Origin of the sequence: Rubritepida flocculans DSM 14296, from assembly GCF_000425365.1 — a bacterium.
Taxonomy (GTDB): domain Bacteria; phylum Pseudomonadota; class Alphaproteobacteria; order Acetobacterales; family Acetobacteraceae; genus Roseococcus; species Roseococcus flocculans.
The window spans coordinates 1-52,564 of the sequence record NZ_AUDH01000022.1 but is presented as its reverse complement, the minus strand read 5'-3'; the positions used below and the strand labels follow the sequence as shown (position 1 = coordinate 52,564).

The following is a 52,564-nucleotide window of genomic DNA, read 5'->3' as shown; positions in this document are numbered from 1 at the left end:
CTTGCGCCCGGCGACATAGTGATCTGCGACAATCTGCGATGCCACAAGTCACCGGGCGTGCGCGCCGCCATCGAGGCGCGCGGTGCCGAACTGCGCCACCTGCCGCCCTATTCGCCCGACATGAACCCCATCGAGCAGGTCTTCGCCAAGCTCAAGAACCTCGTCCGCGCCGCCGCGCCCAGGGACATCGAGGCCTTGTGGAACACCATCGGCCAGAGCCTCGAAGCCTTCACACCGAAAGAGTGCGCAAACTACTTCGCCCACTCAGGTTATCCACGGATGATGTGAAAATGGTCTAACCCGCCGCCACGCCGGGGGGAACAGGCTGCAGGAGCGGCCGTGGGGCCTATACGGGCGGCCCGCGACGCCGCCCGATCAGGCCGTGCGGTCCACGCCCCCCGCGTGCAGCGCCGCCTGCGCCGCGGCCAGCCGCGCGACCGGCACGCGGTAGGGCGAGCAGGAGACGTAGTCGAGGCCCACCGTCTCGCAGAACTGGATGGAGGCGGGGTCCCCGCCATGCTCGCCGCAGATGCCGAGCTTGAGCGCGTTCTTCACGCCCCGCCCCTTCTGCGCGGCGATCTCCACCAGCGCGCCCACCCCATCGGGGTCGAGCGAGACGAAGGGATCCTTGGGCAGGATGTTCTTCTCGACATAGGCGGGCAGGAACTTGCCCGCATCGTCGCGCGAGAGGCCGAACACCGTCTGCGTCAGGTCATTGGTGCCGAAGCTGAAGAAATCCGCGCTCTCGGCGATCTGGTTTGCGGTCAGCGCCGCGCGCGGCAGCTCGATCATGGTGCCCACCAGGTATTCGAGGCGCATCCCCGCCTCGGCGAAGACCGCCTCGGCCATGCGCTCCACCTCTGCGCGGGTGATGTCGAGCTCGCGCTTCGTCATCACCAGCGGGATCATGATCTCGGGCACCGGGGCGCGGCCCGTCTCCTTCGCCACCGCCACGGCGGCCTCGAAGATGGCGCGGGCCTGCATCTCGTAGATCTCGGGGTAGGAGATGCCGAGGCGGCAGCCGCGATGGCCGAGCATCGGGTTCGCCTCCGCCAGATCCTGCGCGCGGCGCTGCATGGCGGCGACCTCCACGCCCAGCCCTTCCGCGACCTCGGCGATCTCCTCCTCGGTGTGCGGCAGGAACTCATGCAGCGGCGGGTCGAGCAGGCGGATGGTGACGGGCAGCCCCGCCATGATGCGGAACAGCTCCGTGAAGTCCTGGCGCTGGAAGGGCAGCAGGCGCGAGAGCGCGGCGCGCCGGCCCTCCTCGTGCTCGGCCATGATCATCTGGCGCACCGCGCCGATGCGCTCGGGGTCGAAAAACATGTGCTCGGTGCGGCAGAGGCCGATGCCCTCCGCGCCGAACTTGCGCGCCGTCTCGGCATCCAGGGGCGTCTCGGCGTTGGCGCGCACCTTCATGCGGCGCACCTTGTCGGCCCATTCCATCAGCGTCGCGAAATCGCCCGAGAGCTGCGGCTCGATCATCGCCACCGCGCCGACGAACACCTCGCCCGTCGCGCCGTCCAGCGTGATGGTCTCGCCCGCGCGGATGATGTGCCCGCCGGCGGAGAGCGCCTGGGCCGTGTAGTCCACCGTGATGCCGCCCGCGCCCGCCACGCAGGGCCTTCCCATGCCGCGCGCCACCACCGCGGCGTGGCTGGTCATGCCGCCGCGGGTGGTGAGGATGCCCTTGGCCGCGTGCATGCCGTGGATGTCCTCGGGGCTGGTCTCGATGCGCACGAGGATCACGCTCTCGCCCTCGCGCGCGCGCAGCTCCGCCTCGTCGGCGCTGAAGACGACGATGCCCGAGGCGGCGCCGGGCGAGGCCGGCAACCCCTTGGAGAGCAGCTTGCGCGGCGCCTTGGGGTCGAGCGTGGGGTGCAGAAGCTGGTCGAGCGAGCCGGGGGCGACGCGCTTGATCGCCTCGCGCTCGTCGATCAGCCCCTCGCGGCACATGTCCACGGCGATCTTGAGGCTGGCGGCGGCGGTGCGCTTCCCGTTGCGCGTCTGCAGCATGTAGAGCCTGTTCTGCTGCACGGTGAACTCGATGTCCTGCATGTCCTTGTAGTGCTTCTCCAGCACCTCGCGGACGCGGACCAGCTCGGCGTAGGCCGCCGGCATCACCTCCTCCATCGGCTTCTCGCCGGGCTTGGCGCGGGCCTTGGACATGGGCTGCGGCGTGCGGATGCCCGCCACCACGTCCTCGCCCTGCGCGTTCACCAGGTATTCGCCGTAGAAGACGTTCTCGCCCGTGGAGGGGTCGCGGGTGAAGCACACGCCCGTGGCGCAGTCCTCGCCCATGTTGCCGAACACCATGGCCTGCACGTTCACCGCCGTGCCCCATTCGGCCGGGATGTCGTGCAGCTTGCGGTAGGTGATGGCGCGCTGGTTCATCCAGGAGCCGAAGACCGCGCCGATGGCGGCCCAGAGCTGGGCCTCGGGATCCTGCGGGAAGGGGGCGCCGGTGGCGTCCTGCACGGCCTCCTTGTAGCCGGCGATGACCTCCTTCCAGTCCTCGGCCGTCAGCGCCGTGTCCTCGATCACGCCGCGGTCGAGCTTCACCGCCTCGATGATCTCCTCGAAGCGGTGGTGATCCACGCCGAGCACCACGCCGCCGAACATCTGGATGAAGCGGCGGTAGCTGTCCCAGGCGAAGCGCGGATCGCCCGAGGCGCGGGCGAGCCCCTCCACCGTCGCGTCGTTCAGGCCGAGGTTGAGCACCGTGTCCATCATCCCCGGCATGGAGACGCGGGCACCGGAGCGGACGGAGACGAGCAGCGGCTTTTCCGTGTCGCCGAACTTCAGGCCCACGGCCTGTTCGACGCGCGCCAGCGCCGCCTTCACCTGGCCGGCGAGCTCGGGCGGGTACTGGTTGCCGTTCTCGTAGTAGTGGGTGCAGACCTCGGTGGTGATGGTGAAGCCGGGCGGCACGGGCAGGCCGATGCTGGCCATTTCCGCGAGGTTCGCGCCCTTTCCGCCCAGGAGGTTGCGCATGTCCGCCCGGCCCTCGTTGTGGCCGGCGCCGAAGCTGTACACCCACTGCGTCATGTGCCGCTGTTCCTCAGGCTTCGATCTTCGACAGGTCGGCCACGGCGTCCATCGCCGCGCGCAGGCGCGAGAGTAGCCGCAAACGGTTTTTCCGGAAGGCCGGGTCGTTCACCAGGATCTTCTCGAAGAAGGCGTCGGTGGGGGCGCGCAGCGCGGCGAGCGCGGCCATGGCGCCCGCGAAATCCTCCCGCGCGAGGCATGCCCGACTCTCCGCCTCGGCCTTGGCGAGGGCGGCGTTGAGCGCCTGCTCCTCCGGTGCGGCGAGGGCGGCCTCCTCCACCGGCCCGTCATGCGGGCCGTCCTTCTTCTCCTCGGCGCGCAGGATGTTCTGGGCGCGCTTCCAGGCGGAGAGCAGATTGGCGCCGGTGTCCGACTCGACGAGGCTCTTCAGCGCCTCGGCGCGGGCGAGGATGCGGGTGATGTCGTCGTCCTCGCCGGTGGCGGCGGCCACCACGTCATGGCGCAGCCCCTCGGCGCGGAGCTGCACGCGCAGGCGGTCGAGGAGGAAGCCGCGCACCTCCCGGTTGATCTCCGCCGCGTCGAAGGGGAACTCGGCCTCGAGCGGGCGTGGCGCCGCCCCCGCCGCCTCCAGCGCGGCCTCCAGCTTCACGAGCGGCAGCATCAGCGTGGCCGCGATGGAGGCCAGCAGCGAATGCGTCAGGTCCACCGGCCTCGCGGAGACATCGCCGAGCAGGGCATGGGTCAGAACGGGCGCAAGCGGCAGGCGCAGCCCGTTCTCCCGGATGATCCGGACCACCCCGATCCCCGCCCGCCGCAGCGCATAGGGATCGCCCGAGCCCGTCGGCTTCTCGCCCACCGCGAAGAAGCCCGCGAGCTGATCGAGCTTGTCCGCCAGCGCCACGGCCACCGCCACCGGCTCGCGCGGCACGTCGTCGTTCGGGCCGAGCGGGCGGTAGTGCTGCGCGATCGCCTCCGCCACGCGCGGATCCTCGCCCTGGTGCCGGGCGTAATGCCCGCCCATGATCCCCTGCAGCTCCGGGAACTCGCCCACCATGCCGCTCGCGAGATCGGCCTTGCACAGCCGCGCCGCGCGTTCGGCCAGCGCGGGATCGGCGCCGACCATCGGCGCCAGATAGCCCGCGAGCCGGGCGATCCGCTCCACCCGCTGCCCCTGGGTGCCGAGCTTCGCGTGGAAGGTCACGCCATCCAGCTTCGGCAGGAACTCCTCCAGGCGGTGCTTGCGGTCCTGGTCCCAGAAGAAGCGCGCATCCGAAAGCCGCGCGCGCAGCACGCGCTCATTGCCCGCCACCAGCGCGCGCCCGCCATCGGCCGCGGCGATGTTCGCCACGAGAGCGAATCTGTTGGCCGGCCGCCCGTCCGGGCGGCGCAGCGCGAAATAGCGCTGGTTCACGCGCATCGAGGTGCGCATCACCTCGGCCGGCAGGTCCATGAAGGCGTCGTCGATGGAACCCAGCAGCGGCACCGGCCATTCGACGAGGCCCGCCACCTCGGCGAGCAGCCCCTCGTCCGGCACCACCTCCAGCCCCTCGGCGGCGGCGAGGCGCGCCACGCCCTCGCGGATCATCGCCGCGCGCTCCGCCGCGTCCAGGATCACGAAGCGCTCGCGCAGGCGGGCCGCGTGATCGGCCGCGGAGGCGACGGCGAAGGAGCCGGGCGCATGGACGCGATGGCCCTCCGTCTCCGCGCCCGCCACAATGCCATGCGCCGCATCCTCGCCGCGCGCCAGCGCCACTGGCACGGGCCGGCCGTCGAGCAGGCAGAGGATGCGCTGCAGCGGCCGCACCCAGGTGAAGTGGGAGAGGCCCCAGCGCATGGATTTCGGCCAGGGGAAGGACCAGAGCAGCTCCGGCAGGGCGCGGTGCAGCAGCGCCTCGGCGGTGACGGTCTCGCCCGGCTTCACGAGAACGAGGAAGCCGTTCCGCTCCACCAGCATCTCGCGCCTGGCCTCGTGCTTCCTGAGGAAGCCGGCCAGCGCCTGCTCGGGCGCGCCGATGCGCGGCCCGCGCTCCTCCCTGGCCGGGGTCTCGGCCGAGAGCGCCATCTCCGCCACCAGCCCGATGCGGCGCGGGCCGTGGAAGCCGCGCGGCGGGCCCTGGATGAGCGGGGCGAAGGCGCCCGCGGCGAGGCGGCAGAGATCCTCCGCGGCGCGGGCCTGCATGCGCGCGGGGATTTCCTCGGTCAGCAGTTCGATCAGGAGTTCAGGCACGTCAGAGGGCCGCCTTCACATCGGTCTGGGAGAAATCCGCGCCCTTGTAGAGCAGGGCGGCGCCGGTCATCTGCGCCAGCGCATAGGAGAAGCAGTCGCCGAGGTTCAGCCCGGCCGGATGCCGCCCGCGGCCGTAGCGCCGCCAGGCTTCGCGGGCGGCCTGGGCCACCTCCTCCGTCACCGGCTGCACGCGCAGGGCGAGGCGGCGCAGCAGCTCGTCCAGCTCCGCGCCCGCGGCCGGGCCGGCGCGTCCTTCCACCACCATGGTCAGCTCCACCAGCGTCGCCGCGGACATCTGCGCCCCACCCTCCTCGGCGAGGATGGCGCGCAGGAAGGCAGGGCCCTCCGGCTCGCCGAAGATGATGGCCGCGAGGGCGGAGGTGTCCACGATCACTTGGGCAGGCCGGCGTCGTCGTAGAGCTCGGCATGGTCGCTGCGCCGCTGCTCCGGCGGGACCATGGCGGAGATGCGCTCGGCGATGGCCATGATGGCGGCGAAGCGCGCCTCCTGCTCGGCCGCCTTCTGGCGCGCCCGCTCGGCGCGGCGGGCGCGCACCGCATCGCGCAGCGCGCCGACGACGCTGGTGCCCAATTCGGCCGCCAGCGCCTTGGCCTCGGCGATGAGTTCCTCGTCCTTGATGTTCAACTGGCCCATGGTAGAAGCATCCAAACGCTTTCTACCATCGGTCTCCGCCGCCCGCCAGCCAGGCCTCGCAGCAGGCCTTGGCCAGCGCCCGCACCCGGCCGATATAGGCCGCACGCTCGGTCACGCTGATCGCGCCGCGCGCGTCCAGCAGGTTGAAGCGGTGGCTCGCCTTGATGCAGTGGTCATAGGCCGGCATGGCGAGGCCCTTCGCCACCAGCGCATGGCACTCCTGCTCCGCCTCCTCGAACTGGCGCGTCAGCAGCGCCACGTCCGCGTGCTCGAAATTGTGGGCGGAGTATTCGCGCTCGGCGCGCAGGAACACGTCGCCATAGGTCACGCCCGCGTCGTTGAAGCGCAGCGCATAGACGTTCTCCACGCCCTGGATGGTCATGGCCAGGCGCTCGAGCCCGTAGGTCAGCTCGCAGGAGGGCACCTCGCAGGCGATGCCGCCCACCTGCTGGAAATAGGTGAACTGCGTCACCTCCATGCCGTCGCACCACACCTCCCAGCCCAGGCCCCAGGCGCCGAGGGTGGGGCTTTCCCAGTCATCCTCCACGAAGCGGATGTCGTGCAGCGCGGGGTCTATGCCGAGGGCGCGGTAGCTCTCCAGCAGCAGGGATTGCGGGTCGCGCGGGCTGGGCTTCAGGATCACCTGGTACTGGTAGTAATGCTGCAGCCGGTTCGGGTTCTCGCCATAACGCCCGTCGGAGGGCCGGCGCGAGGGCTGGACATAGGCGGCGCTCCAGGGCTCGGGGCCCAGGGCGCGCAGCGTCGTCGCCGGGTGGAAGGTGCCCGCGCCCATTTCCATGTCGTAGGGCTGCAGGATCAGGCAGCCCTGGCTCGACCAGTAGGCGTGCAGGCGCAGGATGATGTCCTGGAAGCTGGGCGCGGCGGGATTCATGGCGCGCTGTGTAGCCCTGGGGCGCGGCCCGTCAAAGGGGCTCGGCGGGGAAGAGGCGCGAGGGGGAGACGAACTCCTCCTGCGCCGCCACGGTGAGGATTTCGCGCGATCCCGCCTCGGCGGTGCGGCGCAGCAGCCCGAACACCGAGGAGGCGGCCAGCGAGAGCGCCCGCCCCGCCTCCCCGCTGGCCAGGCGATGGAACAGGAACAGCGCGGCGATGGCGTCCCCCGCCCCGTTCACGGAGATGGGCAGCCGCGGCGTCAGCACGCGCCAGAACCGCCCGCCCTCGGCGGCGAGCAGGGCGATCTCGCCCTCGCCCACCCCGGCCACGTCGCAGCTCGTCAGCATCACGCAGCGCGGGCCCATGGCCTGCAGCGCCGCCATCGCCGCCTTGGCGGAGGCGAGGTCGCGCACCTCGCGCCCCGTCAGCCATTCCAGCTCGAAGCGGTTGGGGGTGGCGATGTCGGCCATCGGGATGGCGCGGTCGCGCAGGAATTCCGGGATGCCCGGGCGCACGAAGACGCCGCGGCCCACATCGCCGATCACCGGGTCGCAGCAGTAGAGGGCGGCGGGGTTGTGGGCGCGGGCGCGCGCCACCGCGTGCAGGATGGCCTCGCCGATCTCCGCCCCGCCCATGTAGCCGGAGAGCACGGCGTCGCAGCGCGCCAGCGCGCCGCGCTCCTCGATGCCCTGCACGCAGTCCCGCACCAGCCCCGCGTCGAAGACCTGGCCGCGCCAGGCGCCATAGCCGGTGTGGTTGCTGAACTGCACGGTGTGGATGCCCCAGACCTCGGCGCCGAGCCGCTGCAGGGGGAAGATGGCCGAGGCGTTGCCCACATGCCCGTAGGCCACCCAGGACTGGATGGAGAGGATGTTCATCGCGCCGCCCGCATAGCCGCGCGCGGCGCGCCCGGGAATCCCGACGCTTGCGGATGGCGCGCGCGCAATGCCACGCTCATCCGACGGGAGAATTCCAAGGGAGACCACGCATGAGACGCCTCCTCGCCCTGCTGCTTCTGCTCTCGCCGGGCCTCGCCGCCGCCCAGGCCTGGCCCGAGCGGCCGGTGCGCGTCATCGTCCCCTTCCCGCCCGGCGGCGGCACGGAGGCGGTGGCGCGGCTGCTGGCGCAGCATTACCAGGAGGCGTTCGGCCAGCCCTTCGTGGTGGAGAGCCGCTCCGGCGCCTCGGGCATGCTGGGCACCGAGATGGCGGCGCGCGCCGCGCCCGACGGCTACACGCTCGCGATGACGGCGAGCGGGCCGCTCTCCATCCTGCCGCAGATGCTCCAGGCCGGCTATGACCCGATCCGCAGCTTCGAGCATGTGCTGCTGCCCTCGGTCACGCCGCTGCTGCTGGTGATGCCCCCGAACCGCGCGCCCAACACCGTGCGCGAGCTGGTGGCCTGGGCGCAGTCCCGCCGCGGGCAGGTGAACTACTGCTCGATCGGCGTGGCCTCGCCCTCGCACCTCTCGGCCGAGATGTTCGCCCGCGCCATGGGCATCGAGATGACGCACATCCCGCACCGCGGCTCGGGCCCCGCGCTGACGGACACCATCGGCGGCCATTGCGACCTGCTCTTCGACAGCACCGCCTCCTCGGGGCCGCATGTGCGGGCGGGGCGGCTCAAGGCGCTCGGCATCACCACCCGCGAGCGGCTGCCCTCCTGGCCCGAGCTGCCCACCATCGCCGAACAGGGCGCGCCGGGCTACGCGACCCAGACCTGGTCGGGCCTCGTCGCGCCCGCGGGCACGCCGGCGGCCATCGTGCAGCGGCTGAACGAGGAAGGCCGCCGCTTCGCCGCCAGCCCGCGCGAGCGCGAGCGCATCGTGAGCCAGGGCGGGCTGCCCATGGACCTCACCCCCGCCCAGTTCCGCGAGTTCCTGCAGGGCGAGATCGCGGCCTGGGGCGCGGTGATCCGGGCGGGGAACATCCGCGCCGAGTGAGCGGCGGGCCGGGTGGCCGCCCCCCTCAGCCCGCGAACTCGGCCCGCACCTTCGCGTTGTGCTCGCCGAGCCGCGGCACGGGGCCGAGGGCGCGCGGCCCGTCGCTGAAGCGCGCCGCCGGCGCGGCGAGCGAGACGGGCCCCTTCTCCGTCTCCACCGTCACGCGCCGCAGCGCCGGGTGGCGCGCCAGCCCGTCCACGCCGTTGACGAAGCCGTAGGCGGTGTTGGCGGCGGTGAGCTTCGCGACGCATTCCTCGCGCGTGCGGGCGGCGAAGACGGCGGCGATGTGCGCGTCCACCGCCTCGCGATTGGCCACGCGCTCGAGGTTGCGCCGCCAGCCCTCGCGCTCGATCAGCGCGGGCTCGTCGAGGAAATGGGTGGCGAAGAGCGCCCATTCGCGCTCGTTCTGGATGGAGATGAGGATCAGCGCGCCGTCCTTCGTCGCGAAGGCGCCATAGGGGCAGAGCGAGGGGTGCGCGAGGCCGATGCGCGGCGGCGCGCGGCCCGTGCCCTCGAAATAGAGCAGCGGGACGTTCATCCAGTCCGCCATGCCGTCGAAGAGGCTGACGGCGATGCCCTTGCCGCGGCCGGTGATGCCGCGCTCGATCAGCGCCTCCAGAACGGCGGCGTGCGCGTTCATCCCGCAGGCGATGTCGCAGGCCGAGACGCCGACGCGCCCGGGCCCCTCGGGCCGCCCGGTGACGCTGCAGAGCCCGCTCTCCGCCTGCACGAGCAGGTCATAGGCCTTCATGCCGGCATAGGGGCCGTCCTCCCCGTAGCCCGAGATGTCCACCGTGATCAGGCGCGGGTGCTTCGCGCGCAGCTCGGCCGAGCCGAAGCCCGCGCGCGCCATGGCGCCGGGGGCGAGGTTCTGGATGAACACGTCGGCGCGCGCGAGCATGCGCGCGAGCAGCGCCTTGTCCTCCTCCGCCTTGAGGTCGAGCGTGACGCTCTCCTTGCCGCGGTTGAGCCAGACGAAATAGGTGGAGAGCCCGTTGCAGGCGGCGTCGTAGCCGCGGGCGAAATCCCCCTCCGCGCGCTCGATCTTGATGACGCGCGCCCCCGCGTCCGCGAGCTTGGCCGAGCAGGTGGGCGCGGCCACCGCCTGCTCCATGGAGACGACGAGCAGCCCCTCGAGCGGCTTTCCGGGCGTCATGCTCAGTAGCTCCTCGGCATGCCGAGCACATGCTCGCCGATGTAGGAGAGCACGAGGTTGGTGCTGATCGGCGCCACCTGGTAGAGCCGCGCCTCGCGGAACTTGCGCTCCACGTCGTATTCCTCGGCGAAGCCGAAGCCGCCATGGGTCTGCACGCAGGCCTCGGCCGCCGCCCAGGCGGCGTCGGCGGCGAGCATCTTGGCCATGTTCGCCTCCTCGCCGCAGGGCAGCCCGGCCTCGAACTTCGCAAGCCCCTTCTGCAGCAGCGCCTCGGCCGCGCGCATCTGCGCGTAGGCGCGCGCGATGGGGAACTGCACGCCCTGGTTCGCGCCGATGGGCTTGCCGAACAGCACGCGCTCCTTCGAATAGGCGACGGATTTCGCGGTGAACCACTTGGCGTCGCCGATGCTCTCGGAGGCGATGAGCAGCCGCTCGGCGTTCATCCCGTCCAGGATGTAGCGGAAGCCCCTGCCCTCCTCGCCCACCAGGTTCTCGGCCGGCACCTCCATGTCCTCGAAGAACACCTCGCAGGAGTTGTGGTTCATCATGGTGCGGATGGGCCGGATGGAGAGGCCCTTCGCGCGGCGCATGTCCACGATGAAGGTGGAGAGGCCCTCGGTCTTCTTCGCCACCTGATCGCGCGGGGTGGTGCGCGCGAGCAGCAGCATCAGGTCCGAGTGCTCGGCGCGGCTGGTCCAGATCTTCTGGCCGTTGACGATGTAGCGGTCCCCTTCGCGGCGGGCGAAGGTGCGCAGGCTGGTGGTGTCGGTGCCGCTGGTGGGCTCGGTCACGCCGAAGGCCTGCAGGCGCAGCTCCCCGCTCGCGATGCCGGGCAGGTAGCGGCGCTTCTGCTCGGGCGATCCGTGCTTGAGGATGGTGCCCATGATGTACATCTGCGCGTGGCAGGCCGCGCCGTTGCAGCCCTCGGCGTGGATGGTCTCGAGAATGGCGGCGGCGGCCGAGAGCGGCAGCCCCGCCCCGCCATACTCCTCGGGGATGAGGGCGCCGAGATAGCCCGCCTCGGTCAGCGCGCGCACGAACTCGGTGGGGTAGCCGCGGCGGGCGTCCAGCGCGCGCCAGTACTCGCCGGGGAAGCGGGCGCAGAGCTTGCGCACCTCCTCGCGGATTTCGGCGTGGGCGTCGGTCCCGGTCAGCGGCTGGTCCATGGGCGGTCTCCTCCTCCCCTCGTTTACGCCGGCCGGGGCGCGGCCTAAACCCCCGGCCGCCGCCAGGGGCGAAGAAGGGGGCGAGGCATGAGGGATTCCGCGCGCGGCGGGTGGTGGGCGCTCTCGCTCGGGCTCGCCGGAATCTATGTCTGGCTCGCCGCGCGGATGCCGCTGACGGCCGTGCCGCCCGCGGGGCATGACGATGCGCTCTTCGTCAGGCTCGGCATGGAAATCCTGAGCGGGCAGTGGCTCGGCCCCTACACGCAGATGACGCTGGCCAAGGGGCCCTTTTATCCGCTCTTCGTCGCCGTCGCGGCCTTTCTCGGCCTGCCCATACTGGCCGCCCAGGCGATGCTGCACGCGGCGGCGGCGCTGGTGCTGGCGCGCGCGCTGCGGCCCTGGCTGGGCGGCGAGGGGCCGGCGCTGCTGCTCTTCCTTCTGGTGCTGGCCAATCCGCTCGGCTTCGCGAGCGATCAGATGCGCGTGATCCGCGAGGGGATCTACACGCCGCTGACGCTGCTCGTGCTCGGGCTCGCGGTCTGGACCATCCGGCTTCGCCATGGCCCCTGGCGGCCGGCGCTGCTCGCCGCTTCGGGGCTCGGCGCCGCGCTGGCGGGGTTCTGGCTGACGCGCGAGGAGGGGCCCTGGCTGCTGCCCGCGCTCGCCGCCGCGCTGCTCCTCGTCCTCGCGCATGACGGGCGGGACGCGGAGCGGCGCGTCCGCTGGCGGCGCAGCCTGGCCAGCGCGGGGGTGGCCGCACTCGTCGCCTGGGGCGGGGTGGGGCTGTTCCAGGCCGCGAACTGGCTGCGCTACGGCGTGGCCGACATCGTGGAGTTCAAGCAGCGCGAGTTCGTCTCCGCCTATGCGGCGCTGACGCGCATCTCCCCGCCCGGCCCGGTGGCGCGCCATGTGGTGGCCACGCCCGAGACCCTCGCGCTGGCCTACGAGGTCAGCCCCGCGGCGGCGGAACTCGCGGCCCCCCTCGCCTCGCCCCTGCACACGGGCTTCATCGCGCATGGCTGCGAGGTCTATCAGGTGAACCCCTGCGACGGGGCGAGCCGCGCGGCCTGGTTCATGTGGGCGCTGCGCGAGGCCGCCGCGGCGGCCGGCGTTCACCGCGACGCGCGGACGGCCCGCGCCTTCTACGGCCGCCTCGCGGCCGAGGTGAACGCGGCCTGCGACGCCGGGCGCATTCCCTGCGGCCCGCCGCGCCACGGCATGGCGCCCCCCTTCGACTGGCGCGCCCTGCCCCTCAAGCTCGCGCGCAGCCTGGAGGGGCTGCGCCTCATCGCCCTGCTGCCCCAGGTCGCGCCGCCGCGCGAGGCGCTCTCCTGCTACACCGAGAATTGCGGGGCCAGCAGCCCGACGGGCCGCTTCCTCTCGGCGGTGCACAGCACCCTGTTCCAGCCGCTGCCCATTCTGGAGATGGTCGGCTTCCGCCCTGCCGAGAACCCGCCGCCGCCGAGCCTCGACATCCTGGCCTACCGGGCGCTGCGCGGGCCGCTGGCGGCCGCCATCGAGGCCTATCGCCTTCTCGTCGCGGCGCTGCTCGCCCTCGCCCTGCCCTCGCTCGCGCTCGCGCTGCCGCTGGCCTGGCGGCGGCGGCGGGCCGAGCCACTGCTGGCGGTGGCCTGCATCGCGGCGCTGGCGGTGGGCAGCCGCGCCTTCCTGCTCGCCTGGCTCGATGTGGCGGCCATGCCGGGCATCAACACCCTCTACCTCTGGCCCGCCCAGCCGCCGCTTGCGGTCTTCGCGCTCTGCGCGCCGCTGGCGCTGTGGCGGCTCTGGCGCGCGCCGAGGATCAGTCCCTGATCTTCGAGCCGGGCCTGAGCACCGTCACCGCGCTCTGCGCGTCCAGGATTTCGCCGATGGCGGTGCGCAGCAGGCGGATGTCGCGGATGCGGCCGAAGGAGGGGCGGTGGAACAGCGCCACCTCCCGGAAGAAGCGCCCGCCCTGGATGCGCCGATAGGCCACCATGTCGTCCAGCAGCGCCCCCACCTGGATGGCGAGCTGCGGCAGCAGCGAGACGCCCGCGCCGGCCGCGATCATCTGCCGCAGCGTCTCGAGGCTCGCCGCCTGCAGCTCGGGCGCGTTCTCGCGCAGGCGCTGCGGGCAGAGCTCGAGCGTCTGCTCGCGCAGGCAATGCCCCTCGGCGAGCAGGATGAGCTGCTCCATGGGGATGTCCTCGGCCATCACGCGCGGGGCGGTGGCGAGGGGATGGTCGCGCGGCACGGCGAGCGCCAGCTCCTCGCGGAAGAGGGGCAGCTCGATCAGCTCGGAGTCGCCCTGCGCCCCGGCGGCGAGCAGCGCATCCAGCTCGCCCTCCTCGAGCTGGCGCACGAGCTGGCGCGTCTGCCCCTCGTGCAGCATGAGCTGCAGCGCCGGGAAACGCTCGCGCAGCGGCTTGAGCAGGAAGGGCACGAGATAGGGGCCGAGCGTGGCGATCACGCCCAGGCGCAGCGTGCCGGTCAGCGGCTCCGCCCCCACCCGCACCACCTCGAACAGCCGCCGCGCCTCGGCCAGGATGCGCCTGGCCTGGGCGATGATCTCCTCGCCGCGGTGCGTCACCAGCACGCCGCGCGGGCTGCGCTCGAAGATCTCGACGCCGAGGTAGTCCTCGAGCTTGCGAAGCTGGCCGGAGAGGGTGGGCTGGCTCACCCCGCAGGCCTGGGCCGCGCGGCCGAAATGCCGCTGCTCGGCGACGGCCACGATGTATTCGAGATCGCGCAGGCTGAGGGCGGCGAGATTCATGCGGGACTCCCTGCGCAGAGGTTGCGCGCGGCGGGCGGCGCGCCGCAAGCCCTCGCGCCCCGGGCGGCGATGTGCCACAGCCCGCGGCATGACCGATGCGCCCGCCCCGCCCCTGCCCGCCTTCCGCGAGGCGCTCGCCGTCTGGGCGCGCATCGGGCTGCTCTCCTTCGGCGGGCCGGCGGCGCAGATCGCGCTGATGCAGCGCGAGCTGGTGGAGGAGCGCCGCTGGGTGAGCGACCGGCGATTCCTCCATGCGCTGAACTTCTGCATGCTGCTACCCGGGCCCGAGGCCATGCAGCTCGCCACCTATCTCGGCTGGCTGCTGCATGGCGTGAAGGGCGGGCTGGCGGCGGGGCTTCTGTTCATCGCGCCGGGGGCGGCGGTGATGCTGGCGCTCTCCTTCCTCTACGCAGCCCTCGGGCAGGTGCCCCTCGTCGAGGGGCTGTTCTTCGGGCTGAGCTGCGCGGTGCTGGTGCTGGTGGTCGAGGCGCTGCTGAAGGTGGCGCGGCGCGCGCTCTGCGGCGCGCTGCCCTGGGCGGTGGCGGGGCTCGCCTTCGCCGCGCTCTTCGTGCTGGGGCTGCCCTTCCCCCTCGTGGTGCTGGGCGCGGCGGCGATCGGCGCGCTGGCGCCGGGCGGCTTCGCCGGCGGCGGGCATGGCGGGGGCGAGAGGGTGCGACAGGCCGCGCTCGACGCCCTGCTGGCGCGCGAGCCGGGGCGGCTGGCCGCCATGGCGCCCGCCGCGCGGCGAGCGGGGCTGCTCTGCCTCGTGCTCTGGCTCTGGCCCGTGGCGCTCCTGCAGCCGGCGGGCGGGGTTTTCGCCGAGATCGGCCGGTTCTTCTCGCTCATGGCCGTCGTCACCTTCGGCGGCGCCTATGCGGTGCTCGCCTGGGTCGCGCAGGAGGCGGTGCAGGGCTATGGCTGGCTGACGCCGGCCGAGATGCTGGTGGGCCTCGGCCTCGCGGAGACGACGCCGGGGCCGCTCATCCTCGTGCTGCAGTTCGTGGGCTTCCTCGCCGGATGGGCGGCGCATGGCGGCTGGGGCGGGCTGGCCGGCGCGGCGCTGACGCTCTGGGTCACCTTCCTGCCCTGCTTCGCCTGGATCTTCCTCGGCGCCCCTCATGTAGAGGCGCTGCACGACCAGCCGCGGCTGCGCGGCGCGCTGGCGGGGGTGACGGCGGCGGTGGTGGGCGTGATCGCGAGCCTCGCGCTGTGGTTCGGCCTTCGCGTGCTGTTCGCGCGGATGACCCCCGGGCCGCTGGCGCTCGCCTGGCCCGATCCGCTCTCCGTGCAGCCGCTGGCGCTGGCGCTCGCCGCCCTCGCGGGGCTCTGCCTGTTCCGCTGGCGGCTCGGCGTGGTGCGCACGCTGGGGGTGGCCGCCGGGGCGGGGCTGCTGCTCAGGCTCGCCGGCCTCTGAGCGCGCGCCAGACCTCGCGCAGACCTGCCGCCTGCTGGCGCAGCCAGCCGCCCTCGACATAGGCGCGCGGCGCGCTCGGATCCCCGGTGCGGGGGTAGTGGTCGCGGCGGAAATCGGCCGTGCCGAAGATCCAGTCCCAGACCGGCAGCAGCACGCCGTAGTTCTTGCCCGTGCCGCCCGCGCTCAGCAGCCCGTGGTGCAGGCGGTGGAAGCGGGGCGAGACGACGAGCCGCTCCCCCAGCCAGCCGAAATCGAGCCGCACATTGGCGTGCGAGAGGCTCTCGGCGAGGCGCAGCACCATCAGGATGACGGGAAACTGCCCCGGCGGCACGCCGATCAGCACCGCGATGATCCCGAACCAGGCCGCGGCGATCGCGTCGTCCAGCACATGGTTGCGGTCATCGGTCCAGAAGGTCATCTGCGTCTGGGCGTGGTGGATGGAGTGCAGCGCCCACCACCAGCCGAACATGTGCTGGAAGCGGTGCCGCCAGTATTCCGCGAAGTCGAGCACCACGATGTAGAACAGCAGCGCGAGCAGCGGCGCCTCGCGCAGGAAGGGCAGGAAGGTCTCGAGCGTGGGCGGCACGAAGCCGGAATCCGCGATCCAGCCCTCGATGCGCGCCGAGGCGGCGAAGAACAGCACGAAGCCGAGCATGGGCAGGATGCCGAGCCGCACCAGCAGCGTGTAGGTCACGTCGGTCCAGACGCGGCGCCGGCTTTCCCAGCGCTCCACCGGCCGCCAGCGCTCCAGCGGCAGGCAGACGGCCATCACCACCAGCACCTGGATGGCGCCGAAGATGACGAAATCCATCCACTCGAAGGCCTCGTCCGCCCAGTCCATCAGGCCGAGCGCGTAGAGGGCGGGCTGCAGCCAGGCCTCGAAGAGCCAGCCGGTGAACAGGGTGTAGGCGTCGGCCAGGGTCTCGATCACGTGGGCCGTCCTTCGGGGGGGAGGGTCTCGAAGCGGAAGCCGCGCGCGAGCAGCCCCTCGAGCAGCGGGGCGAAGACGCCCGCGAAGGGCTCGCGGCGGGAGCGCACGCCCCAGTGCATCACCAGCACCTCGCCGTCGCGGATGCTGGCCAGCGCCCGGCGCAGCAGCGCGGCGTTGGGATGGGCGTCGGAGGGGAGTTCGTCGCCCAGGAAGCCGTTGGCGGTCCAGCCCTGGTGGGTCAGCCCGCAGGCGGCGGCCATGCGCCGCGCCTCGGGGGTGAGAATGCCGCCCGGCGCGCGCCAGAGCGGCAGCACCACCGCCTCGGGCACCATGCGGCGCAGCGCCTCGACGGGGCGGGAGAGCTCGGCGCAGAGGGCGGGCTGGTCCAGCACCTCCGCCCCCTCGTTGCGGCGCGAGACGTAGCGCGTGCGCCCCGGCCCCGCATCGCCCTGGAAATACCAGTGCCGCCAGGTGTGGGAGGCGAAGACATGCCCCTCGGCCGCGCGGGCGCGCCAGAAGGGAGCCCAGGATTCGTCGAGCTGCCGGTCGCCGCGGAAGGTCGGCTCATGGGCGACGAAGAGGGTGGCGCGCACGCCGAGGCGACGCATGGCGGCGGCGATCTCCTCCGCCTCGCGCGACCAGCCGGTGTCTATGGTGAGGTAGAGCCGGCCCGCCCGGCCCTGCGCCGCGGCGAGGCCGGGCAGGGCCAGCGCGGCGGCGGCCAGGGCGCGGCGCGGAAGCCTCATCGCCCCGCGGGCGCGGCCACGGGCTGGGCCGGCAGGCGCGGCGGCGCGGCGAGCGGCGCCGTGTGGGCGGGCGGGGCGCGCACCACGCTGCCCCCGGCGGTGACGGGCTGCGGCAGCGGGCGCGGGCCCGAGCGCGCGCCCGGCTCGGCGAAGGCGAAATCCGCCCCGAGCCCGGGCCGGCGCGGCATCACGAAGATGCCGTGCGGGCTGCGGCCCACGCGCATCTGCGCCTGCTCGCCCGTGCGCGGATCGAGCACCAGCACCCGCCCGATCCAGCGCAGCGTGGCGTAGAGCCGGCCCTCGCTGTCGAAGGCGATGCAGTCCGGCCCGCCGGGGATGTCGAAGACGCGAATCACCTCCAGCGTCTCGGCGTCCAGTTCCGCGATGCGGCTTTCCACGCGCGAGGTGGCGTAGAGGCGCCGCCCGTCCGGCGAGGGGAAGACGTTGTGCGCGCCGCGGCCCACGCGGAAGGCGGTGCGCACCTCGCGCGTCTCGGGGTCGAGGCTCACGAAGTCGTCGCGGCCCATCAGGCCGATGAGCAGGCGGCCGCGATGCCAGATGATGCCGGCGGGCTCGGGGCCCACATCCTGGATCCAGGCGGTCTGGCGCGTGGTCATGTCCACCGCCGCCACCTGGCCCGTGCCCTGCAGCGTCACATAGACCCAGCGGCTGTCGGGGCTGAAGGCGATGTGGCTCGGCTTGTCGGGCTGGCGGAAGCGCTGCAGCAGCGTCTTGGTTTCGGCGTCGTAGATGTCGATCTGGTCGCGCCGCAGGCTGGCCACCACGAAATACCGGCCATTGGGGCTGTATTCGAGGTGGTAGGGGTTGGACAGGCGCAGCCGGCGCAGCACCTCGCCCGAGGCGGGGTCGAGGAAGATCAGCTCATTGCCGCCGGAATCCCCCACCACCAGCTCCCGCCCATCGGGCGTGACGACGAGGTGGTGCACCTCGCGCAGCACCGGGATGCGGCGCAGCTCGGTGCGGGTCTGCGCGTCCAGCACGGAGATGGAGGCATCGCCCGAGTTCAGCACATAGACGAGATCGGCGCGCGCGGGGGACGCCAGGAACAGGGCCGCGGCCAGGAAACGCCACATGGCGGGGGTCCAGCAGAGGGGAATTTCAGTGAAGCCGAAACAGGCGGCGCTTTCAAGGCGTTGTGGCGGTTTTCCCCAGGCGGGGCCGCGTTGTCACGCCGCCGGTTCGAAGGCGAGCGCCGCGCCGTTGATGCAGTAGCGCAGCCCGGTGGGCGGCGGCCCGTCGGGGAAGACATGGCCCAGATGCCCGCCGCAGTCCGCGCAATGCACCTCGGTGCGGCGCATGAACAGGCTGTTGTCCTCCCGCTCGCCCACACGCCCCTGCACGGGCGCGGTGAAGGAGGGCCAGCCCGTGCCGCTGTCGAACTTCGCCGCCGCGTCGAACAGCGGCGCACCGCAGCCGGCGCAGCGGTAGAGGCCCGGGCGCTTCTCGCGGTTGAGGGGCGAGGTGCCGGCGCGCTCGGTCGCGTGTTCGCGCAGCACGCGGAAGGCGAGCGGGTCGAGCGCGGCGCGCCACTCGGCCTCGCTGCGCCGGATGGGGAAATCGTCGCGGGCGGGCTTCGGCTTGAAGAACACGGCTCATGCCCCGGCGCGGAGGAGGCGCGGGGCGAAGGCCTTGCGGAACTTCGCCAGCTTGGGCGCGATCACCGCCCGGCAATAGCCGGACCAGGGGTTGCGGTTGAAATAGTCCTGATGCTCCGGCTCGGCGGGCCAGAAGGCGCCGGCGGGGAGGAGCTCCGTCACCAGCGGCGCGCCCCAGAGGCCGGCGGCCTCCACCTCGGCCATCACGGCGCGCGCCACCTCCATCTGCTCCGGCGTCTCGGCCAGGATGATGGAGCGGTATTGCGGGCCCACGTCGGCGCCCTGACGGTCCTTCGTGGTGGGGTCGTGCAGGGCGAAGAAGATGCGCAGCAGATCGGCGTAGGAGACCACCTCCGGGTCGAAGCCGATGCGCACCACCTCGGCATGGCCGGTCTTCTTGCCGCAGACCTGCTCGTAGCTGGGGTTCGGCGTGTGGCCGCCGGCATAGCCGCTGACCACCTGGCGCACCCCGGCCACCTCGCGGTAGGCGGCGTCCAGGCACCAGAAGCAGCCGCCGCCGAGCGTTGCGAACTCCATCGCCGCATCTCCCCTCGCTGCGGGCGAGATGGGGATGCGGCGGGCGGGCGCAAAGGGTCAGGCCGCGCGCAGGCGCTGGGCGAGCGCGGCCACCTCCTCGCGCAGGTAGCGGCCGGACTGGTCGAGGCCGGTGGCGAGCTCGCGCAGGTCGCGCGCCGCGGCGTCGGTGCGTTCGACATCGCCCAGCAGCACGCGCGTCTCCGTGGAGATGGTGGTGGTGGCGCCCGCCGCCTCGGCCACGCGGGCGGCGATCTCGCGCGTCGCGTCGCCCTGCTGGGCCATGGCCTCGGCGATCGCGCCGCTGATCCCGTGCAGCTCCGTGATGGTGCCGGCGATGCCCCGAATGGCCTCGGCCGCGCTCTCGGTGGTGGCGCGGATGCCGCCGATCTGCGCGGCGATCTCCTCCGTCGCCTTGGCGGTCTGGGCGGCCAGCGCCTTCACCTCGCCCGCGACCACGGCGAAGCCCTTGCCCGCCTCGCCGGCCCGCGCCGCCTCGATGGTGGCGTTGAGCGCGAGCAGGTTGGTCTGCGCGGCGATGCTCTCGATCAGCCGCACCACCTCGCCGATGCGCTGGGCGGCGCTGGAGAGGCCGCGCACCGTCTGGTCGGTGGTCTGCGCCTCGCCCATGGCGCGGTCGGCGATGCGCGAGGCCTCGCCCACGCGGCGGGTGATCTCGGCGATGCTGCTCGACAGCTCCTCCGCCGCGGCGGCCACCGCCTGCACCTGGGCCGTCGCCCCATCGGCGCCTTCGCCCAGCGCGCCGGTCTGCCGCGTGGCGCGTTCGGCCGCGCTGGAGAGCAGTTCCGCGGCGGCGAGGGTGGCGGAGGCGCGCTCCTTCAACTGGGTGGAGGCGTCGCTCAGCGCGGCCTCCAGCGCCTCGGCGGCGCGGGCGGCGTCCGCCCGGCGCGCGGCCTCGGCCTGCTCGCGCTCGCGCTCCGACTCCAGGCGCAATTGCCGGGCCTCCAGCCGCGCGAGGCGCAGGGCTTCCAGATCCCGCGCCATGGCGCCGATCTCGTCGCGGCGGGCGGTGTGCGGCGTGGGCGCGTCCAGCTCACCCGCCGCCATCGTCTTCATCCGCGCGCGCAGCGCATCCAGAGGCCGAAGCTGAAGGCGCATCGCCCACCAGAAGCCGCCCGCAAGGACGAGCAGCAGCCCCAGCGCGACGGCCGCCTTGCGCGCGGCTTCCCGGTGCGCGGGGGCGTAGATCCCCTCGACGGCGTGGCCGACGAAGAGAAGCCCGATCTGCCTCCCCTGCGCGTCCCGGATGGGCTGGTAGATGGTCAGATGATCGCGCCCCAGGATGGTGTTGACGCCGCGATAGGTGCGGCCCGCGCCGATGGCCTCGCTGTGGGCGGGCCCGGGCGCGAGGCGCGTGCCGGTGGCGCGGCTGCCGTCCGGGCGCTGCACGGTCGTCGCGACGCGCTCCTCGCCGCGGAAGATGGTCGCCACGCCACCGCCGCGGCGGGAGACGATGTCCACCAGATCGTTCGCGCCCTCGATCACCCGCTCGCCGCGCGCGAGCTGGCCGCTCTCCGTCAGCCGCCAGGGCGCGGCGGCGGGGCCGGTCAGGGCTTCCAGCAGGGCGAGGTCGCGGTCGAGCCGCTCCTCCACCTCGGCCCAGGCGCGTTCGCGCGCGTCCATCACGGTCCAGGCGAGCAGCAGCCCCACGGCGAGGGCGACGCTGGCGATGCCGGCCAGCGCCACACGGGTGGCGAGGGTGAGGTCGGGCAGCCGCAGCCACCCCGCGAAACGATCTGTCGACATCCCGGCTCTCCGGTCGGTTGGTGAACCCGTCCGAGTCTAGCCTTGCAGGGTTAACGTGCGGTTGCGCGCCCCGCCCTGGACGCTCCGCCCCGCGCCCCCTAATCCCGCGCCATGCTGGGTTGCGACATCCTCGTCATCGGCGGCGGCGTGAACGGCGCGGGCATCGCGCGCGACCTCGCCGGCCGCGGCCATTCCGTGATCCTGGCCGAGCGGGGGGACCTCGCGCAGGCCACCTCCTCGGCCTCCTCCAAGCTCATCCACGGGGGGCTGCGCTATCTCGAGCTCTACGAGTTCCGCCTGGTGCGCGAGGCGCTGGCCGAGCGCGAGGTGCTGCTGGCCGCCGCCCCGCACATCATCTGGCCGCTGCGCTTCGTGCTGCCGCACCGGCCCGAGATGCGCCCGCGCTGGATGATCCGCGCGGGGCTCTTCCTCTACGACCACCTGGCGCGGCGCGTCTCGCTGCCCGGGGCGGAGGGGTTCCGCACCGCGGGCCACCCGCTCGCCGCGCCGCTTTCGCCCGCCATCACCCACGCCTTCGCCTATTCGGACGCCTGGGTGGAGGATTCGCGCCTCGTGCTGCTCTGCGCCCGCGACGCGGCGGATCGCGGGGCCGACATCCGCACCCGCACCGCCTTCGAGGAGGCGCGCCGCCACCCCGACCACTGGGAGGTGACGCTGCGCGGCCCCGACCGGAAGGGCGAGCGCATCCGCGTGCGCGCCATCGTCAACGCCGCCGGCCCCTGGGTGCAGCAGGCGCTGGACGCCGCCCAGGCCCCGAAGCCCGGCGCGGTGCGCCTCATCCGCGGCAGCCACATCGTCGTGCCGCGCCTCTACGAGGGGGAGCACGCCTACATCCTGCAGAACGACGACCGGCGCGTGGTCTTCGTCATCCCCTACGAGGAGCGCTTCTCGCTCATCGGCACCACCGACGTGCCGCATGAGGGCGACCCGGCCGAGGCCCGCTGCACGGATGAGGAGGCCGCCTATCTCTGCGCCGCCGTCTCGCGCCAGTTCGCGCGGGAGGTGCGGCCGGAGGAGATCGTCTGGCGCTATTCCGGCGTGCGCCCGCTCTACGACGACGGGGCCGAGAACCCCTCGGCCGTGACGCGCGACTATGTGCTGAAGCTCGACCGCGCGGGCGCGCCGCTGCTCAGCGTCTATGGCGGCAAGATCACCACCTTCCGCCGGCTCGCCGAGGAGGCGGCGGGGATGATCGGCGCCGCATTGGGCCGCGCCGGCACGCCCTGGACCGCCGCGGCGCGGCTGCCGGGCGGCGATCTGGGCGGCATGACCCACGCCGCCTTCGCCGCCGAGATGGCGCGCGCCCTGCCCTTCCTCGACCCCGCGCATCTGCCGCGCCTGGTGCGCACCCATGGCGCCCTGCTGCCCGAGGTCTTCGCCGGCGGGCGGGCGGGGGCGGATCTCGGCGCGGGGCTGACGGAGGCGGAGCTCGACTGGATGCGCGCGCGCGAATGGGCGCGCTCGGCCGAGGATGTGCTCTGGCGGCGCACCAAGCTCGGCCTGCACATGGCGCCCGAGGCCCAGGCCGCGCTGGCGGCGCGCTTCGGGTGATACGGCCGGGGGGTGTCCGCCCCCTGCCCCATCTGTTACCCCTCCCGCCCCGAACGTCCACGCGGAGCGCCCGATGCCGAAATTCGCCGCGAACCTCTCGATGATGTTCACCGAGCTGCCCTTCCTCGACCGCTTCGCCGCCGCCCGCGCGGCGGGCTTCGAGGCGGTGGAATTCCTCTTTCCCTACGAGCATCCGGCCGCCGAGATCGCGAAGCGCCTCGCCGACAACGGGCTGCAGCAGGTGCTGTTCAACGCACCGCCCGGCGACTGGGCGGCGGGCGAGCGCGGCACCGCCTGCCTGCCAGGCCGCCAGCAGGAGTTCCGCGACGGGATCATGCGCGCGCTCGACTACGCCGGCGCGCTCGGCTGCCCGCGGCTGCACGTGATGGCGGGGATGATCCCGCCCGGCGTGGCGCAGGGCACGCTGACCTCGCTCTACGCCATCAACCTCGCCTGGGCGGCGGAGCGGGCCATCGCCCAGGGCGTGAAATGCGTGATCGAGCCCATCAACCAGCGCGACATGCCGGGCTATGCGCTGACGGGCACGGGCAACGCCGTGCAGGTGATCGAGGCGGTGGGGCCCGAGCGCCTCGGCCTGCAGTTCGACCTCTACCACTGCCAGATCACCGAGGGCGACCTCGTGCCGCGCATGCAGGCGCTGCTGCCCTACATCGCCCACATGCAGGTGGCGGACACGCCGGGCCGGCACGAGCCCGGCACGGGCGAGGTGAACTGGCCCTTCGTCTTCGCCGCCATTGACGCGGCCGGCTATCGCGGCTGGATCGGCTGCGAATACCGCCCGAAGGGCGAGACGCTCGCCGGGCTCGGCTGGTTCGCGCCCTATCGGGCGGGCTGAGCGCCGCCCGAAGGATCAGAGGGAGACCGCACGACATGAACATCGCCTTCATCGGCCTCGGCATCATGGGCCTGCCCATGGCGCAGAACCTCGCCAAGGCCGGCCACGCGATCATCGCGCCCGAGCGCGCCAGCCTGAAGCCCGAGGCGCGGGCCGCCTTCACCATCGTCCACGACACGGCCGAGGCCGCGCGCCGGGCCGATGTCGTCATCACGATGGTGCCCGACACGCCCGATGTGGAGGCCGCGCTGTTCGGCCCCAAGGGTGTCGCCGAGGGGCTCGCGCCCGGCAAGCTCGTGATCGACATGTCCTCGATCAGCCCCACCGCCACCAAGGAGTTCGCCGCGCGCATCAACGCGCTGGGCTGCGACTACCTGGACGCGCCCGTCTCGGGCGGCGAGGTGGGGGCGAAGAACGCCGCGCTCACCATCATGGTCGGCGGGCCGGAGGCGGCCTTCGCCCGCGCCCTGCCGCTGTTCCAGGCCATGGGGAAGAACATCACGCTGGTCGGCCCCAATGGCGCGGGGCAGACAACGAAGGTGGCGAACCAGATCATCGTCGCGCTGAACATCGAGGCGGTGGCCGAGGCGCTGGTCTTCGCCTCCAAGGCGGGGGCGGACCCCGCCAAGGTGCGCCAGGCCCTGATGGGCGGCTTCGCCAACTCCCGCATCCTCGAGGTGCACGCCGAGCGGATGATCAACCGGACCTTCGACCCCGGCTTCCGCATCCGGCTGCACCAGAAGGACCTGAACCTCGCCCTGCAGGCGGCGAAGGAGCTGGGGGTGGCGCTGCCCAACACCGCCTCGGCCCAGCAGCTCTTCTCCGCCTGCGCGGCCATGGGCGGCGAGGGCTGGGACCATTCGGCCCTCGTCCAGGCGCTGGAGCGGCTGGCGAACCACAAGATCGGCTAGACAGAAACTGACACGGGGGCTCTGGCGCACGATCGGCATGCCGACCTCGCCACCAGCCAAACCACAGTGCCACAGTTTCATCCACGGCGGGTCGGCACGGCCGGTGGGTAACTGATACGGTCGGCATGACATGCCGACCGTATCGCGCGCAGAGTTGGTGTGGCGGCTGCGCGCGAAAACAAGGGCATACCAGCGGCCGCACCGGCTTCTCAGGAGGCGAAATCAGCGGCCGCTGGTATGACACATCCCCGCGCTTGCGGCGCGCCCCGGCCTGCCCTGCAATGGGCGGGCCGGGACTCTGGAGGAACCATGATCCGCGCCGCCCTGTTCAGCGCCCTGCTTCTCTTCCCCGCCGCGCTCGCCGCCCAGGAGATGCGCTGCTGGGTGCCCTATTCCGAGTTCGAGCCGCATGTGCGCCACTACGACGTGGCGCGCTGCCCCGGCGACGACCCCGCGCCCGACAAGGGCTTCTGCCGCATGGCGATCGAGGGCGAGCACATCACCGTCTATCGCTTCCAGCACGAGGCCGGAGGGGCCGAGACCTGCCTCGTCGCCGCGGAACGCCTGCGGATCGCGGAGTTCCTGCTGCGCTACGGACTCAGCTACCGCGCGCCCTGAGGAAGCGGTGGATGGCGGTGTTGTCGGCCTTCGCCCCCTCCGCCGCCACCGCCTCGGCCCACAGCGCGCGGCAGAGGTCGAGCAGCGCGCGCGGCGTGCCCGCGCCCTCGACCAGCGCGCCGGCCGTCTCCAGATCCTTGCGCATCAGGCCGAGCTGGAAGCCGCCGGCGTAGCGCCCGCTCGCGATCTCCTGCGCGAGCTTCGTCTCGCTCGCCACGTTGCGGCCGGAGGAGGCGTTGAGCACCCGCGTGAACACCCCGAGGTCGAGCCCCTCGCGCTCGGCGGCCAGCGCGGCCTCGCTCACGGCCAGCAGCCCCGCGGCATAGACGAAGTTGTTCAGCGCCTTCATCGCGTGCGCGCTGCCCAGCGCCCCGGTGCGGATGATGGCCTCGCCCATCGCGCGCAGCAGCGGCTCGGCGCGCAGGAAATCGGCCTCCTCGCCGCCCACCATGATGGCGAGGGTGCCCGCCCGCGCCTTGGGCACGGAGCCCGAGACGGGCGCATCCAGCATGGCCGAGCCCCGCCCGGCCAGCGCCGCGCCCCAGCGCCGCGTCTCGGCGGGCAGGCTGCTGCCCATGTCCACCACCAGCGAACCGGGCGCGAGGGCGGGCAGCAGCGCCTCCATCACGGCGGCGACGGCCCGGCTGTCGGGCAGCATCAGGATCACGGTGCGCGCGGCGCGCCCCACGGCCTCGGGCGCGGCCTCGGCCGGCACGCCGGGCAGGGTCACGCCCGCCGCATCGCAGGTGAGGAGGGGCACGCCCTTGGCGTGCAGGTTCTCCGCCATGGGCCGGCCCATCATGCCGAGCCCGATGAAGCCCACCTCTTCCATCCGCTTCCCCCCCTTGCCTGTGCGCGGGGATGCTCAGGCGGGCGGGGGCGCCTGTCGAGGGGGGGGGGAGGCGCGCCTCAGCGCGCCGCGCGCACCGCCTGGGCCAGCGCGCGCACCTGGTCGAGCACGCGGCGCGCGGAATCCGGGGCGGGGCGGCCCTCCGCGTCGAGCGATTTCGCCAGCGTGTCGATCAGCGCCGAGGCCACCACGGCGCCGTCGCTCACCCGCGCCGCATGGGCCGCCTGCTCGGGCGTGCGCACGCCGAAGCCGATGCAGATGGGCAGATCCGTGTGCGCGCGGATGCGCGGGATGGCGGCGGCCAGCTCCTCCGGCGCCGCGCTCTTCGTGCCCGTGATGCCCGTGATCGCCACGTAATAGACGAAGCCCGAGGAGGCGTTCAGCACCAGCGGCAGCCGCGCCGCATCGGTGGTGGGTGCGACGAGGCGGATGATGTCGAGCCCCGCCTCCTTCGCGTGCGGGGCGAGCACCTCCGCCTCCTCGGGCGGCATGTCCACCACGATGATCCCGTCCACCCCCGCCGCGGCGGCATCCGCGGCGAAGCGCTCGGCCCCGTAGGAGAGGATGGGGTTGAGATAGCCCATCAGGATCACGGGCGTCGCGTCATCGCCCTCGCGGAAGGCGCGCACCATGGCGAGGGCGCCGGCCAGCGTCGCGCCCGCCTTCAGCCCGCGCTGGCCGGCGGCCTGGATGATGGGGCCATCGGCCATCGGGTCGGTGAAGGGCACGCCGATCTCGATGAGGTCCGCCCCGGCCGCGGGCATGCCGCGCAGGATCTCCATGCTGGTGGCGAGGTCGGGGTCATAGGCCTCGAGGAAGGGGATGAGCGCGCCGCGGCCCTCGGCGCGGAGCGCGGCGAAGCGCGCGGCGATGCGGGAGGGCCGGCCGGCCGGCCGGTTCGCGCTCCGCGCCTGCGGCGCTGCAGGATCGGCCGGCATCAGAACTTCTCCCCGAGCAGCTTCGCCACGGTGAAGATGTCCTTGTCGCCGCGGCCGCACATGTTCATCACGATCAGCGTCTCCGCCGGCAGGGTGGGGGCGAGCTTGAGCACATGCGCGAGCGCGTGCGCGGGCTCCAGCGCCGGGATGATCCCCTCGAGACGCGCACAGAGCTGGAAGGCCGAGAGCGCCTCCTCGTCCGTCGCGTTCACGTATTCCACGCGGCCGAGCTCGTGCAGCCAGGCGTGCTCGGGGCCCACGCCCGGGTAGTCGAGCCCCGCGCTGATGGAGTGCCCTTCCAGGATCTGCCCGTTCTCGTCCTGCAGCAGATAGGTGCGGTTGCCGTGCAGCACGCCCGGCCGCCCGCCGGTGAGGCTCGCGGCATGGCCCGTCACGGTCTCGATGCCGTGCCCGCCGGCCTCGACGCCGAACATGCGCACCCCCGCGTCGTCGAGGAAGGGATGGAACAGCCCCATGGCGTTGGAGCCGCCGCCGATCGCGGCCACCAGCACATCGGGCAGCCGGCCCTCGGCCTCCATCATCTGCGCGCGCACCTCCTCGCCGATCACGCTCTGGAAGTCGCGCACCATGGCCGGATAGGGGTGCGGGCCCGCGACCGTGCCGATGCAGTAGTAGGTGTCCTCGACATGGGCGACCCAGTGGCGCAGCGCCTCGTTCATCGCGTCCTTCAGCGTGGCCGCGCCGCTCTCGACGGCCACCACCTCGGCGCCGAGCAGCTTCATGCGGAACACGTTGGGCTGCTGGCGCGCCACGTCCACCGCGCCCATGAAGACGGTGCAGGGCAGGTCGAACAGGGCGCAGGCGGTGGCGGTGGCCACGCCATGCTGGCCCGCCCCCGTCTCGGCGATGATGCGCTTCTTGCCCATGCGCTTCGCGAGCAGGATCTGCCCCAGCACCGCGTTGATCTTGTGCGCGCCGGTGTGGTTCAGCTCGTCGCGCTTGAAATACACCTTCGCCCCCAGCCCCGGCGCGGCCTGGGCGCGCAGATGCCCGGTCACGCGCTCGGCGAACCAGAGCGGGCTCGGCCGGCCGACGTAGTGCGTCAGCAGCCGCCGCCATTCGGCGTCGAAGGCGGGGTCCTTCTTCGCGGCGGCGTAGGCCTTCTCCACCTCCAGAATCAGCGGCATCAGCGTCTCGGCGACGTAGCGGCCGCCGAAGCCGCCGAACTTGCCGGCCGCGTCGGGGCCGGAGCGATAGGTGTTGGGGCGCGTGAGGGGCGTGTTCACAACTCGGGCATCCGGCGCTGGCGTGAGGAAGGGTGATAGCGAAGGGGCGGCGCGGCGTCAGCCCCGGGCCGCGGCGATGAAGGCGCGGATCAGGGCTTCGTCCTTCACCCCCCGCGCGCGCTCGACGCCGGAGGAGACATCCACCCCCGGCGCGCCGCTGGCCGCCAGCGCCTCGGCCACATTGGCGGGGGTGAGGCCGCCGGCCAGCAGCCAGGGCACGGGGATGGCGGCCCGCCGCGCCAGCCGCCATTCGAAGGGCGCGGCATTGCCGCCGGGCAGCGCGGCCCCGGGCGGGGGCTTGGCATCGAGCAGCAGCCGGTCCGCCACGCGGGCATGGGGGACGATGGCGGCGAGGTCCGCCTCGCTGCCGATGCCGAGCGCCTTCATCACCGGCACCCCGAAGCGCGCGCGCACCGCGGCCACACGTTCGGGGCTCTCCTCGCCATGGAGCTGGATGAGGTCGAGCGGCAGCGCGGCCAGGGCGGCGGCCAGCGCGGCGTCGTCGGGGTCCACGAACAGGCCCACGCGCCGCGGCCCGCCCGGGTGGCTGGCGGAGATGGCGGCGGCCTCGGCGGGGCTCACCGCGCGGGGCGAGGCGGGGAAGAAGACGAAGCCCACGAAATCCGCCCCCGCCGCGGCGGCCCAGCCCAGCGCCTCAGCGCTGTTCACGCCGCAGATCTTGACCTCGACGGGCATCAGCGCGGCAGGGATGCGGTGATGGCGCGCGCGGCCGCCGCCGGGTCGGGCGCGGCGGTGATGGGGCGGCCCACCACGATCCAGTCCGCCCCCGCGGCCACCGCCTCCTCCGGGGTGGCGGTGCGCGCCTGGTCGCCCTTCGCGGCCCCCGCCGGGCGGATGCCGGGCACGACCAGCAGCGGCCCCGCGCCCAGCGCGTCGCGGATCGCCGCCACCTCCTGCGGCGAGCAGACGAGCCCATCCGCCCCCGCCGCCATGGCGAGCCGCGCGAGGCGCAGCACCTGGGCGCGGGGGGCGTCGGCCACCCCCACCCCGCGCAGCGCCGCATCGTCCATGCTGGTGAGCACAGTGACGGCGAGCAGGATGGGCCGCGCCGCCCCCGCGCTCTCGGCCGCCTCGCGCGCCGCCGCGATCATCGCCGCCCCCCCGCCCGCGTGGAGGGTGAGCATGGCGGCCCCCTGCGGGGCGAGGGCGCGCACCGCCCCGGCCACGGTGTTGGGGATGTCGTGCAGCTTGAGGTCGAGAAAGACGGGGGCCGCGCCGCGCAGCGCCGCAAGCGCGGGCGGCCCCTCGGCGGTGAAGAGCTCGAGGCCGAGCTTGAGCACGGGCGCCGCCCCGGCGAGGCGCGCGGCCATGGCGCGCGCGGCGGCCAGGGAGGGAAGGTCGAGCGCGGCGATCAGGCGCGCGTCGGGAGTCGCGGGGCGGGGCAGCATGGAGGGGCCGATAGCCCGGACGGGGCGGGGCGTCAGCCCGGGTCGTTGGGATCCTTGCCGCCATTGACGCGGATGCGCAGCTCCTTGCCCGGGCGGAAATGCGGCATGCCCTTGGGGGCCACGGCCACCGCCTCGCCGGTGCGGGGGTTGCGGCCCTGGCGCGCCTCGCGCCGGCGGGTGGTGAAGGCGCCGAAGCCGCGCAGCTCCACCCTGTCGCCCCGGGCGAGGGCGGCGCTGATCTCCTCGAAGATGGTGCCGACCACCCGCTCGATATCGGGCTGGCGCAGATGCGGGTTCTGCGCGGCCAAGTGGGCGATCAGCTCGCTCTTTGTCATCCGTCCTCGGGCAGGGGTTGCGACGATGGGAATACCAGCGGCGGCCGGGCGGCTTTGTCCAGCGCGAAGTTGCGTCAACGCGGATGAATCTGCCCCGGCATCCACCCCTCGGCGCGCAGCAGCGAGGCCGCCCCCTGCCAGAACAGCCGCGCCGCTTCCGAGAGGGCGCGCTCGGCCGGGCCGCGCGGGTCGAGCTCGCGCACGCGCAGGCCGGCCGGGACGCCATGCGCCTCGGCCAGCCAGGCGCGCGCCTCGCGCTCGCCGCCGATCGCGTCCACGAGGCCGGCGGCCAGCGCCTGGCGGCCGGACATGACGCGCCCGTCGGCCAGCTCGCGCACACGCGCCTCGGGCAGGGCGCGGCCGGCGGCGACGCGGGCGACGAACTGCGCCTGCATGTCCTCGATGACGGCGGAGAGGGCGGCGCGGCCCTCCTCGGTCAGCGGGCGGAAGGGGCTGGGCTGGTCCTTCAGCGGGCCGGAGGCCAGCGTCTCGGCGCGCAGGCCGAGCCGGGCCATCAGCTCCGACACCTCGAAGGATTGCAGGATCACGCCGATGGAGCCGGTCAGCGTCGCCTCGCGCGCGAAGATGCGCTGCGCCGGCAGGGCCACCATGTAGCCGGCCGAGGCGGCGGTGCCGCCCATCACCGCGACCACGGGCTTGCCCGCCTCGCGCACGCGCTGGATCGCGGCGTGGAAGGCCTCGCCCCCGGCCACGCTGCCGCCCGGGCTGTTGATGGAGACGATGAGGGCGCGCAGCTCGGGGTCGCGCGCCGCGCGGTCGAGCTCGCGCAGCAGGCGCCGGTCCTCGCCGATGGCGCCCGAGAGGGTGAGGCGGCCCACATGCGCCCCGCCCAGCCACTCGCCCGCCGCCTCCGGCCGGCCGGCGAGCAGGGCGAGCAGCGCCACGACGCCCAGCACGAAGGCCCCGCGCCAGAGGGAGAGGCGGCGCTTGAGGCGGCGGCGTTCCAGCAGGAGATCGGCTTCGAGCGACATGCGTGCCCCTCACATAGTCGCGCCCGCGCGGGCTGCGAACCCCGCGCGGACCCGGTTGCACGCGGGGCGGCGGGGCGCTAAGAGCCGCCGCGTCTGGCGCCGACGTAGCACAGCGGTAGTGCAACCGATTCGTAATCGGTAGGTCGCGAGTTCGATTCTCGCCGTCGGCACCAGCCCTCGCGCGGGGTGCCCCGCCTCAGGGGGCCGAGCGCAGCTCGAGCACCCCGTTCTCCCGCAGCCAGGCCAGAAGCTCGGCGCCCGTCATGGGCGGCGCCAGCGCATCGCCCTGGGCGATGCGGCAGCCCGCGGCGCGCAGCGCAGCGCCTTCGGCCGCCGTCTCCACGCCCTTGCCCACCACCTCGGCCCCGTGGTGGCGCAGCAGCGCCACCAGCCCCGCGCCGAGCCGCAGCGCCTCCGGCTCCCGCGCCATGCGCGCCACCAGCGCGCGGTCGAGCTTCACGAGATCGAGCCGCGGGCCGAGCAGCGCGCCGAGCGAGAGGCTGCCCCCGCCGAAATCATCCACCGCGATCCAGGCCCCGGCCGCGCGCAGCGCCCCGAGCGCGGCGCCGCTGCGCTGGCCCGAGCGGCCGGAGAGGCTTTCCTCCTGCACCTCGACGACGAGGCAGGAGAAATCGAGCCCGGCCGCGCGCAGCACCGCCCCCAGCGCCTCCACCCCGTCCTCGGCCAGCAGCTCCGCCGAGCAGAAATTCACGCAGAGCCGCAGCCCCTCCTCGCGCGGCAGGGCCGAGAACTCGCGCAGCGCCAGCGCCAGGGCCTGGCGGCCGAGCGGCACGGCGCGGCCGATGCGCTGGGCCACGGCGAAAAGCTCGGGCGCGCGGATGGGCCCGAGCTCCGGGTGGGACCAGCGCGCGAGGCTCTCCACCGCGAAGGGCCCGCCCCGCCCGTCGAGGGGAAGCAGCGGCTGCAGATGCACCTCGAGCCCCGGCAGCTCCTCGGCCGCGGAGAGCGCCTCGGCGATCGCGGCCTCGCGCTGGAAGCGGGCGGAATCCTCGGGGGCGGCGCGCCCCACCGTGCCGCGCCCGGCGCGCTTGGCGCGCACCAGCGCGGCGTCGGCCGCGCGCAGCAGCGCCTCGCCCGTGGTGGCGTCGCCGGGCGCCAGGGCCACGCCCAGCGTGGCGCCCAGCCGCAGCCGGCGGTTGCGATAGGGCACGCTCTCGTGCAGGACGCGGCGCACGCGCTCGGCGATGGCGCGCACCTCCGCCTCCTCGCGCACGCCGGGGAGGAAGGCCACGAACTCGTCCCCGCCCAGCCGGCCCACGATGTCGGTGCGGCGCAGGCTGCGCCGCAGCCGCTGGGCCGCGGCGCGCAGCAGCGCATCGCCGGCCTCGTGGCCCTCGGCGTCGTTCGCCTCCTTGAAGTGGTCGAGGTCCACGGCGATGAGCGCGAGCGGCTCGCCCTGGGCGAGGCGCAGCGCCAGCGCCTCGGTCACGGCGCGGCGGTTCATCAGCCCGGTGAGGGAGTCGGTCCGCGCCTCCACCTCCAGCCGCGCGGCGAGCCGGCCGATGCGGCGCGTCAGCGGGCCGAAGATCAGCACCGCCTGCGCGCCCAGCAGCAGCAGCGCCAGCGTCAGCAGCCCGCCATGCAGGCGCTGGATCCAGGCCATCTGCGTCTCGGTGCGCAGCGCCAGGGCGTTCGCGCCGTCCCGCAGCAGGGGGGCCAGATGCTCCTGCCCCTCATGGCGCAGCGCCTCGGCGGCCTGCGCGGCGAACCGCGCCTCGCCCGCCTCGATGAGCGGGCCGAGCGCGAGCGCCTGCAGGGCGAAGGATTCCGCGCCGCCCAGCAGCGGCCGAAACCCCAGGTGTCGAAACGCGGGGCCGGGATCGGCCAGCAGGCCCGTGCGCTCGGCCAGGGCGCGCCAGCGCTCGAGCGCGCCGAGCATGGCCCGCGCCTCCTCCTCCACGGTGGCGAGGGCCGCCGCGTCCCGCCCCGTGGCGGCGACCGGCGCGAGGCGCGCGATGCGCTGCACGGTGAAGGGAAGCTGCGCCGCGGCGTGCAGCGCGGCCGCCTTCTCGTTCTGTCGCCGCAGCAGGTCGCCGCTGAGCAGCCCTCCGGCCAGGATCAGCGCCGCGAGAAGCCCGAGCGCGAGGAGGTAGGCGCGCGTGAGCCGCCGCACGGCCTGGGCGCCGAGATCGCCCCAGGGCATGGCCCCGCGGCCGCGCGCCCGGCCGGCCGGCTGGGGGGCGCGGCGGCGCTCCCCTTCCGGCCGGCCCCGGGCGGGGAGGAGGCGCGCGGTGACATCGCGTAGCGGCACGGGGGCGGGCTCCCTTTTTGGCAAGCCCTTGCTATGGCGCGACGGGTTTCCCGCCGGTTACCGGGGCGGGGTCCGCCATCTCGCCGGGTGCCGGCGCGCGAGACCGGGCGGCATGTCAGGCCGCCCGGCTCATTCCGCCGCACATCTTCGCTTGCGCCAAGGATCGCATGGCATCAGTGTCGTTCCCGACACGACCGCGACATGCCGGGGGCGCGCATGAGCCTGTCCTTCGAGGATGACGCCAGCGCCTTCGGCGCCCAGGGCGCCACGGGCCGCACGGGCCTGGACCGGCAGCTCAGCGTTCCGAGCCGGGATGGCGTGCCCGCGGGCGTCGGGCGCCCCGGCGGCGCGGCCATGGCCGAACGCAGCGGCCAGGTGCTGGAGGGCGACGGCGGCGGCTTCGCCGTCTGGGGCCTCACGGCTCTCGGCGGTGGTGGCGGGGCCGGGGGCGGCGGCGGGGCCGGCACGTCTCAACAATACACCGATGCTTTCCTGCCCGGCGGCCGCCTGACCAGCTACCTCGCCGGAGGCGATGGCGGCCTCGGCGGGGCGGGCGGCGTCGGCGGCCGCGCCACGGCCGCGCTGCGCGATGCGACGCTCGCGGAGGTGGGCTTCGTCAGGGTCTCGGCCCAGGCGACCGGCGGCCAGGGCGGGCAGGGCGGCAGCGGCGGGCAGGGCGGCGGCGCGGGCGGCGATGTCCTGCGCATGGACGAGTTCCTGGACCCCGTCTCCGGCGCGCTCTCGCGCTCCACCTGGACCACGCAGGGAAATGCCGCGGGCGATGCGGGCGCGGCCGGGCGCGGCGGCCATGGCGCACTCGGCCTCGCCGCCATCGAGAACCTCACACTCCGCAACACGGGCATGACCCTCCTCTACGCCCTGGCCCAGGGCGGGGATGGCGGCGCGGGCGGCACCGGGCTGGATGGCGGATGGGGCGGCAGCGCGGGCGCGGGCGCGGCCGGCGGCGAGGGCGGGCGGGGCGGCAACGCCCAGGGCGTCATCCGCGGGCTCGACCTCTCCGACCAGCAGGGGCTGAACCAGGCGCTGCTTCTGCACATCGAGGCCTATGGCGGTTATGGCGGGCGGGGCGGACAGGGCGGACAGGGCGGCGCCGCCGTCTCGGGCAGCCAGCTCGTGACCAACGCCCCGGGCGGCGGCGGCTCCACGACCCGCCTCGACTTCGCGGATTCCGCGCCCGGCGGGGCCGGCGGCGCGGGCGGCAAGGCCGCGGCCCTCCTCCAGGACAACCGCATCGCCACCGGCGCGGGCGATGACAGCATCGTCGTGTTTCTCCGCGCCGTGGGCGGCCAGGGCGGCGAGGGCGGCCGGGGCGGGGCCGGCGTGGCCGACCAGAGCAGCCTGATCGGCGCGGACGCCACCCTCGTCTTCGGCGCCGCGGCGGGCGAGGACGGCGCGCGCGGCGGCGACGGCACGGCCGTCATCCGCTTCGAGAACAACAGCGTCATCCTCGGCGAGGGCAACGACACCTTCTCCCTCGCCATCCAGGCGGTGGGGGATGTCGCGCGCATCGTCTTCCGCGGCAACGCATTCGACGGCGGCGCGGGCTTCGACACGCTCGATCTCAGCGGCTTCGGCTCGCAGGCCATGGGCTGGGGCGCGGTGGTGGATGTGGCGCGCGGGCGCCTCTCCCTCGCCGGCGGCAGCCAGCAGAACAGCCTCACCGGCTTCGAACGCTTCATCGGCAGCATGGGCGACGACCGCTTCCTGGACGGGGCGGGCAACCAGCACTACGCCGGCGGCGACGGGCGGGACCGCTTCGTGTTCACCCGCACCCACGGCCATGACATCATCGAGGACTTCGAGGCGGGCGACGTCATCGAGTTCAGCCGCTTCGGCCCGCGGCTCGACAGTTTCGCGGATGTGCTGGCGCGCAGCACCGATGACTGGAACGGCCTCGTGATCGACACAGGATACGGCGGCACGCTGACGCTGCTGGGCTGGCAGAAGGCGTCGCTGACCGCCGAAATGTTCGGCTTCACCTAGACAGAAACTGACACGCGGGCTCTGGCGCACCATCGGCATGCCGACCTCGCCACCACCCAAACCATAGTGCCACAGTTTCATCCACGGCGGGTGGGGACCGCCGGTGGGTAACTGATACGGTCGGCAGGGCATGCTGCCCGTATCGCGCGCAGGGTTGGCAGGCACCCATCGAAGCTTTGCTTCGATGGGACCAGGCGTGGCGGCTGCGCGCCTAAACAGGGCCATACCAGCGGCCGCGCCGCCTCCTCAGGATTCGAAATCAGCGGCCGCTGGCATGATACGGGCGGCGGCGCGCGCCCGCTACAGCAGCCCCGCCGCCCGCGCCCGGGCCCGCAGCAGAGCGAGCACGGTGCGGCAGGTGGGGGCGGGCAGGCCCGTCAGCTCCGCGAACTCCACCACCACGCCGAGCAGCGCCTCGATCTCCATGGGCCGCCCGCGCTCCAGGTCCTGCAGCATGGAGGTGCGGTGCGCCCCCACCTCGGCCGCACCCGCGATGCGCTTGTCCACGTCGATGGCGAAACGCACGCCGAGGCTCTCCGCGATCGCCTGCGCCTCCAGCATCATGTTCCGCGCCACCTCGCGCTGGCCCGGATCGCCGGTGAGCTGGTCGAGCGTGTTCAGCGTCAGCGCGCTGATCGGGTTGAAGGCCAGGTTGCCCCAGAGCTTCACCCAGATCTCGTCGCGGATTCTCGGCCGCACCGGCGCCTTGAAGCCCGCGGCCATCAGCGCCTTGGAGAGCGCCTCGACGCGCGGCGTGCGCTCGCCCGAAGGCTCGCCCAGCGTGAAGCGGTCGCCGTAGGAGTGCTCGATCACCCCGGGCTCGGGCACCTCGGCCGCGGGATAGACGATGCAGCCGATGGCGCGCTCGGGCGGCAGATGGGCGGAGACGACGCCGCCCGGGTCCACGCTCTCCACGCGCCGGCCCTCATGCGCGCCGCCGATGCGGTGGAAGTACCACCAGGGGATGCCGTTCACGGCCGAGACGATCGCGGTCTCGGGCCCGAGCAGCTTCGCGATCTGCGGCGCGGCGCCGGGCAGCCCCACCGCCTTGAGGGTGACGATCACCGCATCCTGCGGCCCCGCCTCCTCGGGGGTGGCGACGCAGCGCGGGCGCACCACGGTCTCCGTCCCCTCGCTCCGCAGCTTGAGGCCATGCGCCTGCATGGCGGCGAGGTGCGGGCCGCGGGCGATGATGGTGACCTCGGCCGCCTCGGCGGCCGCGAGCTTCGCCGCCATCAGCCCGCCGATGGCGCCGGCCCCGAAGACGCAGAGTCTCATGACCAGACTTTCCTCCTCCGTGTATTGAGCTCAGCCCGGGCGGCGTCGAGTTCGGCGCGGAGACGGACCAGCTCAGCCTCAGCTCGCTGCAAGGCTGCTTCGCTCCGCCCGACTTCCTGGCGAGCGCGCGCTATGAAGCACTCCCCCGCGAGACGCGCGTCAACGAACGCGTCGTGAAGCGGCCCGTGCGGCAAGACGCCCAGAGATTCCGCCAAATGTCCTAGCTTTTGCCAACGAGGCATTTCTCTTTGTCGAGGCTGATCCCTTGGCGCCGGCGGCTCTATCGCCTCATCATACCACACGTCCCTCATGGTACAGTAAAGTGGTCGAACCTCTATATGTTGGCCTATTCTTTTGAATTCAGAGATTATCATCGATATGTCAAAATACAAGTTGTGGCCAACCAACGGATATCTTGTCAAAAGACGCTTAATATTTTCCGAATGCTGACTGAATGACCCCTTTCCACGAACGTCTGAATCCTTTATGTTATTTACTTTTGTTGCAGACGGCGGGATCCGCACTCCTGGATCGATCCACCAGATCCGTTTTCCATTGATTTCTCCCCCATCGAATAAACAAAGACCAATTTGAATGATCTTCGAACTCGCGCGCTTAATGCCCGTTGTTTCGACATCAACGGAACAAAATCTCCCGAATGCAGCATTCCAACGCCCAAGTGAAGCCTGTAATTCGGTCTTTAAAAGCAGAATTTCTGTTTCTTTCTTGGATATATTGCCTTCAAGAATCGCGATCTTTCGTCTGATTCGCCGCCTTTGAATAACCCGAAAGACATGGTGAAAAAGTAATGCGGCGACAACGGAACAGCAGAGTATACCCAGGAAGATCAAGTCGCTCAGTTGCACGTTACAGACTGATCCCCAGCTTCTCGGCGAGCCCGATGCGCATCAGCTTGCCCGTCGCTCCCTTCGGGATTTCCGGCAGGAACACCACCTTGCGCGGCACCTTGAAATCCGCGAGGTGGCGCGCCGCGAAGTCGCGCAGCTCGCGCTCGGTCAGCTCCGCGCCTTCCTTCAGCACCACGGCCGCGCCCACCTCCTCGCCCAGCTTCGCGTGCGGGATGGCGAAGGTGAGCGCCTGCGCCACGGCCGGATGGGCGCTGAGCACGCCATCCACCTCGAGCGGGCTCACCTTCTCGCCACCGCGGTTGATCAGCTCCTTGAGCCGCCCGGTCAGCACCAGGTAGCCGTCGGCGTCCAGCATGCCCTGGTCCCCGGTGCGGAACCAGCCATGGGTGAAGGCCTTGGCGTTGGCCTCGGGGTTGTTCTCGTAGCCGGCGGTCACGTTCGGGCCGCGGATCACCACCTCGCCCACCGCGCCGCGCGGCAAGAGCGTGCCCTCCTCGTCCATGATGGCGATCTCGGGGCCCGCGGGCAGCCCCACCGAGCCCGGCTTGCGCGCCCCGCGCAGCGGGTTGGAGGCCATCTGGTGCGCGGCCTCCGTCATGCCGTAGCTCTCGACGAGCGGGCAGCCGAAGGTCGCCTCCATGGCCTGCATCACCGGCCCCGGCAGCGAGGCGGAGGAGGAGCGGATGAGGCGGAGCCGCGCGCGCTGGATCACGTCCTGGTTGCGCTCGGCCCGCGCCAGGATGGCCTGGTGCATGGTGGGCACGGCCGTGTACCAGCTGGGCCGCTCCTCATCGAGCAGCCGGAAGAAGCGCAGCGCGTCGAAGCCGGGCGTGCAGATCACCGCGCCGCCCGCCGCGATGCTCGAGAGCACCGCCGCGATCAGCCCGTGGATGTGGAAGAGGGGCATGATGTTGAGGCAGGCGTCGGAGGGCGAGAGCTCCAGCGTCGCGCCGATATGCGCGGCCGAGGCGGTGATGTTGCGCTGGCTGAGCGGCACGATCTTGGGCCGCGCCGTGGTGCCCGAGGTGTGCAGCACCAGCGCCTCGTCCTCCGCCAGGGCGAAGCCCGGGTTGGGCGCGCGGGCGGGGGCGCCGCCCTGCAGCGTGAAGGCGCCCGCCGGCTCGCCGGGCAGCAGCTCCAGCACCGGGATGCCGAGCCGCGCGGCCACGGCGCGCGCCGGCGTCTCCACCCCCTGCTGCGCCACCAGCGCGCGGGCGCGCAGATCCTCGAGGTAGAAGGCGAACTCCTCCTCCTTGTAGGCCGGATTGAGCGGCGCGGTGGAGGCGCCGGCGGCGATGCAGAGGAAGGCCGCCGCCATCTCCGGCCCGTTGGGCAGCACGATGGCCACGCGGTCCCCGCGCCCGATGCCGATGCCGTTCAGCCCCTCCACCGTGCGCCGGGCGAGGGCGCGCAGCCCGCCATGGGTCAGCATGGGCCGGCCGGGCGCGCGGATCGCGGGCGCATCGGCGGCGCCGCGGGCGAGGAGTTCGGAAAGGGTGTTGACCGCTGTCATGCTTGTGAAAGCCCCCCGGGGTTGGCGCCTCGCCTTATGCGGCGCTTCGCCGGTGCGGTGAAGCGGGGCGAGACCCACAAAGTCGTTGGATTTGCAAGGTTTTCATCGCTTCACATCGCTTTGACGCCTTTGCAGCGCCGCGCCCCTCCCTCCCCCGGCGATTTACGGCATTTTCAATCCCGCAGAACCGGAGGCGTGCCGTCATGCTGCATCGTCGTTCTCTCCCCGCCCTCGGCGCCGGGCTTCTCGCCAGCGGCGCGGCACAGGCCCAGCGCGGCTGGGAACCCCAGCGCCCCGTCCAGTTCATCGTCCCCGCCGGGACGGGCGGCGGCGCGGACCAGATGGCGCGCGTGATCCAGGGCATCGTCTCCCGCCACAACCTGATGCGCCAGCCCATGATGGTGGTGAACAAGGCCGGCGGCGCGGGGGCGGAGGGGTTCCTCGAGGCGAAGAACGCCCGCGGCAACCCGCATGTGCTGATCATCAGCCTCTCCAACCTCTTCACCACGCCGCTCTCCACCGGCGTTCCCTTCTCCTGGCGCGACCTCACGCCCATCAAGATGATGGCGCTGGACGAGTTCGTGCTCTGGGTGAACGCCGCCTCCCCCTGGAATACGCTGGCCGAGTTCGTCGAGGCCGCCAAGGCCGGGCGGCTGCGCATGGGCGGCACCGGCTCCCGCCAGGAGGACCAGATCATCACGGTGGCGATCCAGCGCGCCACCGGCGCCAGCTTCACCTACGTCCCCTTCCGCGGCGGCGGCGAGGTGGCCACGCAGCTTGTCGGCCGGCACATCGACGCCACGGTGAACAACCCCATCGAGGCCGTGACCCACTGGCGCGCCGGCACGCTGCGGCCCTTGTGCGTCTTCGACAGCCGCCGCCTGCCCGGCGAGGGCCGCATCACCGAGACCATGGGCTGGCAGGACATCCCGACCTGCCGCGAGGCGGGGCTCGACGTGGAATACCTGATGCTGCGCGGCATCTTCGGCGCGCCCGGCATCACCCCCGCCCAGGTGCAGTACTGGGTGGAGCTGCTGAACCGCGTGAGCCAGACCCCCGAATGGCGCGACCTGATGCTGCAGGGCGCCTTCAACACCACGAGCCTGACGGGCGAGCCCTTCCGCGAGTGGCTGGCGCGCGAGGAGGCGCGCCACCGCACCCTCATGCAGGAAGCGGGCTTCATCGGCGCGGGAGGCTGAGCCCATGAGCATCACCACCCGCGACGCCGCGCTGCTCGACACCGCCGCCCCCGAGCGCGGCCCCACCCTCAAGGGCATGGAGATCGCCACCGCCGTGCTGCTGATGGCGGTGGGCGGCGTCGCCATCCAGGATGCGCTGCGCATCGGCGCGGGCTGGGGGGCGGATGGGCCGCAATCAGGCTATTTCCCCTTCTGGCTCGGGCTGATCCTGGTGGGGGCGAGCCTCGGCAACCTCGTGGCCGCGCTGCGCGCGGGCCGGCGCGCGGCGGGCGGCGGCGCGCCCCTGTTCGCGAGCTGGGGGCAGCTTGGCCTGGTCGCGCAGGTCTTCGTGCCGACGGCGGTGTTCGTCGCGGTCATTCCCTTCGCGGGGATCTACCTCTCCTCGGCGGTGCTGGTCGCCTTCTTCATGATCCGCTTCGGGGGCTTCCGCTGGGCGAGTTCCCTGCCCGCGGGCGCGGCCGCCGCGCTGGTGGCCTTCGCGGTGTTCGAGATCTGGTTCCTGGTGGCGCTGCCCAAAGGGCCGGTCGAGACCTGGCTGGGATACTGAATCCCCGTCGAGGCTGCCTTCCTCACAGGTCCTGCCCCCGCCGCGGCGAAGCCGCGTCGGGTTTCCGTCGGCGTCCGGCCGGGCCGGCCCGCTCGCTTTCCATGTGCGCGCCCGGGTGGGGCGCCGAGGGTGTCCCGAATGGAAGAAATCTCGCTCCTCATGCAGGGCTTCGCCGTGGCGCTGCAGTGGGAGAACCTGCTGCTGATGGTGGCGGGCATCGTGCTCGGCGTGCTCATCGGGGTGCTGCCGGGGCTGGGCGGCGCCAACGGCATCGCCATCCTGCTGCCGCTCACCTTCGCGCTGCCGCCGGTCTCCGCCATCATCCTGCTCTCCTGCATCTACTGGGGCGCGCTGTTCGGGGGTGCGATCACCTCCATCCTGTTCAACATCCCGGGCGAGCCGTGGAGCGTCGCCACCACCTTCGACGGCTACCCGATGGCGCAGCAGGGCCGCGCGGCCGAGGCGCTGACGGCGGCCTTCACCTCATCCTTCGTCGGCGCGCTCATCGCCGTGGTGATGATCACCTTCGTCGCGCCGCTGGTGGCGGAGTTCGCGCTGAAGTTCGGCCCGCCCGAGTTCTTCGCGGTGATGTTCCTCTCCTTCGCCTGCTTCGTCGGCCTCTCGCGCGGCTCGCCCTGGAAGGCGCTTGCGGCGATGATGTTCGGCTTCCTGCTGGCCGGCGTGGGCATGGACGGCGTGACGGGCCAGCTGCGCATGACCTTCGGCTCGCTCGAGCTCATGCGCGGGATCGACTTCCTCGTGGTCGTCATCGGCCTGTTCGGCCTCAGCGAGATCTTCCAGTCCATCGAGGAGGGGCTGCGCTTCAAGGGGCAGTCCGCGCGCATCACCCTCGGCACGGTGCTGCGCACCTGGGCGGAGCTGCCGCGCCATGCCTGGCTGTTCCTGCGCAGCTCCCTCATCGGCTGCTGGATGGGCATCACGCCGGCCGGCGCCACGCCCGCCTCCTTCATGAGCTATGGCGTGGCGCGGCGCATGTCGAAGGATCCCTCGAGCTTCGGCACGGGCCGGGTGGAGGGCGTGGTGGCGCCCGAGACGGCGGCGCATGCGGCGGGCACCTCGGCGCTGCTGCCCATGCTCTCGCTCGGCGTGCCGGGCTCGCCCACCGCGGCCGTGCTGCTGGGGGGGCTCATCATGTGGGGGCTGCAGCCGGGGCCCATGCTGTTCGTCGAGCAGAAGGACTTCGTCTGGGGGCTGATCGCCTCGATGTATCTCGGCAATGTGGTGGGCCTCGTCATCGTGCTGGCGGCCGTGCCCTGGTTCGCGGCCATCCTGCGCGTGCCCTTCGCCATCATCGCCGCCATCATCCTCATGGTCTGCGCCATCGGCGCCTATACGGTGAACTCGGCGGAGTTCGACGTGGTGCTGATGCTGGTCTTCGGCGTGATCGGCTATGTGATGAAGAAGCTCGACTATCCGCTCGCGCCGCTGGTGCTGGCGCTGGTGCTGGGCGACCGGACGGAGGAGAGCTTCCGCCAGGCGCTGCTGCTCTCCGAGGGCTCGCTCGCCATCTTCTTCTCGAACTGGCTCTCGGGCGGGATCATGGCGGCGGGGCTCGTGATGCTGTTCTGGCCCATGTTCGGCCGGCTGATGGCCGGGCGCGCGAAGCCGGCGTGAACCCGCACACTGCCGGCCGCATGACGGCCGGCGGCGCCACCAACGCCGGACTCGCGCGGGGCCTGCGCCGCCGGGAAGGACAGCGTCGCGGCGGGAGCCAACACCCACCCGCGCCACGTCGCCGCGGTGCCGGCGCGGCGGCCCGGCCTGAGCCTCGCCATCGCGGCACAGAGCGGCGAGGGCGACGGCCTGGCCTCTCTGCTCTCCCCCGTTACGCCCGCGGACGCCGGCGGAAGCGCGCAAGCCCTGGCGCCCCCGCGCCGCGCACGGCAACATCTCCCGTCGGGAGGACCGCCATGACCGCACCGCTGCCGCTCGCCGTCGCGCACATCTTCACCATGGACATCGCCGTGGGCGCCCCGCAGATGGTGGGCAAGGGCGCGGATCAGATGGATCTGCGCATCGTGCCCGTCACCGGCGGCGTCGTCTCGGGGCCGCGGCTGCAGGGCGAGGTGCTGGGCGGCACGGCGGCCGACTGGCTGCGCGTGGAGGCCGACGGCACCGCGCACATCGACGTGCGGCTCACCATCAAGGCCGCCTCGGGCGGGCTGATCCATGTGCAGTATGCCGGCATCCGCACCGGCGCGCCCGAGGTGCTGGCCCGGCTCGCCGCCGGGGAGGCCGTGCCCCCGGCCGAGTATTATTTCCGCACCCTCATGCGCTTCCAGACGGCCGCGCCCGAGCATGCCTGGCTCAACCGCACCCTGGCCATCGGGGTGGGCCAGCGCCCGCCCTCGGGGCCGCGCTACGATGTCTATGCGGTGATGTAGCCGCATGGCCCCTGCCCGCGAGGCGCATGGAGGTCCACGAAATCGCCGCAAAGCCTCCCGCTTCGCGCCGCGCGGGCCAGGGAGGAAGGCGGGGAGGAGATCCCCGCCATGCAGCGCCTGGCCATTTTCCTGACCGTCGCCGGACTGATCCTGATCCTCGGCGTCGTCCTGCTGATGCTGACCGACGGGCTCATGCCCGGGCGCGTCGCGCCGCTCGCCGCCGCGATCGGCGCGGCCGGCGGGGGCGTGCTGCTGGTGCTCGGCCTCGCCGGGCTCGAACACGGGCGCGATCGCTCGCGCGAATGGGGCTGACGCGGGCGGAACGAGCGCCCCGCCGGGCGGATTTCCCTTGCCGGGGCCGCTCGCGCCCCGCTTCCATGGCGGTCTTGAGAGGAGGCCCGCCATGCTGCGCCGTTCCCTTCTCGCCACCGGGCTCGGCGCGGGCCTCGCCGCCGGCCTCGCGCCCCGCCCCGCCCGCGCCCAGCCCGAGCCGGTGGACGTGCTGCTGGTGCTCGCCGTGGACGTCTCGCGCTCCATCGATGAGGACGAGGCGCGGCTGCAGCGCGAGGGCTACCGCGCCGCGGTGAGCGACCCGCGCGTGGTGGAGGTGATCCGCCGCGGCATGATCGGCGCCATCGGCCTCGCCTATGTCGAGTGGGCGGGCTTCGAATACCAGCGCGTGGTGATCCCCTGGACGCGCATCGCGAACCAGCGCGACGCCGATCTCTGGGCCGAGACGCTGGCCGAGGCGCCGCGCGCCTCGCTCTCCTGGACCTCCATCTCCGGCGCCATCGACTTCTCCCGCCAGGTGCTGCGGGACGCGCCCTTCGAGGGCACGCGGCGGGTGATCGACGTCTCGGGCGACGGGGTGAACAACTCCGGCCGGCCTGCCGAGCTGGCGCGCGACGAGGCGGTGGCCGAGGGCATCGTGATCAACGGCCTGCCCATCGTGAACGACCGCCCCACCTTCGGCCGCATGCCGCCCGTCCCGCTCGACCGCTACTTCGAGCAGAACGTGATCGGCGGGCCGGGCGCCTTCCTGATCGTGGCGGAGGATTTCGACGCCTTCGGCACCGCGGTGCGCCGCAAGCTGCTGCGCGAGATCGCCTGAGGCGGGCGGCCGCGCGCAGAGGCGAAGCAAGCGGCGGCGGCGGCGCGCCGGGGCGCTTGACGCCCCGCCGCCCGGCGCGGAATAGCCCGCGGCCATGACCTCCGCGCCCGCCGCCGCCCCCATCGCCGCCGCGCCGGCGCTCACGCGTGGGCTGGTGCGCTGGGCCTATCGCCTCGTGCTCGGCCGCGAGCCGGAATCCGAGCAGGTGATCGGCGACTGGCTGGGCGGGGCCGATTTCGCCGGGCTGCGCGAGGCGCTTCTGGCGAGCCCCGAATTCGCCGCCCACGCCGCCGAGGGCTTCCCGGAGCGTGGCGGCTGGATCCTGGGCCCCGTGACGGCGGAGGCGGCCGCCACGCTGCTGCTGCTGCGCGATGGCGAGCCCCCCTCCCCCGCCGCCATCGCCGCGTTGCGCGCCGAGACGCCGGATTTGCGCGCGCTGCGCCGGCTGCTGCTCGATTCGCCCGAACTCCTGCGACGCACGCCGCAGCGCCCGCGCCCGCCGGCGCGCCCGCACTGGCTCGCCGGTCGGCGGGTGGCGCTGCACGGGCTCGATGGCCCGGCCGGGAGCCCGCCGCCGGGCTTCGACCTCGCGGCGCGCCACGCCGCGCTGCTGCGCGCCGCCTGGACCTCCGAGGGCGCGGGGCGGGTGATCCTGGATGCGGGGGCGGGCATCGGCATCGCCGCGCTGGGCTTCGCGCTCGGCGCGCCCGCGCATGCCGCGCTGGTCGCGCATGAGCCGGGGCTCGAGGCCGCGGCGGCGCTGGCGGCGAATCTCGCCGGCAACGGGGTGGCCGCGGCGCGGGTGCGGGCGGTGGCGCTCGACTCCCCCGAGGCCGCGCTGGCGCGCGAGGGGCTCGCGCGGCTCGATCTGCTGCGGCTCGGCGCGGCAGAGGCGCTGGGCGAGGAGGGCGCCTCCTGGGCCCGGGCGGCCCTGGCCGAGGGCGCGCTGGTGGTGCTGCGGCTCGATCTCGCCGCCGCGCTCGCCCGCCCCGGCCCGGGCCCGCGTGCGGTGCTTGAGGGCTGGCGCGGCCTCGCCCCGTACCTCACCGCCTTCACCCGAACGGGCGAGCCCTATGCGGTGGAGGGCGAGGAGGGGCTGACGCGCGCCCTGCTGGGCGCGCTGGAGCGGCCGGAGCGGGCGGATGAGCTGGTGCTCTCGCGCGAGGCGGGCTGGCGGCCGCGCTTCACCCTGGGCGGCGGCTTCCAGTGATACGGGCGGCTCACCCCCGCCGCCCCGCCGCGCCCCAGAGCATCAGTCGCCTGGCCGGAAACACCCAGACGATTCCGGCGGTGACATAGTAAACGAGCTGCACCGCCCAATGCTGGCGCACGAAGAAATCCCCGATCGTCACCACGGCGACGATGTAGCCGACAAATCCGACTGCGCCGATCAGGAACGCAAGGGTGGTTCTCGACATGCTCCTGGCCTGTTTCCTGGAAGGAAGGGAAGGAAGCCGGGGTTCGGCTTGCGGGATATTGGCGCGCGGGCGTAGAGTGACAGAGAGCGGAGGGACGGCGCGTGGCGCGCCCGCGCCGCCAGCCAGCGAAGAAAGCCGTGACCCCAGACGAACTCAAGTCCCATATCCGGGGCATCCCGGATTTCCCGAAGCCCGGGATCCTGTTCTACGACATCTCGACCCTGCTGCGGCACGGGCCGGCCTGGAAGGCCGCCATGGCGCTGATGGCCGCGCGCGTCGCGCCCTACAAGCCGGATGTGCTGGCGGGCATCGAAAGCCGGGGCTTCCTGCTGGCCGCCCCGCTCGCGCTCGAACTCGGGCTCGGCTTCATCATGCTGCGCAAGCCGCGCAAGCTGCCCGGCGCCACCATCGGCCTCGACTACGCCCTCGAATACGGCACGGACCGGATCGAGATGCAGGCCGATGCGGTGGAGCCGGGCCAGCGGGTCATCCTGCTCGATGACCTGCTGGCGACGGGGGGCACCATGGCCGCGGGGGTCCGCCTGCTGCGGGCCGCGCGGGCCGAGGTTCCCGCGGTCGCGGCGATGATCGAGCTCACCTTCCTCAAGGGAAGGAGCCGCCTCGATGTCCCCGTCGAAACCCTCGTCGCCTACGACGCGTAGCGAAGCCCGGCCCAAGTTTCCCATGCCGCGGCTCAGGCGGGACGAGGGCGGCAACGCGCTGCTGGAGGGAAGCGACGGCACCGTGGCCGCCGCGGGGCTGGGCGGCGTGCTGGCGCTCGCCATCGCCTCCGCGCCCACCGGCATCACGGTGGCGGACCCCTCCCTGCCCGACTGCCCGCTCGTCTTCTGCAACCCGGCCTTCTCGAAGATCACCGGCTACCCGGCGGAGGAGGTGCTGGGCCGCAACTGCCGCTTCCTCCAGGGCCCGGGCACCGAGAAATCCGTGGTGCGCCAGATCCGCCGCGCCATCGCCGAGCAGAAGCCGATCACCGTCGAGTTCACCAACCACCGCAAGGACGGCCGGCGCTTCACCAACGAGCTGCGCCTCGCCCCGGTCTTCGACCCCGAGGGACGTCTCGTCGCCTATGTCGGCATCCAGCACGACGTCACCGCCCGCAAGCGCGCCGAGCGCGAGGTGGAGAAGGCCCGCCGCGCCGCCGAGCGCGCCAACAAGGAGAAGAGCGACTTCCTCGCCTTCACGAGCCATGAGGTGCGCACGCCGCTGCACGGGGTCATGGGCACGCTCTCCCTGCTGCTCGACACGCCGCTGGACGCCGAGCAGCGCGCCTATGCCGAGACGGCGCGCCGCTGCGGCGCCACCCTGCTGCACACGGTGAACGAGCTGCTCGACCTCTCGAAGATCGAGGCCGGCAAGCTCGACATCCACCCCGCCCCCTTCCGCCTCGCCGATGTGGTGAAGGACGTGCTCGACCTGCTGGCCCCCGCCGCGGCGGAGAAGGGGATAGACCTCTCGGCGAGCCTCGATCACCTGCTGCCGGCCGAGCTGATCGGCGACGCCACGCGCATCCGCCAGGTGCTGCTGAACCTCGCGGACAATGCGGTGAAGTTCACCCATCGCGGCTCGGTCGAAATCCGCCTCGCCGCGCTGCCCGACGGGCATGTGGGCTTCGCCGTGACGGACACGGGCATCGGCATCCCGCCCAAGCTGCGCGCCAAGCTCTTCACCCGCTTCACCCAGGCGGAGGCGGGGGCGGAGCAGTCAGGCTCGGGGCTCGGGCTCGCCATCTGCAAGCGGCTGGTGGCGCTGATGGGCGGGCAGATCGCGGTGGACAGCACGCCCGGGCGCGGCAGCACCTTCTTCTTCGACCTGCCCCTGCCGCCGGTGCCGGAATCCGGCGCGCCGCCCACCCGCCTCGCCCCGCGGCCCGAACTCGCCCCGCCGCCCGCGCTCGCGCATGGGCGCATCCTGCTGGCCGAGGACGGCAAGGCGAACCAGCTCGTCGCCGCCGCCATCCTGCGCAAGGCGGGCTACACGGTGGAGCTGGCGCGCGACGGCGCCGAGGCAGTGGCCGCCGCCGAATCCGGCGACTACGACCTGATCCTGATGGATCTGCGCATGCCGCTGATGGACGGCTACGCCGCCACCCGCGCCATCCGCCAGATCCGCGGCCCGCGCGGGCGCGTGCCCATCATCGCCATGACCGCGAGCGTGATGCCCGGCGACGCCGAGCGCTGCCTGGAGGCCGGCATGGACGGGCATCTGGCCAAGCCGCTCGACCGGCTGGAGCTGCTGCGCGCCGTCGAGAAGGTGCTCGACAGCCGCCCCCGCCGCCCCCGCGCCCCCGCCCCGCCGCCCGAGCCCGGGCTGCTGCCCCCGCTGCTCGACCGCGAGACGCTGGAGGAGCTGCGCGCCGCCGTGGGCCCCGGCCGGCTGCCGCGCCTGATCAGCGTCTTCGCCGCCGAGACGAAGGAGCGGGTGCGCCGCATGCACGGCCTGACCGACCCCGCGCGCATCGAGGAGGAGGCGCATACACTCAAGGCCTCGGCCGCCACCTTCGGGGCCATCGCGCTCAGGGATGCGGCGGGCCGGCTCGAGGAGGCCTGCCGCCTGGGCGACGAGACCGCCTGGCGCGACATTCTGGACTCGCTCCCGGGCCTCGCCGAGCGCAGCATCGCCGCCTTTCCCCAGCCGCGCGGCGAGCGCCGCGGCGAGGGCGCCGAGGGCGAGGGCGGGGAGGACTGATCGGGGCGGCGGTCGCGCCGGACGGATCGCGCGCGCCGGCTCGCCACCGCCCAGCGACGCGCACCGCATGGCGGCCCGGCCAGGCGGCTGCGCGCCAGAACCGGGGCGCAGCGGCGGCCGCGCGGGCCTCCCGCGGGTGGCCGCCCGCCGCCGCCGGGATGCCCCACCACCCCTTCCCGCGCTGGATTCGCGCCCCGCGCGCGCGCTATTCGTCAGGCTGCCCGCTTCGGGGGAGGCGGGCGCGAGATGGGGGGTGTGGCGATGGACCGGCGGGGGCTGCTGGGCCTGATCGCAGGAATGGGGCTGGCCGCGACGGGGCTGGCCGGGTGCGGCAGCACGCGCGTGGCCGCGCCCGCCCGCCCGGGCGTGCCGGGCTACGGGCCGGATGAGGATCTCTCCTGCGTGCCCTATGCGCGCATGCGCTCGGGCATCCAGTTGCGCGGCGACGCCTGGGAGTGGTGGGAGGCCGCCGCCGGCCGCTACCCCCGCAGCCGCCGGCCGCAGCCGGGGGGCGTGATCGTGCTGGCCCGCTCGCGCCGGCTGCCGCAGGGGCATGTCGCGGTGGTCAGCCGCGTGGTGGGGCCGCGCGAAATCCGGGTGGATCACGCGAACTGGGCCTCCGGCGCCGCGCGCGGGCGGGTGGCGCGCGACCAGCCGGTGCTGGACGTCTCGCCGCGCAACGACTGGTCGCTGGTGCGGGTGTGGTATCCGCGCATCAACGATTTCGGCGCCACGGTCTTCGCCGCGCACGGCTTCGTGCTGCCACGAATGGACCTCGCGGCGCGGTGACATCCATGCGATAGCCAGGGGCTGGAGGACCGCCATGACCCCGACCCGCCGCGCCGCCCTCGCCCTGCCCCTGCTCGCCGCCCCCTCCCTCGCCGCCGCCCAGCCCGCCTGGCCGGACCGGCCGGTGCGGATCATCGTGGGCTTCCCCGGCGGCTCCACCCCCGACATCGCGGCCCGCGCGGTGGCGACGCACCTGCAGGCTGCGCTCGGCCAGCCCGTGGTGGTGGACAACCGCGCCGGCGCGGGCGGCGCCATAGGGGTGGAGGCGGCGGTGCGGGCCAATGACGGGCACACGCTGGCCGTCACCATCGGCGGGCCGGGCTCCATCGCGCGCATCCTCAACCCGCAGCTCGGCTACGATCCGCAGACGGATCTCGCGCCCATCAGCCTGCTCGCGCGCATGCCCTTCGTGCTCTGCGTGAACCCCAACCTGCCGGTGCGGACCCTGGCGGAGCTGATCGCCCATGCCCGGGCCCATCCGGGGCGGCTGAACTACGGCTCGGTCGGGGCGGGCTCGACGGGGCATCTGCTGGTGGCGGAACTCGCCGCCCGCCACGGCCTCGAGATGACGCATGTGCCCTTCCGCTCCGTGCCGCAGAGCGTGACGGAGCTGGTGGCCGGGCGCATCGAGCTGATGGCGGCCGCCGCGGGCTCGGTGCTCGCGCAGGCGCGGGCGGGGCAGGTGCGCGCCATCGGGGTCAGCGGCAGCCGGCGGATGGCGCAGCTTCCCGATGTGCCGCTGCTGACCGAGCAGGGCGAGCCGGGGGCGGGCGTCTATGCCTGGATCGGCTTCTTCGCCCCCGCCGGCACGCCGGCCGAGCGCATCGCGCGCCTCGCCGCCGAGACGGGCCGCGCCCTGTCCAACCCCGAGACCGGGCGCGCCCTGGAGGCGGCGGGCTTCGAGCCTCTGGGCACGCCCCCGGCCGCGCTGGCCGAGCTGGTGCGCGAGGAGGTGGCGCATTGGGGGCCGGTGATCCGCCGGCTGAACATCCGCCCCGAGAGCTGACAGGTCCGCACCGTCGGCCGGCCGCAAAAGCGCCCCCCGATCATGGCGGCGCGCCATGATCGCCACGCTTCCGCCTTGCGCGCCACCACAAGACCTCGCCGCCGCCCTTCGGCCTCCACGACCGGGCGGCACCCTCCTTCCCACGCGGCGGGACCATCCCCGCCGCGGTTCCCGAAGGAGGAACACCGATGACGCAGCGTTTCCGCCCCTCGCTCCTCGCCGCCGCCCTGCTCATGGGCGCGGCCGCCCCGGCCTTCGCGCAGGGCGGCGCGGCCCCCGTCGCCGGCGCGCCGCGCCCCGCCGCGACGGGCACCCAGGCGGCCAGCCCGGCCCAGCCGGGCGGCCAGGTCACGGCCCCGCGCCCCGCCCAGGCCCAGCCCGGCGCGGCCCAGGGCCAGGCGCGGCCCGCCCAGCCGCAGCAGCCCGCGCCCGCCGCGCCGCGGACGAACTGAGGGGCCGGCCCCTCCCCTCCCGCGGGCCGGTGCGGCGCCCGCGGGCGGGCGACGCCTTCGCCGCACGACGTCCTCTCTCTCCCGACTTGTAACAACTCGGCCCCGCCGGCCTCCGGCGGGGCTCTTTTCATGCCGCCGTTTCCGCGACATCCGGCGATTGACGCGGCGCAAGGCGCCGTGCCGTTATGCCCGCCAAAGCGCACCCGGTTGGGGGAGGAGCCACGCCATGCCCGATGACGGCCTCATCGCCATCAAGCCCGAGATCGCCGCCCGCGCCCGCGTCACCGCCGAGACGCGCGCCGCCATGGTGGAGGCCGCCGCGCGCGACCCCGAGGGCTTCTGGCGGCAGGAGATGCGCCGCATCGCCTGGATGCGCGAACCCACGAAGATCAAGAACACCGACTTCACCGGCGACGTCTCGATCAAGTGGTTCGAGGATGGCGAGCTGAACGCCTCCGTCTCCTGCCTCGACCGGCACATCGCCGCCGGGCGCGGCGGGCAGGTGGCGATCATCTGGGAGGGCGACGACCCGAACAGCGACGCCAAGGTCACCTACGCCGAGCTGCACGCGAAGGTGTGCCGGCTGGCCAACGCGCTGCGCCGCCTCGGCGTGAAGAAGGGCGAGCGCGTCTGCATCTATCTCCCGATGATCGTGGAGGCGGCGGTGGCCATGCTCGCCTGCGCGCGCATCGGCGCCGTGCATTCCGTCGTCTTCGGCGGCTTCTCGCCCGACAGCCTCGCCTCGCGCATCCAGGATTCCGAGTGCTCGGTGCTCATCACCGCCGACGAGGGCCGCCGCGGCGGGCGCAAGGTGCCCCTGAAATCGAATGCGGACGAGGCGCTGGCCCATTGCCCCTCCATCCGCCACGTCGTCGTGGCGCGAAACACCGGCGGGGCGGTGGCCATGACCCCGGGCCGCGACCACTGGTGGGAGGAGCTCTGCGCCGCCGAGGCGCCGGACTGCGAGCCGGAGCGGATGAACGCCGAGGATCCGCTCTTCATCCTCTACACCTCGGGCAGCACGGGAAAGCCCAAGGGCGTGCTGCACACCACGGGCGGCTACATGGTCTGGGCGTCCTTCACCCATGAGCTCGTCTTCGACTACCGCCCGGGCGAGATCTACTGGTGCACGGCCGATGTCGGCTGGGTCACGGGCCACACCTACATCGTCTATGGGCCGCTCGCGAACGGCGCCACCACGCTGATGTTCGAGGGCGTGCCCTCCTGGCCCGATTCCGGGCGTTTTTGGCAGGTGGTGGACAAGCACCGGGTCAACATCTTCTACACCGCCCCCACCGCCATCCGCGCCCTGATGCGCGACGGCGAGGGGCCGGTGAAGAAGCATTCCCGCGCCTCGCTGCGCATCCTCGGCAGCGTGGGCGAGCCGATCAACCCCGAGGCCTGGCTCTGGTACTACCGCGTGGTGGGAGAGGAGCGCTGCCCGGTGGTGGACACCTGGTGGCAGACCGAGACGGGCGGCATCCTCATCTCGCCGCTGCCCGGGGCGGTGGCGCAGAAGCCCGGCTCCGCCACCCTGCCGCTGCCCGGCGTGAAGCCCGCCCTGGTGGACAATGACGGCAAGATCCTGGAGGGCGCGGCCGAGGGCAACCTCGTGCTGCTCGACTCCTGGCCGGGGCAGATGCGCACCGTCTATGGCGACCACGCGCGCTTCGTGCAGACCTACTTCTCCACCTTCAAGGGGATGTATTTCACCGGCGACGGCGCGCGCCGCGACGCCGACGGCTATTACTGGATCACCGGCCGGGTGGACGACGTGATCAACGTCGCCGGCCATCGCATGGGCACGGCCGAGATCGAGAGCGCGCTGGTCGCGCACCCCAAGGTGGCCGAGGCCGCGGTGGTGGGCATGCCGCACGACCTCAAGGGCCAGGGCATCTACTGCTACGTGACGCTGGTGGCCGGCGTGGAGCCCTCCGAGGAACTGCGCAAGGAGCTGGTGGCCTGGGTGCGCAAGGAGATCGGCCCCATCGCCACGCCGGACGCGATCCAATGGGCCCCCGGCCTTCCCAAGACGCGCTCGGGCAAGATCATGCGCCGCATCCTGCGCAAGATCGCCGCGAACGAGACGGAGGGGCTGGGCGACACCTCCACCCTCGCCGACCCCGCGGTGGTGCAGGAGCTGATCGCGAACCGGGTGGGCTAGACAGAAACTCCCTCGGCTTGTGGTTCGAAGGAGCATGCGAAGCCGAGCTTTATGATTTGGGCGGCGAGGTGACGTGCCTGCTGTTCTGGCGAGCGTTGGTGGAAGTGATTTGGTCCGAGATCGTGCCAGAAGGTTCCGTTTTGGAGCATGTGCCAGACGGCGGTGAGGATGGAGGCGGCGACGGCGCAGATGGCTTTTTTCGGTCCGCGGCGCTGTCGCAGATGGTGGAACTGGGCGCGGAGATAGCTGTCCTTCTTGCGGGTGGCGGCCCAGGCGCACTGGACGAGGGTGGTCT

49 protein-coding genes, 1 tRNA gene and 1 pseudogene are annotated in these 52,564 nt (G+C 73.2%); 23 read left to right on the top strand and 28 right to left on the bottom strand.

Going from position 1 to position 52,564, the window contains the following annotated elements:
• The coding region (locus H596_RS0114685) for a transposase (protein ID WP_027285524.1) at window positions 1–288 on the top strand (288 nt) is incomplete at its 5' end.
• Between the two features lie 87 nt (window positions 289–375).
• On the opposite strand, the gene ppdK is transcribed toward H596_RS0114685, so the two are convergent.
• From ppdK to pdxY, 6 genes are read right to left on the bottom strand one after another with little or no spacing between them, the layout of a single operon-like run.
• Window positions 376–3,048: a pyruvate, phosphate dikinase gene (gene ppdK / locus H596_RS0114680; RefSeq protein ID WP_027285523.1), complete on the bottom strand. Its 2,673-nt coding sequence runs from the start codon at window positions 3,046–3,048 to the stop codon at window positions 376–378.
• A gap of 13 nt (window positions 3,049–3,061) precedes the next feature.
• Window positions 3,062–5,236 (bottom strand): glycine--tRNA ligase subunit beta, encoded by a 2,175-nt coding sequence (glyS, locus tag H596_RS0114675; protein ID WP_027285522.1) that lies wholly within the window; start codon window positions 5,234–5,236, stop codon window positions 3,062–3,064.
• Between the two features lies 1 nt (window position 5,237).
• Window positions 5,238–5,624 (bottom strand): type II toxin-antitoxin system VapC family toxin, encoded by a 387-nt coding sequence (locus tag H596_RS0114670; RefSeq protein WP_245584023.1) that lies wholly within the window; start codon window positions 5,622–5,624, stop codon window positions 5,238–5,240.
• A gap of 2 nt (window positions 5,625–5,626) precedes the next feature.
• On the bottom strand, window positions 5,627–5,890 hold the full coding sequence (locus H596_RS0114665; RefSeq protein WP_027285520.1) for a type II toxin-antitoxin system VapB family antitoxin: 264 nt from the start codon (window positions 5,888–5,890) through the stop codon (window positions 5,627–5,629).
• A 22-nt stretch (window positions 5,891–5,912) separates the two neighbouring features.
• Window positions 5,913–6,782: a glycine--tRNA ligase subunit alpha gene (locus H596_RS0114660; protein WP_027285519.1), complete on the bottom strand. Its 870-nt coding sequence runs from the start codon at window positions 6,780–6,782 to the stop codon at window positions 5,913–5,915.
• Between the two features lie 31 nt (window positions 6,783–6,813).
• Window positions 6,814–7,662 carry a pyridoxal kinase PdxY gene (gene pdxY, locus H596_RS0114655; protein ID WP_027285518.1) on the bottom strand — a complete coding sequence of 283 codons (849 nt, stop codon included), beginning with the start codon at window positions 7,660–7,662 and terminating at the stop codon, window positions 6,814–6,816.
• A 110-nt stretch (window positions 7,663–7,772) separates the two neighbouring features.
• On the opposite strand from pdxY, the gene H596_RS0114650 reads away from it, so the two are divergent.
• A complete protein-coding gene (locus H596_RS0114650; protein ID WP_027285517.1) occupies window positions 7,773–8,726 on the top strand; it encodes a Bug family tripartite tricarboxylate transporter substrate binding protein in 954 nt (317 codons plus the stop codon).
• A gap of 25 nt (window positions 8,727–8,751) precedes the next feature.
• Here H596_RS0114650 and H596_RS0114645 read toward each other — a convergent pair whose 3' ends face one another.
• Together H596_RS0114645 and H596_RS0114640 are read right to left on the bottom strand one after the other, a co-directional pair.
• Window positions 8,752–9,882 (bottom strand): CaiB/BaiF CoA transferase family protein, encoded by a 1,131-nt coding sequence (locus H596_RS0114645; RefSeq protein WP_027285516.1) that lies wholly within the window; start codon window positions 9,880–9,882, stop codon window positions 8,752–8,754.
• Window positions 9,883–9,884: 2 nt separating this feature from the next.
• Window positions 9,885–11,048, bottom strand: a complete 1,164-nt coding sequence (locus tag H596_RS0114640; RefSeq protein WP_027285515.1) for an acyl-CoA dehydrogenase family protein — start codon at window positions 11,046–11,048, stop codon at window positions 9,885–9,887.
• Between the two features lie 87 nt (window positions 11,049–11,135).
• Between H596_RS0114640 and H596_RS0114635 the strand changes: the two genes are divergently transcribed.
• The gene (locus H596_RS0114635) at window positions 11,136–12,860 is read left to right on the top strand and encodes a hypothetical protein (protein WP_027285514.1); all 1,725 of its coding nucleotides are present in this window, start codon (window positions 11,136–11,138) and stop codon (window positions 12,858–12,860) included.
• Here H596_RS0114635 and H596_RS21790 read toward each other — a convergent pair.
• Entirely contained in the window at window positions 12,850–13,800 is a 951-nt protein-coding gene (locus H596_RS21790) for a LysR substrate-binding domain-containing protein (RefSeq protein WP_051213124.1), read from the bottom strand. The genes H596_RS0114635 and H596_RS21790 overlap by 11 nt on opposite strands.
• An 88-nt stretch (window positions 13,801–13,888) precedes the next feature.
• Between H596_RS21790 and chrA the strand changes: the two genes are divergently transcribed.
• Entirely contained in the window at window positions 13,889–15,214 is a 1,326-nt protein-coding gene (chrA, locus tag H596_RS0114625; protein ID WP_027285513.1) for a chromate efflux transporter, read from the top strand.
• Here the strand turns inward: chrA and H596_RS0114620 are convergent.
• From H596_RS0114620 to H596_RS21775, 6 genes are all read right to left on the bottom strand, one after another.
• Window positions 15,195–16,145: a sterol desaturase family protein gene (locus tag H596_RS0114620; protein WP_245584022.1), complete on the bottom strand. Its 951-nt coding sequence runs from the start codon at window positions 16,143–16,145 to the stop codon at window positions 15,195–15,197. The two genes, chrA and H596_RS0114620, sit on opposite strands and share 20 nt — an antisense overlap.
• Window positions 16,142–16,891, bottom strand: a complete 750-nt coding sequence (locus H596_RS21785; RefSeq protein WP_037301611.1) for a polysaccharide deacetylase family protein — start codon at window positions 16,889–16,891, stop codon at window positions 16,142–16,144. The genes H596_RS0114620 and H596_RS21785 overlap by 4 nt, the downstream gene beginning before the upstream one ends.
• On the bottom strand, window positions 16,888–17,985 hold the full coding sequence (locus tag H596_RS21780; RefSeq protein WP_084602822.1) for a YVTN family beta-propeller repeat protein: 1,098 nt from the start codon (window positions 17,983–17,985) through the stop codon (window positions 16,888–16,890). The genes H596_RS21785 and H596_RS21780 overlap by 4 nt, the downstream gene beginning before the upstream one ends.
• 93 nt (window positions 17,986–18,078) lie before the next feature.
• The gene (gene msrB / locus H596_RS0114605) at window positions 18,079–18,462 is read right to left on the bottom strand and encodes a peptide-methionine (R)-S-oxide reductase MsrB (protein ID WP_027285511.1); all 384 of its coding nucleotides are present in this window, start codon (window positions 18,460–18,462) and stop codon (window positions 18,079–18,081) included.
• Window positions 18,463–18,504: 42 nt separating this feature from the next.
• A complete protein-coding gene (msrA, locus tag H596_RS0114600; protein ID WP_027285510.1) occupies window positions 18,505–19,044 on the bottom strand; it encodes a peptide-methionine (S)-S-oxide reductase MsrA in 540 nt (179 codons plus the stop codon).
• A 57-nt stretch (window positions 19,045–19,101) separates the two neighbouring features.
• A complete protein-coding gene (locus H596_RS21775; protein ID WP_051213122.1) occupies window positions 19,102–20,808 on the bottom strand; it encodes a methyl-accepting chemotaxis protein in 1,707 nt (568 codons plus the stop codon).
• Between the two features lie 111 nt (window positions 20,809–20,919).
• Here H596_RS21775 and glpD point away from each other — a divergent pair, with 111 nt between their 5' ends.
• The 4 genes from glpD (at window position 20,920) to H596_RS0114575 (ending at window position 24,765) form a co-directional block, all read left to right on the top strand.
• A complete protein-coding gene (gene glpD / locus H596_RS0114590; protein WP_027285509.1) occupies window positions 20,920–22,380 on the top strand; it encodes a glycerol-3-phosphate dehydrogenase in 1,461 nt (486 codons plus the stop codon).
• Window positions 22,381–22,453: 73 nt separating this feature from the next.
• Window positions 22,454–23,236: a 2-oxo-tetronate isomerase gene (gene otnI / locus H596_RS0114585; protein ID WP_027285508.1), complete on the top strand. Its 783-nt coding sequence runs from the start codon at window positions 22,454–22,456 to the stop codon at window positions 23,234–23,236.
• Between the two features lie 35 nt (window positions 23,237–23,271).
• Complete coding sequence (locus H596_RS0114580) at window positions 23,272–24,147, top strand: 2-hydroxy-3-oxopropionate reductase (RefSeq protein ID WP_027285507.1); 876 nt, start codon at window positions 23,272–23,274, stop codon at window positions 24,145–24,147.
• Window positions 24,148–24,456: 309 nt separating this feature from the next.
• Complete coding sequence (locus H596_RS0114575; protein ID WP_027285506.1) at window positions 24,457–24,765, top strand: hypothetical protein; 309 nt, start codon at window positions 24,457–24,459, stop codon at window positions 24,763–24,765.
• Here H596_RS0114575 and H596_RS0114570 read toward each other — a convergent pair.
• From H596_RS0114570 to sppA, 7 genes are all read right to left on the bottom strand, one after another.
• On the bottom strand, window positions 24,746–25,597 hold the full coding sequence (locus tag H596_RS0114570) for an NAD(P)-dependent oxidoreductase (protein WP_027285505.1): 852 nt from the start codon (window positions 25,595–25,597) through the stop codon (window positions 24,746–24,748). The genes H596_RS0114575 and H596_RS0114570 overlap by 20 nt on opposite strands.
• A 77-nt stretch (window positions 25,598–25,674) precedes the next feature.
• Complete coding sequence (gene trpA / locus H596_RS0114565) at window positions 25,675–26,553, bottom strand: tryptophan synthase subunit alpha (RefSeq protein WP_051213119.1); 879 nt, start codon at window positions 26,551–26,553, stop codon at window positions 25,675–25,677.
• Window positions 26,553–27,800 carry a tryptophan synthase subunit beta gene (gene trpB, locus H596_RS0114560; protein ID WP_027285503.1) on the bottom strand — a complete coding sequence of 416 codons (1,248 nt, stop codon included), beginning with the start codon at window positions 27,798–27,800 and terminating at the stop codon, window positions 26,553–26,555. Before trpB ends, trpA begins: the two co-directional genes overlap by 1 nt.
• 57 nt (window positions 27,801–27,857) lie before the next feature.
• Entirely contained in the window at window positions 27,858–28,496 is a 639-nt protein-coding gene (locus tag H596_RS0114555; RefSeq protein ID WP_027285502.1) for a phosphoribosylanthranilate isomerase, read from the bottom strand.
• Entirely contained in the window at window positions 28,496–29,209 is a 714-nt protein-coding gene (gene pyrF / locus H596_RS0114550) for an orotidine-5'-phosphate decarboxylase (RefSeq protein ID WP_027285501.1), read from the bottom strand. Before pyrF ends, H596_RS0114555 begins: the two co-directional genes overlap by 1 nt.
• Before the next feature lie 32 nt (window positions 29,210–29,241).
• Window positions 29,242–29,544, bottom strand: coding sequence for an integration host factor subunit beta (gene ihfB, locus H596_RS0114545; protein WP_027285500.1), 303 nt, complete (start codon window positions 29,542–29,544; stop codon window positions 29,242–29,244).
• 74 nt (window positions 29,545–29,618) lie between these two features.
• On the bottom strand, window positions 29,619–30,536 hold the full coding sequence (gene sppA, locus H596_RS0114540; RefSeq protein WP_027285499.1) for a signal peptide peptidase SppA: 918 nt from the start codon (window positions 30,534–30,536) through the stop codon (window positions 29,619–29,621).
• A gap of 98 nt (window positions 30,537–30,634) precedes the next feature.
• Here sppA and H596_RS0114535 point away from each other — a divergent pair.
• Window positions 30,635–30,709, top strand: a tRNA-Thr gene (locus H596_RS0114535).
• Between the two features lie 23 nt (window positions 30,710–30,732).
• Here the strand turns inward: H596_RS0114535 and H596_RS0114530 are convergent.
• On the bottom strand, window positions 30,733–32,808 hold the full coding sequence (locus tag H596_RS0114530; RefSeq protein WP_027285498.1) for a diguanylate cyclase: 2,076 nt from the start codon (window positions 32,806–32,808) through the stop codon (window positions 30,733–30,735).
• Window positions 32,809–33,024: 216 nt separating this feature from the next.
• Between H596_RS0114530 and H596_RS24385 the strand changes: the two genes are divergently transcribed.
• Window positions 33,025–34,812 carry a calcium-binding protein gene (locus H596_RS24385; RefSeq protein ID WP_211225285.1) on the top strand — a complete coding sequence of 596 codons (1,788 nt, stop codon included), beginning with the start codon at window positions 33,025–33,027 and terminating at the stop codon, window positions 34,810–34,812.
• 300 nt (window positions 34,813–35,112) lie between these two features.
• Here the strand turns inward: H596_RS24385 and H596_RS0114520 are convergent, their stop codons facing one another.
• The 3 genes from H596_RS0114520 to H596_RS0114515 are packed head-to-tail and all read right to left on the bottom strand — an operon-like array spanning window position 35,113 to window position 38,472.
• On the bottom strand, window positions 35,113–36,090 hold the full coding sequence (locus H596_RS0114520; RefSeq protein ID WP_027285496.1) for a 2-dehydropantoate 2-reductase: 978 nt from the start codon (window positions 36,088–36,090) through the stop codon (window positions 35,113–35,115).
• Complete coding sequence (locus tag H596_RS23450) at window positions 36,087–36,956, bottom strand: 3'-5' exonuclease (protein WP_084602817.1); 870 nt, start codon at window positions 36,954–36,956, stop codon at window positions 36,087–36,089. Before H596_RS23450 ends, H596_RS0114520 begins: the two co-directional genes overlap by 4 nt.
• Before the next feature lies 1 nt (window position 36,957).
• Window positions 36,958–38,472, bottom strand: coding sequence for an acyl--CoA ligase (locus H596_RS0114515; protein ID WP_027285495.1), 1,515 nt, complete (start codon window positions 38,470–38,472; stop codon window positions 36,958–36,960).
• 203 nt (window positions 38,473–38,675) lie between these two features.
• Here H596_RS0114515 and H596_RS0114510 point away from each other — a divergent pair, with 203 nt between their 5' ends.
• The 7 genes from H596_RS0114510 (at window position 38,676) to H596_RS0114480 (ending at window position 44,944) form a co-directional block, all read left to right on the top strand.
• Window positions 38,676–39,671, top strand: a complete 996-nt coding sequence (locus H596_RS0114510) for a Bug family tripartite tricarboxylate transporter substrate binding protein (RefSeq protein WP_027285494.1) — start codon at window positions 38,676–38,678, stop codon at window positions 39,669–39,671.
• Between the two features lie 4 nt (window positions 39,672–39,675).
• Window positions 39,676–40,218 carry a tripartite tricarboxylate transporter TctB family protein gene (locus H596_RS0114505; RefSeq protein WP_051213116.1) on the top strand — a complete coding sequence of 181 codons (543 nt, stop codon included), beginning with the start codon at window positions 39,676–39,678 and terminating at the stop codon, window positions 40,216–40,218.
• 138 nt (window positions 40,219–40,356) lie between these two features.
• On the top strand, window positions 40,357–41,853 hold the full coding sequence (locus tag H596_RS0114500; protein WP_027285492.1) for a tripartite tricarboxylate transporter permease: 1,497 nt from the start codon (window positions 40,357–40,359) through the stop codon (window positions 41,851–41,853).
• A 296-nt stretch (window positions 41,854–42,149) separates the two neighbouring features.
• Window positions 42,150–42,623: a DUF3237 domain-containing protein gene (locus tag H596_RS0114495; protein ID WP_027285491.1), complete on the top strand. Its 474-nt coding sequence runs from the start codon at window positions 42,150–42,152 to the stop codon at window positions 42,621–42,623.
• Window positions 42,624–42,731: 108 nt separating this feature from the next.
• A complete protein-coding gene (locus H596_RS0114490) occupies window positions 42,732–42,935 on the top strand; it encodes a hypothetical protein (RefSeq protein ID WP_027285490.1) in 204 nt (67 codons plus the stop codon).
• Window positions 42,936–43,026: 91 nt separating this feature from the next.
• Entirely contained in the window at window positions 43,027–43,734 is a 708-nt protein-coding gene (locus tag H596_RS0114485; RefSeq protein WP_037301607.1) for a DUF1194 domain-containing protein, read from the top strand.
• A 94-nt stretch (window positions 43,735–43,828) separates the two neighbouring features.
• Window positions 43,829–44,944, top strand: coding sequence for a hypothetical protein (locus H596_RS0114480; RefSeq protein WP_027285488.1), 1,116 nt, complete (start codon window positions 43,829–43,831; stop codon window positions 44,942–44,944).
• Window positions 44,945–44,954: 10 nt separating this feature from the next.
• Here the strand turns inward: H596_RS0114480 and H596_RS21770 are convergent, their stop codons facing one another.
• Window positions 44,955–45,152 (bottom strand): DUF2842 domain-containing protein, encoded by a 198-nt coding sequence (locus H596_RS21770; RefSeq protein WP_037301605.1) that lies wholly within the window; start codon window positions 45,150–45,152, stop codon window positions 44,955–44,957.
• A 137-nt stretch (window positions 45,153–45,289) separates the two neighbouring features.
• On the opposite strand from H596_RS21770, the gene H596_RS0114470 reads away from it, so the two are divergent.
• The 6 genes from H596_RS0114470 to acs all read left to right on the top strand — a co-directional run bounded on the left by H596_RS0114470 (window position 45,290) and on the right by acs (window position 52,269).
• Window positions 45,290–45,814, top strand: a complete 525-nt coding sequence (locus H596_RS0114470; RefSeq protein ID WP_027285487.1) for an adenine phosphoribosyltransferase — start codon at window positions 45,290–45,292, stop codon at window positions 45,812–45,814.
• Between the two features lie 22 nt (window positions 45,815–45,836).
• Window positions 45,837–47,858, top strand: coding sequence for an ATP-binding protein (locus H596_RS21765; protein ID WP_051213113.1), 2,022 nt, complete (start codon window positions 45,837–45,839; stop codon window positions 47,856–47,858).
• Between the two features lie 246 nt (window positions 47,859–48,104).
• A complete protein-coding gene (locus tag H596_RS0114460; RefSeq protein WP_245584021.1) occupies window positions 48,105–48,647 on the top strand; it encodes a CHAP domain-containing protein in 543 nt (180 codons plus the stop codon).
• Between the two features lie 34 nt (window positions 48,648–48,681).
• Window positions 48,682–49,653 carry a Bug family tripartite tricarboxylate transporter substrate binding protein gene (locus H596_RS0114455; protein WP_027285485.1) on the top strand — a complete coding sequence of 324 codons (972 nt, stop codon included), beginning with the start codon at window positions 48,682–48,684 and terminating at the stop codon, window positions 49,651–49,653.
• Between the two features lie 188 nt (window positions 49,654–49,841).
• Window positions 49,842–50,105, top strand: coding sequence for a hypothetical protein (locus tag H596_RS0114450; RefSeq protein ID WP_027285484.1), 264 nt, complete (start codon window positions 49,842–49,844; stop codon window positions 50,103–50,105).
• Window positions 50,106–50,331: 226 nt separating this feature from the next.
• The gene (gene acs, locus H596_RS0114445; RefSeq protein ID WP_027285483.1) at window positions 50,332–52,269 is read left to right on the top strand and encodes an acetate--CoA ligase; all 1,938 of its coding nucleotides are present in this window, start codon (window positions 50,332–50,334) and stop codon (window positions 52,267–52,269) included.
• On the opposite strand, the pseudogene H596_RS24180 reads toward acs, so the two are convergent.
• Window positions 52,266–52,564: pseudogene (locus tag H596_RS24180) on the bottom strand (IS110 family transposase); the annotation flags it as partial. The gene acs and the pseudogene H596_RS24180 overlap by 4 nt on opposite strands.

Excerpts from the sequence above, each read along its gene's own strand:
- H596_RS0114570 (WP_027285505.1), bottom strand. The coding sequence starts at position 25,597 with ATGGAAGAGGTGGGCTTCATCGGGCTCGGCATGATGGGCCGGCCCATG.
- H596_RS0114640 (WP_027285515.1), bottom strand. The coding sequence starts at position 11,048 with ATGGACCAGCCGCTGACCGGGACCGACGCCCACGCCGAAATCCGCGAG.
- H596_RS0114520 (WP_027285496.1), bottom strand. The coding sequence starts at position 36,090 with ATGAGACTCTGCGTCTTCGGGGCCGGCGCCATCGGCGGGCTGATGGCG.
- H596_RS0114450 (WP_027285484.1), top strand. The coding sequence starts at position 49,842 with ATGACGCAGCGTTTCCGCCCCTCGCTCCTCGCCGCCGCCCTGCTCATG.
- sppA (WP_027285499.1), bottom strand. The coding sequence starts at position 30,536 with ATGTCGCTCGAAGCCGATCTCCTGCTGGAACGCCGCCGCCTCAAGCGC.
- acs (WP_027285483.1), top strand. The coding sequence starts at position 50,332 with ATGCCCGATGACGGCCTCATCGCCATCAAGCCCGAGATCGCCGCCCGC.
- H596_RS0114505 (WP_051213116.1), top strand. The coding sequence starts at position 39,676 with ATGAGCATCACCACCCGCGACGCCGCGCTGCTCGACACCGCCGCCCCC.
- pyrF (WP_027285501.1), bottom strand. The coding sequence starts at position 29,209 with ATGCTGCCCCGCCCCGCGACTCCCGACGCGCGCCTGATCGCCGCGCTC.
- H596_RS21775 (WP_051213122.1), bottom strand. The coding sequence starts at position 20,808 with ATGTCGACAGATCGTTTCGCGGGGTGGCTGCGGCTGCCCGACCTCACC.
- otnI (WP_027285508.1), top strand. The coding sequence starts at position 22,454 with ATGCCGAAATTCGCCGCGAACCTCTCGATGATGTTCACCGAGCTGCCC.
- H596_RS0114495 (WP_027285491.1), top strand. The coding sequence starts at position 42,150 with ATGACCGCACCGCTGCCGCTCGCCGTCGCGCACATCTTCACCATGGAC.
- H596_RS21790 (WP_051213124.1), bottom strand. The coding sequence starts at position 13,800 with ATGAATCTCGCCGCCCTCAGCCTGCGCGATCTCGAATACATCGTGGCC.
- H596_RS21765 (WP_051213113.1), top strand. The coding sequence starts at position 45,837 with ATGCCGCGGCTCAGGCGGGACGAGGGCGGCAACGCGCTGCTGGAGGGA.
- H596_RS0114490 (WP_027285490.1), top strand. The coding sequence starts at position 42,732 with ATGCAGCGCCTGGCCATTTTCCTGACCGTCGCCGGACTGATCCTGATC.
- H596_RS0114635 (WP_027285514.1), top strand. The coding sequence starts at position 11,136 with ATGAGGGATTCCGCGCGCGGCGGGTGGTGGGCGCTCTCGCTCGGGCTC.
- H596_RS0114455 (WP_027285485.1), top strand. The coding sequence starts at position 48,682 with ATGACCCCGACCCGCCGCGCCGCCCTCGCCCTGCCCCTGCTCGCCGCC.
- pdxY (WP_027285518.1), bottom strand. The coding sequence starts at position 7,662 with ATGAACATCCTCTCCATCCAGTCCTGGGTGGCCTACGGGCATGTGGGC.
- H596_RS0114580 (WP_027285507.1), top strand. The coding sequence starts at position 23,272 with ATGAACATCGCCTTCATCGGCCTCGGCATCATGGGCCTGCCCATGGCG.
- H596_RS24385 (WP_211225285.1), top strand. The coding sequence starts at position 33,025 with ATGAGCCTGTCCTTCGAGGATGACGCCAGCGCCTTCGGCGCCCAGGGC.
- H596_RS0114645 (WP_027285516.1), bottom strand. The coding sequence starts at position 9,882 with ATGACGCCCGGAAAGCCGCTCGAGGGGCTGCTCGTCGTCTCCATGGAG.
- H596_RS0114555 (WP_027285502.1), bottom strand. The coding sequence starts at position 28,496 with ATGCCCGTCGAGGTCAAGATCTGCGGCGTGAACAGCGCTGAGGCGCTG.
- H596_RS0114500 (WP_027285492.1), top strand. The coding sequence starts at position 40,357 with ATGGAAGAAATCTCGCTCCTCATGCAGGGCTTCGCCGTGGCGCTGCAG.
- H596_RS0114460 (WP_245584021.1), top strand. The coding sequence starts at position 48,105 with ATGGGGGGTGTGGCGATGGACCGGCGGGGGCTGCTGGGCCTGATCGCA.
- trpA (WP_051213119.1), bottom strand. The coding sequence starts at position 26,553 with ATGCCGGCCGATCCTGCAGCGCCGCAGGCGCGGAGCGCGAACCGGCCG.
- H596_RS0114510 (WP_027285494.1), top strand. The coding sequence starts at position 38,676 with ATGCTGCATCGTCGTTCTCTCCCCGCCCTCGGCGCCGGGCTTCTCGCC.
- msrA (WP_027285510.1), bottom strand. The coding sequence starts at position 19,044 with ATGGAGTTCGCAACGCTCGGCGGCGGCTGCTTCTGGTGCCTGGACGCC.
- chrA (WP_027285513.1), top strand. The coding sequence starts at position 13,889 with ATGACCGATGCGCCCGCCCCGCCCCTGCCCGCCTTCCGCGAGGCGCTC.
- H596_RS21770 (WP_037301605.1), bottom strand. The coding sequence starts at position 45,152 with ATGTCGAGAACCACCCTTGCGTTCCTGATCGGCGCAGTCGGATTTGTC.
- H596_RS21785 (WP_037301611.1), bottom strand. The coding sequence starts at position 16,891 with ATGAGGCTTCCGCGCCGCGCCCTGGCCGCCGCCGCGCTGGCCCTGCCC.
- H596_RS0114515 (WP_027285495.1), bottom strand. The coding sequence starts at position 38,472 with ATGACAGCGGTCAACACCCTTTCCGAACTCCTCGCCCGCGGCGCCGCC.
- H596_RS0114660 (WP_027285519.1), bottom strand. The coding sequence starts at position 6,782 with ATGAATCCCGCCGCGCCCAGCTTCCAGGACATCATCCTGCGCCTGCAC.
- H596_RS21780 (WP_084602822.1), bottom strand. The coding sequence starts at position 17,985 with ATGTGGCGTTTCCTGGCCGCGGCCCTGTTCCTGGCGTCCCCCGCGCGC.
- H596_RS0114480 (WP_027285488.1), top strand. The coding sequence starts at position 43,829 with ATGACCTCCGCGCCCGCCGCCGCCCCCATCGCCGCCGCGCCGGCGCTC.
- H596_RS0114575 (WP_027285506.1), top strand. The coding sequence starts at position 24,457 with ATGATCCGCGCCGCCCTGTTCAGCGCCCTGCTTCTCTTCCCCGCCGCG.
- glpD (WP_027285509.1), top strand. The coding sequence starts at position 20,920 with ATGCTGGGTTGCGACATCCTCGTCATCGGCGGCGGCGTGAACGGCGCG.
- H596_RS0114485 (WP_037301607.1), top strand. The coding sequence starts at position 43,027 with ATGCTGCGCCGTTCCCTTCTCGCCACCGGGCTCGGCGCGGGCCTCGCC.
- ihfB (WP_027285500.1), bottom strand. The coding sequence starts at position 29,544 with ATGACAAAGAGCGAGCTGATCGCCCACTTGGCCGCGCAGAACCCGCAT.
- H596_RS0114665 (WP_027285520.1), bottom strand. The coding sequence starts at position 5,890 with ATGGGCCAGTTGAACATCAAGGACGAGGAACTCATCGCCGAGGCCAAG.
- H596_RS0114650 (WP_027285517.1), top strand. The coding sequence starts at position 7,773 with ATGAGACGCCTCCTCGCCCTGCTGCTTCTGCTCTCGCCGGGCCTCGCC.
- ppdK (WP_027285523.1), bottom strand. The coding sequence starts at position 3,048 with ATGACGCAGTGGGTGTACAGCTTCGGCGCCGGCCACAACGAGGGCCGG.